Genomic DNA, 57,671 nt, shown 5'->3' with positions numbered 1-57,671 from the left:
TGATGACTTTTCTGAATGGCATCCAGACATCGTAGAGTTCGCAAGCTTAACAGCGCCTTATGAGATGGTTAAATCTGGCTTTGCAGATAACGGTGTATTAAGACAAATCCTGCAAAAGCTAGAACTTGTTGAGCAACAAGAAGCCGACTTAGCAAAAGTCATCCATCTGGCCAACACCGTGATAGGGACCTTAAATCAACTATCGAACACCGCTTCCATTTTAATTGATGAAAGCGAGTTTGTGGTCAATCAGACAATTGCGACGATAGAACAAAGTACTATTTATTAGTGGATTAGTGATAACGGCCATCATTTCTATTTCATGGTTGGTGTTACGTCGCTGGGTGAACAAAGGACTCAGAAACATTACTCAACAAATGAGCTTACTCGCGGAACACGATTTTTCAAAACAGAGTCAATTAGTTGGCCCATTGGAATTGCAAGTTATCGCATCAAAACTTAATTCTGTTGTCGACTCAACCGCTGATTCAGTGCGCTTGGTAACACGAAACTGTGAAACGCTTTATCAAACCGCGGAAGTCAGTCACGATGCCGCAGAGCAAACTAACTCAAGCTTACACGACCAAAATGAATCACTTCAAAACATGATTACCACCATTACAGAGCTTGAAGCATCTATTGGTGAAATTGCACGTATTTCTAACGCCTCGAATGATGACGCCCAGCTTGCTGAAAATGAGTCAGTGACAGGGAGTCAAGTTGTTGGACTTAACCAGCAGCGACTGCATGCACTAGAACACTCTTTAAGCATGAATGAAGAATCGATGGCCGACTTAGACGGGCGCGTTAAACAGATTCGGGAAATGGTCGACATGATCAGTGGCATTGCTGACAACACTAACTTACTCGCATTGAATGCAGCAATAGAAGCAGCGAGAGCAGGAGATCAAGGCCGAGGCTTTGCAGTGGTTGCCGATGAAGTCAGAAAACTTGCCAGCGATACTTCTCAGCAAACCACTAATATACGAAATATGATGAATGAATTGGTGGCAGCCGCTGATCGCTCACGGGCGTCTGTAACAGAGTCGAGAAACGAAATGGCGAATGCACTGGAAACCAGTAGTGATGTCAAGCAAGCTTTTGAAAAGATTGAAGTTGCAGTGAGTCAGATTAAAGGACGAGTCGAGCAAATCATGGTGGCGACAGAACAACAAGCCCGAGCCACTGTTGATGTTACACATTCAATCACCCGTGTATCGGAGCAGGGTGAAGATACCAAGTTGCAGTTAGAGTCTATGATTGAAAGCTCAGAACAAGTCGCCGAGATAGCAGGACACCAACAAGCCATGCTTCACAAGTACGTGCTGAAATAGACGAGCGTACTGAAATAAACGAGCTTGCTGAGTTAAGCCTGACAGCATAATAGTTGAAGCACTAACTACGCTTAAATTCCTATTGATACAGAAACGCCCTTAAGTTTTCACAAGAATCTAAGGGCGTTTTGCTTTGGTATTAAGCTTGGTTTGTTATGGAGACGGGTTTGTTATAGAGACAGGTTTGTTATTAAGATAGGTTTGATCTCAATATAAACTGAGACTCAACTGAATTCGAACCTAGTCTTTCGTTGTCGGGAATCGTGCAAATGGCTGACGTAGCATTAAGTCTAACCGTTGCTCTTTACCATCTTGAATCTCTGGAACGCCAATCTGAACGTTATCATGGCCAAGCTTAGGTTGAGCGCGATAGGTTTTGAACCAAATGTCCCACACCGATAAGAAAAAACCAAAGTTTGAGTGCGTTTCCTTAACAATGACCGAGTGATGAACTCGGTGCATGTCTGGTGTCACAATCACTTTTCTCAATCGCTTATCAATCCACAGTGGCAGACGCGCATTGCTGTGGTTAAACATCGCGCTGGCGTTAAGAACAATTTCAAAGATGACAACAGCGATGACAGGTACACCAAGCGCGATCACTAAACTCACTTTAATCAGCATTGAAAGAATCATCTCAATTGGATGAAAACGAGTTCCGGTTGTGACATCAATATCTAGATCCGCATGATGAACTCGGTGTAACTTCCATAGCCATGAAACTCGGTGAAACACCAAATGCTGTAGGTAGATAGCGAAATCTAATAACAAGACACAAACCACAATGCTAAGTTCTTTGGGAAGTGACAGGGTATTAAACAAACCCCATTGGTTATCTTGTGCGATAACCGCTGCTTGGAACGCTGCAATAGGGATTAGAGTGGCTAATAGAAAGCTGTTCAAAGCAACCAACGCAAAGTTGTTTCCCCAACGAAACCATTTACTCTGAGTCAGCGTTTTACGTGGAAAGCGGTACTCCCAAAGAGCACACAATCCAAAAACGACAATAAAACAAACAAGGCGAAGCAGGGATGGGTCTTGCATGGGAATTCCTTCTATCATTCTAGGGTCACTGTAAGTACAATCGTGCCACTTTTCTAGATCTATCGTTATTGTCCATGAGAATCCACGCTTTTCACCGTTTATACCAACACCGTTTATCCATTGCTACTAAGCCGTTTAATGCGCGCGGGTGTAAAGTAGTGCGATGTGAGTTCTGTAAAATAAAACAAGACAGCTGTATCTGCGAGCATCAACCTAACATTGATACGAACGTCGCGACTATGTTGATCTTGTCAGACAACGAAATCTTAAAACCAAGTAACACTGGTCGTTTGATTGTTGATACGGTGAAAGACAGTTACGCTTACCTTTGGCATCGTACTGAGCCAAATCAAGAGATGTTGGATGTTCTAAAAGACGACAAATACCAACCTGTGATCGTGTTCCCTGAAGACTATACCAACGACAAAACGCGGGTGGTTACGGATCTGGGCGAAATGCGGGATTCGAATAAGACACTATTGCTGATCTTTATTGATGGTAGCTGGCGCGAGGCCCGTCGAATTTTTCGTCGCTCAGAATATCTGCAAGATTTACCTGTGTTATCGATTGAGCCTGAGTCAGTTTCTCAATACATGATGCGAAAGTCAGACAACGAACAACATCTTTCGACAGCAGAAGTGGCGAGCTTGGTTTTGAAACAGGCTGGTGAAGAGCAGGGTGCCAAGACTTTACAGCTATGGTTTGAGACATTTCGGGAAAGTTACATGTTAAGTAAGACACGTTATAAGTCAGATCCAACCAAACCGAGCCTGAATGCTTTCATAGATCATACTAAAAGTGAGAAGTCACTCTAACCTTTAACCGCTTTGTGCTGACTTGTTGTTCAAACAAACTCAAACACGGGATAAGTTTGTCATCTATCACGGTTTGTAGGGGGAGTGTTATGGATAATGCTCTTTAGTTGTTTATTTACAAAAATTTATTTGCCCGAATTTAGGGAAAAATTGGAGAGATTTCATGTATTACGGCTTCGATGTTGGCGGCACAAAGATTGAGTTTGGTGCATTCAATGAAAAACTTGAGCGAGTAGCGACAGAACGCGTACCAACGCCCACTGAAGATTATCAACTGCTACTTGATACAATTGCTGGTTTGGTAAAGAAGTACGACAACGAATTTTCTTGCGAAGGCAAAATTGGTCTTGGTCTTCCTGGAATGGAAGATGCTGACGACGGCACAATGCTGGTTGTTAACGTACCAGCTTCAACGGGGAAACCACTACGCAAAGACCTAGAAGCGCTTATTGGTCGTAGTGTGAAAATTGAAAATGATGCAAACTGTTTTGCGCTTTCAGAAGCGTGGGATGATGAACTTAAAGACGAACCATCAGTAGCAGGCCTAATTCTAGGTACTGGCTTCGGTGGCGGTTTAGTTTATGAAGGTAAAGTGTTCTCTGGTCGTAATCACGTTGCTGGTGAATTAGGTCACATGCGCCTTCCTCTAGATGCATGGTTCCACCTTGGCGACAACGCACCGCTACTGGGTTGTGGTTGTGGCAAGAAAGGTTGTTTAGACAGTTACTTATCGGGTCGCGGCTTCGAACTGATTTATGAGCACTACTTCGGTGAGAAGAAGAAAGCGATCGAGATCATTCAAGCATACAACGAAGGCGAATCAAAAGCCGCTGAGCACGTAGATCGCTTTATGGAGCTATTGGCTATCTGTTTTGCAAACCTGTTTACGGGTCTTGACCCACACGTAGTTGCACTGGGTGGCGGACTTTCAAACTTCGAACTTATCTACGAAGAGATGCCAAAGCGTATCCCTAAATACCTATTGTCTGTAGCGAAGTGTCCGAAAATCATCAAAGCGAAACACGGTGATTCAGGCGGCGTTCGTGGCGCTGCATTCCTTAACATTAAGTAATCGTTACTTACCGTTAAGCTAGCTAAGGTTAGATAGTTAAAAAGAACAAATAAAAATGCCGCAATCTCGAAAGAGGTTGCGGCATTTTTTATTGTTCAGTGTTTTCGTTTCTTCAGCTCTTAGCTCTAATTACAAACGAAAAGCTAGAAGCTACAAAGCTACATATCAAGAAAAAGAGCCAGAGGGCTTACTTCTTCTTTTTACCAACACCAAGGTTGTCTTTTTGCTTCAATGTAAGCTTAGTAAAACCAAGCTTACGAAAATAGTTGTCTTGGTAGTTACGAACCGCTTTAGTATCAGAAATGAACTCAAGCTGCTGCTCAGTTTTTAGATACTCAGTGATGTCGATACCTTCAGCGGCTGCAACAGCTTCTTGGATCGTGCGGTGTTCTTGTTTCGAAAACAATAACTCTTTGTCTTCATCTTTATAAGTGTACAGAATGGTACGAGCCATGGTGCTCTCCAATATAATTATTACTTTGCGCGCACTCTACATAAAAACAGTACGCCACTCAAGATAATGATAGGAAATTACCACTTATTAGCCTCATGAATGGAATGTGTAATAAGCATTTTGTGGTATACTATTCGTTATTTTTTAATCTGGCTGACTTAAACGGAACTTATGAGCAATACGCTTTACCCAAAGATCATGGGAATTATAACGCGAATCCAGAACTACCCTGGAATCAAAGGATTAAAAGAAGTCGAAGACAGAATAACGAGTCTATGCGAAGCTAATAATCAACCGATCCCGGATTCAATCGCGCTTTTCCTTAAAGGTTTCACAAGCTATCGCCACGATAACCTTTCTGACGCTGCTGAGCATTATAAAGCCTGCCTAAACGTCATTGCTCCTGAAGAAATTCAACTATATGTATTTGTCATCGGGTTACTTGCGTCTACCCATAACATTCGTGGTGATTATCAATCAGCGTATGCTTGTTACTCAGAGACACTAGAAAACTTACACCTAGTTGATGACAATTTTAAGTCACTTATATTCTGTAATTTAAGTGACTTGCACTTAAGCTTAGAAAAATACGAACAAGCGAAGCAATATGCTCGTAAAGCCATTATTTCATCTCAAAATGCGAATCGCCTGTTAGATTGTGCTGTCAGCCATTTAAACCTAGCCTATAGCTGTGCACATACAAATGAGTTTGAGCAAGCGGTTAGCGCCATTATGGAAGCGAAAAGAATAGGCACCTCGCTTTCTAGTCACAGGACGATAGCGCTCTGTCATAGTTACCTAGGGCAAACCATGCTCTTGTGGGGAGGCTTCGATGATAGTGATGTATTAGATGCATTTTATCAGGCAGAAGAGCACTTCAAAAAATCGAGAGATGAGCATAATCGAAAAGAAAATTTGGTTTACTGGTTTCAATTCTTAGAAGGCATTGGAGAGCGAGAACAAGCAAAAGTAGGGTGCGCTTTTCTCGAACAGAATTTTGATCTAAAGAGTAGTTACCGTTCTTATGCTATCTATGCCCAAACTAAGGCGAAGCTCTTTCGAAATGAAGAGGATTGGTCTGGTTTAGCGGCACTTCAAACTCAGCATGTGGATCTTTTAGAAAAACACATGAGAAGTTATGAGCGCGAACAGAGCGAACGTATTCTAGAAGGGGTAGGTACCATTCAGAGTAAGAAGCAAAATGACGTTCTGGCTCAAATGCAAAAATATATGGGTGCGCTCACTGACATTGGCCAATTCATAGCAACCGCTGCAGATTTAGAAAGCGTACTGCCTGATATACTCCATAAGATAAATATGATTCTACCAACATCTGAGTTTGGGATTGCTATGTATGACGATAAATCAGACATACTCGACTACCGCTATTTTGTTGATACTCAAGGGTTAATACCGAACCTAAAAGTAGTTTGCCAAGAGAACCAAACCATTGGTACTTATGTTATTCGCAAGCGAGCTACCGTTCATTTTAATAGCGCGACAGATGCGGCTCTAGAACCCTATATCGGTAAAACCACACAAGACGATAATTTCGTTACGTTTCGTGGCGAGCTTGATACTAACTCAATGATTCTAACGCCAATCATTCTTAATGAAAAATTAATCGGCTTTCTGTCAGTTCAGCATCATATACCAAACCAATATCAGGAACACCATTGTCAGCTTATAGAACATTTAGCTAGCTTTATTGCCGTGTCGCTAGAAAATCAAAAGCAACGACAGCGTTTAGAAAGTGCTAATCAAACACTCGAAATCTTGAGTACTACTGACCCACTAACAGGTCTAGCTAATAGATATCAATTAGATAACATCACGCCAGTCTTAATACATAACGCATACTACCAAAAACAATCTCTAGCGGTCCTTATGATCGATGTTGACGAGTATAAAGCTTATAACGATTTTCATGGGCATTTAGAGGGCGACGAAGCGCTTCGTATTATCAGTCGCTTACTTAAAAAAACATTCACAACCAAGAATGACTACCTTTTCAGATATGGCGGTGATGAGTTCATGGCGATTTGCTTCGGACAGAGTAGTAGTGATATTGAAAATAAGGTTGTCACTCTGCGAAAGATGCTAAATGAAGTCAAATTAGCAAACCCTAAAGCTCTCTATGCGGAACAATTAACACTCTCTATTGGTGGGGTTAACGTCGACTTAGCCAGTGACAATGTGGATCGAAACTTCAAAATGATTTGTGATATTGCAGACAAACAGCTCTATCAAATCAAAGAAAATGGCCGTAACAACTATAATTTGGTCGATTGCAGATTACTTAAAGTCGAGCTTGTTTAGTTAAATTGGGATCGGGAGTACTTTGATTCCAATTCTAACGTTAACTCGGATTTCCTCGTCAATGACCTTTTCTTGTTAATGTTAAGCTGAGCTTTACCCCAATAAAAAGAAAGCCCCTGATATCTGGTATCAGGGGCTTCATCTATTTAGAGTATGTATTACTCTGAATTCGCTAGCTTAAAGTTCGCTTAAAGCTCACAATCTTGTTTATTTACACACGACCTTGCAAAGGAATGATCGTCACCGTTTCACCGGCTTTTACAGTGTCTACCGCTGGTGAAATCTCGATTAGACAGTTTGCTTCGCTCATTGAACGCAAAATACCTGAACCTTGCTTACCGGTTGTTTTTACTTCAAGCACGCCTGATTCGTTCATTGAGAACACACCACGGCTGAACTCAGTACGACCTTGACGAGAACGTAATTGCTCAGTTGCTATCGCGTTCGCTTTCACTGGTGTCCAGTTAGTTTGACCTTGTAGCTTGCGGATTGCAGGTTCTACAAAGTTAATGAACGACACCATCACGGCTACTGGGTTGCCCGGTAAACCGAAGAAAGGTTTGTCTTCAATTTTTCCGTAAGCAAGAGGGCGACCTGGACGCATGTTGATACGCCAGAAGTTAATCTCACCCAACTTGTCTAACGCGAGTTTGATGTAGTCAGCATCACCAACAGACACGCCACCAGAAGTCAGAACCATATCGGTCTCTAACGACGCAGCATGAAGTACATCCATCATCTTTTGTTCGTCATCTTCGATAATGCCGTAATCAACGATGTCGCAACCTAGCTTTTGAAGCATGCCGATGATAGTGAAACGGTTCGAGTCGTAGATAGAGTTTGGCTTTTGCTCAACGCCCGGTGCCTGAACTTCATCACCCGTTGAGAACACACCCACCTTCACTTTACGCAGAACAGGGCAGGTACCGAAACCTAACGACGCCATCATACCCATTTCTGGTGCTTCGATGCGTGTGCCACGTGTAAAGACAGGTTGGCCAATTTCTAAATCTTCACCGGCCATACGGACATTTTGTCCAACTGAGATTTTCGCATCTGGGAAGCTAACTTTATCGCCATCTTGTACGGCTTGCTCACGCATCACAACAACATCAACGCCATCTGGCATTGGTGCGCCCGTCATGATCTTAACAGCTTCACCTTGTTGAACGGTTTTGTCGTAGCTGTGACCAGCCATAACTTCAGCAACAATGTTGTAGCTATCCAATTCAAGATCTTCACTACGAATCGCGTAGCCATCCATTGCAGAATTAGTATTCTGTGGGACGTTGATTGGCGAGATCACATCTTCAGCCAACACACGACCGTAGCCTTGCAGTAATTCAACACTCTCTGTGAGATCAAGTGCGTCAATGCTATCAACAATCTTTTGTTGGCCCTGAGTTACGGTTAAACCTGCAGGAGAGAACGAATCACAACACACCGCGGGCGCTGCGTCTTTTGAAGATGAGCATGACGCTACTTTGCCTGTTGTAGAGGAAAGGTCAAAGGACTGGGCGTAATCGATGATGAAATCACGAATCGCTTCTAAGTCGTTGATCGCCATTTGAGGTAAGTCAGATTCAACGTGGCTATCAGCAGCAATAGCAATGATGTTGTCATCGTTTTGGTACAACCAAGGTTTACCCACTTCATCACGGTGAAGCTCGATTTTAGGGAAAGCAATGTTCTTACAGCCTTCAACCAAAATCAGATCAAGTGTGTTGGTATCAAAGCGAGTCAACAGGTAATCAAAATCGGCTTCTGCTTCTGGCGTTTCAGTCATCATCACGTGACGGTTTCGAGAAGCTATCAGCATTTGATTTGCGCCCGCTTTGCGTAAACGGTAGCTGTCTTTACCCGGCTTATCGACATCGAAATCGTGGTGAGCATGTTTTAGCACACCAACTTTTAAACCCGACTCTGTCAATAAAGGAAGCAGAGCTTCTAATACGGTTGTTTTGCCTGTGCCACTGTAAGCAGCAAACCCCAATAGAGGAAGGTTAGGGCGTTGTCTAGAATCATTCATTATTGAAGCGTTCCGAATTGGGTGAGTTCTTCTGGCGTGTTTAGATTCACAAAGCAGTTAGGAGAATCGCTAAAATCGACATATTCCGTGACACACTCTTTGTACAGCAAGATAATTTTACGATCACCACGTTCCAAAAACGCTTCTAGCTTTGGCAGAACACGTTTGTGGAATAGGGTGAATACTGGTTGCTTAAATTCGCCATCATGCGCGACAAGAATGTCGCTGTCTTCTTTTACCGCAGAACAAAAACGTTCAACAAGGTCGTCACTGATCTGTGGGCTGTCGCAAGGGACAAAGCCGACCCAATCTGTGCTCGCGTTTTTAAGGCCAGCATGAATGCCGCCCAATGGGCCTGGATAGTCAGGGAAAGAATCGGAAACAACCGGTGCAAATGCTTGGTAACTGTCTAAGTTACGGTTGGCATTGATAGTGATGCTGACATCTTGTTGTGACAGCTTGTTTATAACGTATTGAATAAGCGGAGAACCGTTGAGCTCAACGAGTCCCTTATCTTTTCCGCCCATGCGGCTGGCTTGTCCGCCAGCCAAAATAACCCAACTAGTTTGCGTTGGAAGCAGCATAAATATTCTCTTGTGCTTTGTTCTTTTTAATAACTTGCAGAAGCGGTGATTCGCTCAAAGTGTTGTCCTTGATCCACCACTGCTTCTTACACAAATCGGTTAACGCGTTAGTTTGGTGGCTAGTGATGACCAAACTCGCGCCTCTCTGAAGAAGATCTTCGGCCATAATCACCAATCTTTCAATAGATTCTTTGTCTAAAGAAGCACTTGGTTCATCCATAAGCAAGATTGAAGGCTTAAGAATCCAAGCACGGGCCATTGCTACGCGTTGGCGCTCACCACCAGACAACACAGAAATGTGCTCATCTGCCAAGGTTTCTAAACCTACCATTCTTAATGCATTAATTATTTGAGCTCGCTTATCTTTTTGACTCTCTTTATTAAAGCGAATGCCATAAGCGACATTTTGGTACACCGAGCCATCAAAAAGGTAAGGGGTTTGGTGGAGATAGATGATGTCTTTAAATTTTAACCGAGGAAACAGGCTATGTTGCCAGCTTTGTGTCGGAGACTGAATACGGCCAGAGCTCGGCTTGATCAATCCTGATAAGATTTTAAGTAGGGTCGTTTTGCCAACACCATTGTCCCCTTTGAGATAAATGGCATCGTTGGGGCCGATCGACAATTCGGGGATGTGGAACAAAACACGCTCTTTGTAGCGCATTGAAATTTGCTGCGTTGTTATTTTTATACTCATGACAGCGTTCCTAAGTTCTTAAATAGCCTTTTCCTCTCACACTGGAAAGGAAAAAGTTAAGGGCTAATGCCAATGCTAATAACACCATACCGAGGGCGACGCCTTGAGCGAATGCGCCTTTGTGGCTTTCCATGGCGATAGCTGTTGGGATGTTTCTTGTCATCCCCATAATGTTGCCACCCACCATCATTGAACAACCTACTTCTGTGACGATACGAGAGAAGGCAGCAATGGTGGCAGCCAATAGAGGGAAACGAGTTTCCCAAATCAAGGTACACGCGACTCGTGTTGTTGATACGCCAAGAGTGCGCGCTGTTTCTACTGCTCGGCGGTCACTGGCCTGCAGAGCGCCATGCATCATCGCAACTAGGATAGGGAAACAGATCAGCATCTGACCTAGAATCATCGCCTTTTGCGTGAACAGTAATTGCCAGTCACCTAAAGGACCAGAACGAGAGAGCATCATGTACATCAACAAGCCAATTACCACAGTCGGTATCGCTTGTAAGGTGTTGATCACCGAAAGCAGCGCCCATTTACCGGGGAATTCGGTGTAAGCCAATAAGAAAGCCATAAGGATTGCAGGAACAATCACTAATGAGATGGCGGACAAAGATACACTGAAGGATACCGCGACGATTTGCCACAATTCGTGGTCAAAACTCACCAGTAGATTCATTGCATCAATCGTTGTTTGCCATAGGGTCATGAAGTATCTCGTTTGAATCGATAATAGGCTTTTATCGGTAGTGTCTGATGTTAATCATAGCTGACACAAACTATTTGAGCCTGTATTGGTCAGCTATTGTTTCTAAGCGTGAATGCCTTTAAAGCAAGACGGTTTTTAAACGTGATTATTTAGGTGGTCTCGTTGACTGTTTAGTTAAGCGTAGCGCTAGTTGGTTAGGGTTAAACCTTCAACGCTACGCTTTACTCACAACCCACGACTCATTTCTTACAACAAGCTATTCTGCGCTTGCAACCAACTATTCTGCGTTTGCAACAAACAGCTGTTTGCCGTGCAGTTTAAAGTCGTTGATCAGTTTCTGGCCTTTAGGGTTAACCAACCAATCACTGAATACTTTCGCTGCTTGGTAATTGATGCTTGGGTAGCGTTCTGGGTTAACAAGAATCACTTGGTAAGGGTTAAATAGGTTCTTGTCGCCCTGGAACAACACTTTAAGGTCAAGTTTATTTTGGTAAGCCAACCAAGTACCACGGTCTGTCATGGTGTAGCCTTGCATTTCAGACGCCATATTCAGAGTTGGGCCCATTCCTTGACCAACACTGCGATAGCCGCCGAAGTTTGGCTCCATCTTAGTTTGCGCCCAAATACCCATCTCTTTCTTATGAGTACCAGAGTCGTCTCCACGAGAAACAAACGTCACGTTGTTGTTCGCGATTGCTTTGAACACATCAGCTACTGCTTTTTGAGATTTAATCTTCGCAGGGTCGCTTTGTGGGCCAACGATAACAAAATCGTTGTACATCAGCTTACGAGGTAAAACGCCGTAACCTTTTTCAACGAAGTTGGCTTCAGCCTTTGGTGCGTGAGTCATTACCAAATCAACGTCACCGTTTTCACCCATGCGAAGTGATTTACCCGTACCCGCAGCGAGAACATCAACCTTAATACCAGAATCCTTTTCGAACTCAGGCAATAAGTAGTCCAGTAAGCCTGAGTGGTAGGTACTTGTGGTTGTCGCCAATTTGATATGAGTGGTGTCTTCCGCGCTGCTAGCCGTGTAACTGACGATAGATAGAGCTGCAATAGTTAGGGGAATTGCTTTCATTATTATTATGTCCATTCTGTTATAAATGAATGACATGCCTCTATTTTTAAAGGGCTCAAAGAAGGGCATGTGCATAAGACGCTAATTGTTGTAATTAGGAATCTACACCTAATAAGCAATCTTAATGCCAATAAATAGTGCATCAAATTTCATTAAATTGCTGTTATATCGAACAAAACTGCGTCATTTAGGCTAACAAAATGCATTAAAATATGAGCTAGGACAAAATGTCGCACATTGTCCCTGTCGCACAAAAGGTTAATTGGTACACTCTGTCCCAACTTTCCCCATCGGCTAATCATTATGTCTTTACCTAGTTCACCTGCATCGAACCTAAACCCAAACACATTGACTCAATATCAAGCGTTTTCCGTCTTGGTCGTGGACGATGAAGTAGGGATGCAGGCTATTCTAAAGAAGGCTCTGGGTAAGTTCTTTGGCAAGGTATCGAGTGCAGGATCCGTTGAAGAAGCTGAAATACTGCGTTCGAGCGAACATTTTGATCTCATTGTTCTTGATATCAACCTGCCAGGACGCTCTGGTATTGAGTGGGAAGAAGCGTTTAACGACAACGACAAACGTGCTGATGTTATTTTCATGACTGGCTATGCTGATCTAGAGATGACCATATCCGCGCTTAAGCTTGGCGCTTCAGACTTCATTCTTAAACCTTTCAATTTGGAACAAATGATACAAGCTGTACTACGTTGTATGGATAAGCGCCTTGATCAAAGAATGCAATACGCATTGAAGCGTGATGTTAGCCGTCATATCAAGACCGAGTTAATCGGTAACTCAGATAAAACCAAACAGCTTAAATTGCTGATCAGTCAATTTGCACCCTCTCGAGCATCCGTTCTTATAGAAGGTGAGTCAGGTACAGGTAAAGAGCTAGTTGCACGTGGTGTACATGAAGCGAGTAAACGCACAGGCCCATTTGTGCCAATCAACTGTGGCGCAATCGCCCCAGAACTTCTTGAAAGTGAACTATTCGGGCATACCTCTGGCGCATTTACCGGCGCGAAGAAAAACCGTGAAGGTCTATTCAGAGTCGCAAGTGGTGGCACCTTGTTCCTCGACGAAATTGGGGAAATGCCACTACCAATGCAAGCAGCGTTGTTGCGTGTGTTAGAGCAACGCACTATTCGTCCAGTCGGTAGCGAGAAAGAAATTGCCGTTGACGTACGAGTAGTGGCGGCGACTAACCGAAACCTTCAACAAGAGGTCGAAAAAGGGCACTTCCGTCGCGATCTATTCTACCGACTCAATGTCCTTAAAATCGATGTTGTGCCATTGAGAGAGCGTCCATCCGATCTAATAGAGCTTGTTCCGTATTTCACTCGTCTTTTAGCAAGTGAACTTAGTGTACCGGTTCCAAACTGGGCGCATGAAGACATCTTGGCGATGAATGAATACGAATGGCCGGGAAATATTCGCGAACTCAAGAACCTAGTCGAAAGGTGCATTCTTTTAGACAAGCCACCAGCGCACTATTGGCGCGAAATTAATGGCGATCCTGCGCCCACCAGTATTTCAGTGACGGTGTCACATGGAGCGGAAATACCAAACTTGAATAACGTAGACGCTGCAGAAGGTTACCCCAACACTTGGACACTCAAAGAAGTAGAGAAATCTCATATCGAGCAACTGGTGAGTTTTCATGATGGTAATAAATCCGCAGCTGCAAGAGACCTCGGCGTTGCACGGAAAACGCTAGAGCGTAAATATAAAGATTGGAACACAGAAGGCTCTGAATATGCCGATTAGACGTCATTGGTGGTCAAAGTGGACGTTCCGGTTCAAAACCATGGTGCGTTATCGTCTGTTATTTTTGACGTCAGCGCCGATCATTTTAACTTTATGCGCTTTGGTTGCGATCACTTTGTATTGGTCTGTTCACTATACGTGGCAGGGGGCTTTGATCGATGTTGATGAGCGTTTGGATGTTGCCGACAACAGTATCCATCTAATTCAAAATCAACAGGCCTATAACGTTCAAGCATTCGCTGAGTCTTATAACTTTCGAATCAAACTTACGAGTGATATTTCAAAGGAAGAGCTCACTCGTTGGGTTTCTGAAAACAAATCTCGCTATGAGCTCGACTTTTTGCGTTGGAGAAGTGTTGAGAGCATGGGGAAAAAGCGTGAATACCTCGATCTGACACGCAAAGAATCGTTCTTTAGTGTATTGAGCCAAAATGAACTCAACGAGTTAGACCAAAACCTTGCAAGGCAAGCCGAAGTCCCAATGCTCAATAGTCAAAATGTTGAAACTCGGGGTTTAGTTAGCCGCACCGTTGTGTCAATTCGAGACAAGAATAATCACGTTATTGGTTTTCTTGATGGCGGGATCCTCCTTAATAACAGCACACAGTTAGTTGATCAGATCAGCAATTTGATCTATCCACAACGTGATGGTTTTAATCGCCGCATTGGCACGGTTACCGTATTCCTTGATGATCTACGTGTCAGCACTAATGTGCCATTAAGCAGTGAAGACAGTGCAGGGCGCGCAATTGGTACTCGCGTTTCTCATGAGGTTCATTCAAAAGTATTGAATCAAGGGCAAAAGTGGTTAGACCGAGCATATGTTTACGACGCTTGGTACATCACCGCTTATCAACCAATCCACGACCAGTTTGATAACGTTATTGGCATGCTTTATACCGGCTATCTAATCTGGCCACTCGTAGAAACGTACCTGACTAACCTTGGTGAAATCAGCATCACCATCATATTACTGCTGTTAGCTTCGGGTTTGATCGTACACCGTGGTGCACGCGATCTTTTCAACCCAATTGAACGCATCCATAAAGTCGTAAAGCTCGTCCAAATGGGGCAAGACAAGCGAATCGGTACGTTGGGTTTGGATGATCAACACGAACTTACGTTGCTTGCGAAACAGTTCGACAAAATGTTAGATCTGCTCCACGAGCGTAATCAAGAGATTCAACAAGCTGCGTCTGAACTCGAATGTAAGGTTCATTCTCGTACCGCCAGTTTGAAAGAGAAAACGGAAGAACTCGAACTGCACATCCAGCTTCTCAACCAAGCTAGAGATAAGCTGGTGGTCAACGAAAAATTAGCCGCGTTAGGTGAGTTAACCGCAGGTATTGCCCATGAAATCAATAATCCGACAGCAGTAATTCTAGGCAACGTTGAGCTAATGAAGTTTGAACTAGGTGACGAAGTGGCTCGTGTAGACGAAGAAGTCCACGCGATCATGGAGCAGATCGACCGAATCCGAAACATCACACGAAGCTTACTTCAATACAGCCGACACGGTGGTGTACAAGACGAAATCACTTGGCAACATATCAATCCAATTGTCGATGAAAGTATTACGCTCGTAAAAACAGGCGCAAAAAAGAAAGGCATTGTGTATGTCTCGCAATTGAATGCTAAAACCTCAGTCGAAGTGAACCGAAACCAATTGCTGCAAATTCTAGTGAACCTGCAAATGAACGCGATTCACGCGATGGACGGACAGGGCACATTGACTATCTCGAGTGAAGATTGGGTTGAAAATGGAGTATCTCATGGTGCGATCGTTCATGTTGAAGATGAGGGCTGTGGTATTAAGGAAGACCAACTGAAACGTATATTCTCGCCTTTCTATACCACCAAAAGAGACGGCACAGGCTTAGGTTTGTCCGTTTCTCAAAGTATTTTGAGCCAAACTGGCGGCGAAATACGAGTTGAATCCGAAGTAGGTAAAGGAAGTCGCTTTAGTATCTATCTTCAGCAAAAAGCCACACCGCAGTTATTAGTGTCTAACCTTTAGTCGTTCATAACGCGAATAGAAAAACACCTCCGCACTTAAGATAAGTTCGGAGGTGTTTTTATTTATGGCCCGTTATTTCAAACAATTACAAGCCATGTCGAACAATTACAAGCGTCTAAAATATGAAAAGCCTAATGCGCTGCCACTGAAATCTTCGGTGGGTTGATGTTGTGCTTCTTAAACTCTTTCATCACACGCAGGGTAATGTCGGTTTCAAACAATTTCTCATACGCGGTGTCCACCACATAAGCCTTACACGTCAACTGTATCGCTAGGTAGTTGTCGGTAATCGTCTGTTTAACCAGAACCGTTACAGGCTTTGGCAAGTGTATGTAACGACTTGAAGACGCGGCTTCTTGAATCAGGTCGCGGGCTAGGGTGATGTCTTCATTCATACCGACGTAAAACGGAATCACCACTTGCATGTCCAATGCGCCATAGTTACCACTGGTGGTCACTTCATTTAAGAACTTGTTGTTCGGAATAGTAATGATGTCATCGTTCAGGGTTCTCATTCGTACCGAACGTAAACCAATGGTGATGATGTCGCCGTAGTTGCCTTCGAACGTGACGCGGTCACCAACCTGAAACGGTCTGTCAATCATCACAGTGATGCCGGCGATAAACGATGCTGCCAAGTCTTTAAGCGCAAAGCCGACCGACACGGCGAGCGTACCACCAATCAAAGCTAAGATTTGGTCGTTGATTCTAAAGCTCATCATGAACACGATAAGACCGGTGCTCACGTAGATAAAGAACTGAGTAAACGATTGCAGCTTTTGTAGCAGCATTCGATATTGCACGAACTGACTACCAAAACTGGTCACTAACGAATTGATGAACTTAAGCAACAACCACATTGCGGCAATAACGATCATGGAGAAGAACACGCCGCTCCATCGCACCAAGCTCGCTATCTTAGAGATGTTTTCTACGTTAGCTAACTCTTCCGTCGCAAAGGTCGGGAAACTGACAGCACTTGCCAAGCCAACAAATAGTAGGATAAATAACTTCTTCATTTTACTTCACCAGTAGATGTTGACGATCAAGAACGTTAGTAATGTGGCGGAACCAGTGCTCGGAAATTCGAGCCTTTTCTTCATGCCAACCAATATAACCACGGCTTTCAAAGTAACGCAGAATCCCCGTTATCTCTGCCGTGCTCAGCTGTGTACATTCAGACAACACTTCTGGAGAAGCGATTTCCAGTTGTACAATAGAACGAAGTACAGCCAACATAGGTTTAGGCATATTCTCTAGTTCTTGCGCTTCAGGGACATGGAATAAACGTACTACCGCTTGATCTGTCTCTTTATTTCGGTTCAAAGAGAGTCGGAAGAAACGCAGCGCAACGGTAGGGTTGCCATCAGAGTAGTGCCACAAAATTCGATAAAAACCTTGGCGTGCACGTTCTTCTTCACTCATATCATCTTGGTCCCATTGCTTAGGGACCACTAAGCCATCAAAAGACAACGGCTTCTCAAGCTCCGTATTGATACGGCTATTTAGAAGTTCACCCACTTGTTTCTCTGTCCAACGCGGAAGGAAGCACACCAAATCAAACAGCAGACGCTCACCACGCGCTCTATCCACAAATCGCCAACTTGATTTGGCGATCGATATCACGACACGGTGGTTCTTTTTAGAACGACGCAGAAGGTTGGTCAAACGAATCAAATCAGACAGACCGCCAACCATTGGTTTCACCAGTCGTTGAGCGTTATCTATCGCGATAAGGTAAGTGGTATTGCTCTTACGAAGGTGCGCTAATATTTGAATTTCAGTCGCTTCTTCTTCCAAGCCGATGCTCACGGCTAGATGTGCCAACAGCTCTTGGTAACCCGCGTAAGGGCAGCTTACATATACGGGCTCAGCGTTAGATACTTTGTGCAGCAAAGTATAAAGCAGCGTTGTCGCGCCCACACCACGCTCGCCTGAAACAATACAGATAGCCGGGCTGTCTGACATCAAGTAGCGAGACAGTTGCTTAACCTCGTCACCGGCATAGTCAATTAACGTGCTGTCTATATTACCTGGCAGAATGTATTCATACGTTTGATCGCCTTTGATTCGAACCAAGTTTTGCTGATTCTTATCAAGATCTGACTGCTTAGCCACTTCGATTCTAAAGAGATACGCCAAAGCTTGGCTAAACAGCGTGTAATTAGATAGCAAGGCCATTATGCGGTGTTGGAAGTTGTAAACGCTCAGCCACACGATACCAATGGCCGACGCCAATACATTAAGTAAGAACGTATCCTTACGGTTTACCGCCCAATTCACCCATACCGGACGATCAGAAATGTGTTGAAGCGTATCGAAGACTTTCGCTCTCCATAACTTGAGCACTGAAACCGTAACCAATACAAACCAGAAAAACAGGGCGCTATATATCCAACTATAAATCGTGCCTTTGCCTAGCGTAATACTTGATATTTGCAGAATCACACCCGCCACGATGAAGCTCCACACGTAACGGCGAATCGTCGATAGGCGCAGCGCGATCACTTCTTGGTTGGATGTACGACCCAAACGGTAGGCAAATTCCAAAATAAAGCTGATGGCAATCGAACCACCTAGAATCCACCACGTGAAGATTTCCAGGAAAATCAAATGTTGCAGACTAGGGATACTAGAAAGCACTCTCAATGACAATGTGATGGCAATTAGCCAAGCAATCGCACTTTCAGCGCGGCTGATGTACCAAATGACACGAACCAAGAAAGGAGGATTCGTCTTCGCTTCAAGAAAGTTAATTCGAAACAACTCAATTAAGCGAGTGCTGTTAGCAAGCCACCACACTAAACCGAAATAGATGAACAACACTTTTAACGACGCACCAATCACAGGCACGGGCGAAATAAAGATATCGTTAACTAACGCCTTGAAGCTTCGGATTTGGAAGTATGCAAGATACTCAATATTGAGCTTAGTTAATTCCCATTCTTGCTTAAACTGGGTAACACCATAAGGGCCAAAACCGGTTAAGCGCTCTTTGTTCGCAGAGTTCGTCTGTTCTAGAAGATGTTGTTTACTTACGTTTAAGCTATTCAAAGTGACGTAACTGGTTTGAACCTCAAACCATTGATCGACGTCGTTGTTATCTCTATAAGCTTTTATCTGTTGCTCGAAGATTTTGATTTCCTGCTTTTGAACTCGCAGAACTTCAGCTAACAAGATATTGACTTGGCGTCGGTCCGACGGCTCCATAAAGAGGGGATCGGGTAACGAATCAATTCGAGCATCGAGGTCAACAGCAGAATCGGATACCTGCGGCTGAGATTGTAAGTCATATTCCAAGTTGGCATGACTAGGCCATGAGAGAATGGCTAAAGTGAGGAGTAAGAAGCGCGATAGTGAACGCATAAAAGTCTCTTAGAATTATGAGGTTAGGATTACTATAGTTAGATAATCTTACTTTGTGAAATCCAACCCCGTATCGGGGGCGAGTACTTTATTCCTGTTTCGATCGATTTTGTCATGAAATTGTCAGAGATTAGGCTAGTCTTGGCTATGTCGGTGGCTGCTTTGATCGGGTTGGTTTTACTGTAACTAATCAGCATACGATATATTCAATGGTCGGCATGATTTGGGGCGTTATATCTCTCCCATTTTAGGGCGCTGTTTGATATTTTGTATCCCCTGAAAATCAGCGGCTTTTCGTCGATAAATATAAAATCAAAAGTGTGAGTCAGCTCAAACTATGATTTGGTTGGGTTATCACTCACTTAATAGCGGGTAATTGCAATCAAGACTTGCAGTTAAAGCCCCGAACAAGTAACGTTGCGGCGTTTTTCACATTAAAAAGGTAACGGCATTGATCTCCACAGCAAATATCACCCAACAATTCGGCGCTAAGCCACTTTTCGAAAATATTTCAGTTAAGTTCGGCGAAGGCAACCGCTACGGTTTAATCGGCGCGAATGGCTGTGGTAAATCGACGTTCATGAAGATCCTATCTGGTGAACTTGAGCCAAGTGCTGGTAACGTAAGCTACGATCCAAACGAGCGCGTAGCTAAACTAAACCAAGACCAATTTGCTTACGAAGAATTCACGGTAATCGACACGGTTATCATGGGTCACAAAGAGCTTTGGGCTATTAAGCAAGAGCGTGACCGCATTTACTCTTTGCCTGAAATGAGCGAAGAAGACGGCATGAAGGTAGCTGATCTTGAAGTTCAGTTCGCTGAAATGGACGGTTACATGGCAGAAGCGAAAGCGGGTGAGCTTCTTCTTGCGGTAGGTATTGAAGAATCTATGCACTTCGGTCTAATGAGCGAAGTAGCACCAGGTTGGAAACTTCGTGTTCTATTGTCTCAAGTACTGTTTGCAGACCCGCATATCATGCTTCTTGACGAACCAACGAACAACCTGGACATGGACACCATCAAGTGGTTGGAAGATACGCTAAACCAACGTAACTGCACAATGATCATCATTTCGCACGACCGTCACTTCCTAAACTCTGTTTGTACACACATGGCTGACCTTGATTACGGCGAACTTCGTCTATTCCCTGGTAACTACGATGAGTACATGACAGCTGCGACACAAGCTCGTGAGCGTCTACTGTCTGACAACGCTAAGAAGAAAGCACAAATTGCTGAACTTCAAACGTTCGTATCTCGTTTCTCTGCTAACGCATCTAAAGCGAAGCAAGCAACGTCTCGTGCTAAGCAGATCGATAAGATTCAACTAGACGAAGTTAAAGCATCTAGCCGTCAAAACCCATTCATCCGTTTTGAACAGTCTAAAGAGCTATTCCGTAACGCACTTGTGGTTGAAAACCTATCTCAAGGTTTTGAAGAAGACCTATACAACAAGTTCGACGGTATTTTCGAAGTAGGTGAGCGTGTTGCTATCATCGGTGAGAACGGTGTGGGTAAAACAACGCTACTTAACACACTAGCTGGCGCTCTTGAGCCACGCACTGGTGAGTACAAGTGGTCTGAAAACTCAAACATCGGTTACTACGCTCAAGATCACGCACACGATTTCGAAACAGACATGAACTTGTTTGATTGGATGAGCCAATGGCGCCAAGAAGGCGAAGACGAGCAAGTTGTTCGTGGTTTCCTAGGTCGTATGCTATTTGGTCAAGACGACATTAAGAAATCTGTAAAGGTTATCTCTGGTGGTGAACAAGGTCGTATGCTTCTTGGTAAGATCATGATGCACAAGCCAAACATCCTGCTTATGGATGAACCAACGAACCACATGGATATGGAATCTATCGAAGCGCTTAACTTGGCTCTTGAGAACTACAAAGGCACATTGTTCTTCGTATCTCACGACCGTGTATTCGTAGACTCGCTTGCAACTCGTATCCTTGAAATCAAAGATGGCAAGATCAACGATTTCCGCGGTACTTACGCTGAGTTCTTGAAAGCACGCGGCTAAGCTTTAAGTTAGCCTTAGTTTTCAACTCAATGCGTTGGAAATTCAGGCATAAGCTATAAACCGAAAATTAAAAATTAAAAACGCCGTCATACTGAAAAGCATGACGGCGTTTTTGTATCTTGTATCTAGCTAAGTTTCTATGTATCTATCCTTGAAGGGTCACTAACTATTTACATCAGAACTTTACAATTAGAAGCGGTTAGTGAATCTCCAATCGAACCTACGCTTTTTTCCGACTGCTGATTATTCACCTTTCACATCAAATTCAATCTTCTCTGCGCCAGTGAACACTTGGAAACGCAGGCCTTTAGCGCGAGCAATGGTCGTGATACCAAATTGCTGAGCCAAGTCTAAACCCATTTGCGTTACGCCTGAACGTGATAACAGAACAGGAATACCCATCTGCGCCACTTTGATGACCATTTCAGAAGTCAGGCGGCCAGTAGTGTAAAAAATCTTATCTTCACCAGACTCTTTGTTAAGCCACATCTCACCAGCCAACGTATCTACCGCATTGTGACGGCCAACATCTTCAACAAACGATAGAACCTTGTCGTCTTTGCAAACAGCGCAACCATGTACCGCGCCAGCTTTCTTGTACGTGTCGTTGTAATGAGTCAGTGCTTCTAAAGCCGTGTAAATTTCAGATTGCTTAATTTTGGTCTGAGGCACTTGGTAATCTTCCAACTGCTTCATCACGTTACCAAACATGGTGCCCTGACCACAGCCAGAGGTCACCGTCTTCTTCTTAAGCGCTTGCTCAAGCTGGCTCGTATCTTCATTGGTAATGACCGCTGCAGAGCTGGTTTCCCAATCGATGATGATAGATTCAACTGCTTCAGGGTCAGAAAGGAAGCTTTGGTTCTTCAAATAACCCAAGACTAAAGATTCAGGACGCGAGCCGAGCGTCATCAGGGTTACGATCTCTTTCCAGTTCAACATGACGGTAAGAGGGCGTTCACAAGCGATCTGTTTGGTTAGCTTCTCACCATATTCATCAAACACTTCAACTTCGATTGTTTGAAGTGGGTTTTCACTAGTTTTTATTATGTTTGGTTTTACCACAGTCACGTCCTACTTAATGAGATAGCGATTTAAAGAGATAAGAAGTTAACAAGAGGGTCTAACGCCGATCTTGTTCATCGATTCTTTAACTCATGCTTAAAGCAAATCTTATTCCAAAATAACGGGTATTCAGGAAAACATGAAGCATTTGATTAAAATAGCGCAAAATATGGGAGTTCACCGAGTGGAGTTGTATGAAATAACCAGTATCGACTAACGTTAAGTGACAACTTGATAACGAACATTGTAGATGTGCTATTGGAGTTAACCTGTATTGGCGTGTTTATTGCTTGATAGCGCTTATAGGATTGAGCTAAGTACAAAATGTCCTAAGCACATTCAGGCCAAAGAAAATCAATTGGGTGAAGTATGTCTGAGATAAAAGAATTCAAAGAACAATATGAAAAAACAGAAGCAGCTTGGCCAATAGGTGTCCAAAGAATAGAGAAAGAGATCAAAACAGGTATCTGGGTAACCACTCAATGGGAATTGACGGGGTTTGAACTGTCACCAGAAGATGACGCCCCAGACGTTTGTTTACTTCAATTACATAAAGATGAACGTACAGACTATCGATTCAACCTAAGCTCTCAGCAACCTAAGCTTTTCTTAGTAATGGATAATGTCGATTCTGATGTTAAGCCCGTCATTCAGTTACTTACTGCCTCACAAACCGTTGCAGGGCAATACATGGACGGTGACAACCAAGTACTTTCCTACGACATTCCATTACCAGTACAAGCTTGGATGGAAGCGTTCATCGGTCGTCATGGCGAGTTATTAGAAACAAGACGTAAGAAACGCAAAGGCGCGGGAAGATCAAATGGCAACTAACTTCTTTAGCCGTTGGTCTCAACGAAAGCTTGATGAATCCACTGACGAACCTTTGGAAGTCGAGCAAACACTGGAAGCAGCAGCGCCTCAGTCTTTAGAGAGTGAAACTTTAGAAACCAATGAAGACGTTCATGTTGCTGACGTTCAAGATCCCGCACCAGAAGCCACTGAAGATTTGTCTGTTGCCCAATTATTGGTATCAGAAGCCTCTGAAAGCGTAAAAAAAGCGGCATTGCGTAAACTATTCCTCTCAGAAGAGTTCAACGTTCGTGATGGTTTAGATGATTACGACGACGATTACAGCAATTTGAAGTCTCTGTCTGAAGGAGTTGCAGAAACTCTTCGCGATTGGGTAAAAGACAAGACAGAAGAAGACACAGTAAACGAACCTGAACAAGCCGCTGATAATGAAGAAGAAACTTTGATTGATGAGGTTGATGACTCTATTAATGAAGCTGAAGAGACCGAGTCAGAACTCAGTGAAAGTGACGAAATTGCGGGGGAAGAAAAAAGAACTGTATAAAAACACAGTGCTAGATAATGACGCTACAATGTCAGACGAAGCTGACCTGACAGAGATGGGACAAAATATACCACACAAATAATAGGTACATTTTGACTAAACACTCAATGAACCGCTTGCGACAAAATGTCCCAAGCGGTTTTTTTATACGTACAATAAACGCCACAAAGCATTAAAGCACTGATATATAAGAATTATTAAATTGGCATGGCATTTGCTAAATAACGTTCATTATCAACTTTTTTGTAGATAGACGAGTTCAGGGTCTAACGAATGGCACACTAGCTAAAGAGTTAGTTGTTAACGGATTACTCAGCAAGTTCTCTATCGCTTACTACAATGAAGGTTGAACAGATTATCCATGTCCATAGATGGAACTGAGCAATGCTTAAACAATTATTAGAACAAGCAACTTCAAATAACGCTAAAGCAAGACTGTATGCATTTGAAAATACAGTAGAGTTAACAAATCTGATTCCACCTACTGTTAGCTACGAAAGCGGCGGTAATACACTTGTTATTGGTCCAACTGCGATCATTGAAAGTGCTGCGGCGCAATTACCTCAATTAACGAGCTTAACCTTGTTGTCAACAGACGGCGAAAAGGGCACAAACCCAGAACTGTACTTCGCGAATTCGGTTCAAGTATCGGGTTTCCTCGGCACGTTTGAAGTCGTGATTGAGAGTAAAGGCACATCAAGCAACCTAGCGAAAGTCGCCATTAATCACGATTGTTTCGATGTTGTTCTAGACCTATGTCTGAACAGCTGCATGACAGAAGAAGTACCTGTTCCTGGTTATTACCCAGTAGGGCGAGGCTATCCAAAACTGGCGGAAGCACTGGAAGAGATTCCAACGCTAATGGGTACTTTTGATAAGCCTAAGTTTTTCCGTCTAGACACTGACCTTTGTGCACACAGTTCTCGTGGCGTAAAAGGCTGTGAGCGTTGTGTTGATGCTTGTCCTGCTGGCGCACTATCAAGTGAAGGCTCAGATAAGACAGGTCACAAGATCGAGATTAACCCTTACCTATGCCAGGGCGTTGGGACTTGTGCAACAAGCTGTCCTACAGAAGCGATTACCTATGCGCTTCCAAATCCTGACGATACGCAAAAGTTCATTGAACGTACGCTAGCCAACTATGAACATGCGGGCGGTCTGGATCCAATCGTACTTATCTGTAGCTCTCGTCATGAGACCTACAATGTGATGGCGTTAAAAGCATTGCCAGATAACGTGATTCCAATCGTAGTTGAAGAGCTGCCTTCTATTGGTATTGATACTTGGTTTGCAGCGCTAGTGAATGGCGCAACTCAAGTTCTGTTTGCTGCTTCTCGTTTTATGCCAGAAACCATCATTCGTGTTCTGAATAACGAAGTCGGGATTGCTCAAGAGTTGCTCGACCAAATCGGTGTTCCAAAAGAAACCATCGATATCCTGTATTTAGAATCTCTACGTGAAGGGCCTCCAACACTGTGTGTTGATTCGTTCGATCTTGCACTTGGCGATCTTCAAGGCAATAAACGCCAACGCCTATTCACAGCACTTGACGCGATGTCTTCATCTCGTATTCCTGTTGAAAACATTGTTGAGCTCCCTTCGAATGCGCCATACGGCACGGTTTCGTGTGAAAGCAAAGATTGTACTTTGTGTATGAGCTGTGTGGCTGTGTGTCCGACACGTGCTCTGCATACCGATGGTGCCTCTCCATCACTTAAGTTTGTAGAACAAGACTGTATTCAATGTGGTCTGTGTGAAAAGGCATGTCCTGAGAATGTTCTGACTCTGACTCCTCGTATGAATTGGGTGAAAGAAGAACGTCAGAAGGCTGTTGTGATTCATGAAGAGAAAGCAGCGGAATGTTTACGTTGTCATAAACCATTCGCACCGCAGTCTATGATTGACATGTTACAAAATAAGTTACGCGGTCACTCTCATTTCTCAGATGAGACAGCAATTAATCGTATTGCGATGTGTGAAGACTGCCGTGTGGTAGACATGTTCGATTCAATGGCTCAAGACCCATTGAAACAATTGAAATACTAGGAGTTGGCCTTGGATACTAATTTGGATCAGGCACAAGAGCCTGAGCTCGCAAAAGAATTAAAGCAAGAACAGACACTAAGAACTGAAATCTATCTGGTTCTTTCTGCATTGTTTCGTAGCGCACCTTCTGAAGAGGTGATCGACTTTCTAAAGACACTAGACATTGAAGCGTCTGAAAGTGCGATGCAAAAGGCTTGGATTGCGATTCAACAAGCCGCAACCGAATCAAACCGCGAAGCACTAGAAGATGAATATCAGAACCTGTTCATTGGCATAGGCCGCGGAGAGATTGTTCCATTTGGCTCTTGGCACCGAACTGGCGCCATGATGGAAAAACCCTTAGCAGAGATCCGTCATGACCTAGAGCTTTTAGGCATCGAACGTGATGAACAAGTGAAAGAACCAGAAGATCATATTGCTGCATTGTGTGAAGTAATGGCCATGCTAACCGGTGAAGAAGAAGCGCTTCAACAAGCAGTTTTCAATAAGCACCTTGGTCCTTGGTTTAACTCTTTTACGCGTCAGCTTGAAAGTGCAGAAAGTACGAACTTCTACGAATCTGCAGCTCAGCTATGTGAAGCATTCTTAACGTTGGAGCAGGTTCGTTTCAGCGTGAATACGAAAAGCAGTAAACACAAATTAAAGATTGATGTGAAAAACGTCACTGATTACGAGTAATCGAGCAGTACGCGATTATATCGATAGAGGGGCATGAAGCCTCCAAAAAGATCTACCGCAAGGTAAGGAAGCAATGATGAAAGATAATAAAGAAATAGATACAAGCCGTAGAGACTTACTCAAAGGTTTAACGACTGCAGCCGTTGCTGGTGCAGTTGTCGCTGGTACAACCAAAGTGGCAACCGCTTCAGAAACGGTTGAAATGCCGAAAGAAGACGTGAAGAAGACGGGCTATCGTGAAACGCAACATATTCGCGATTACTACGACACACTTTAGGAGATAACGGATGAAACTTGTCAAACGCTCCGATAGTGTGAGCAAAGAAACCAATCAACTGGGTGTGTCTCGACGTGCCTTCATGAAAAACACCTCATTAGCAGCTGGTGGCGCGGTAGTAGGCGCAAGTCTATTCGCTCCAGGCATGATGAAAAAGGCGCAAGCTAAGTCAGTCGATCCTGAAGCAAAAACAGAAGTGAAACGCACTATCTGTTCCCACTGTTCTGTGGGTTGTGGTATTTACGCTGAAGTTCAAAACGGTGTTTGGACGGGTCAAGAGCCTGCATTCGATCACCCATTCAACGCTGGTGGACACTGTGCTAAAGGTGCAGCTCTGCGTGAACACGGCCACGGTGAGCGTCGCCTCAAGTACCCAATGAAATTGGAAGGCGGTAAGTGGAAGAAGCTTTCTTGGGAACAAGCGATTGAAGAGATCGGTAACAAAGCGCTAGAACTTCGTAAAGAGTCAGGTCCTGATTCTGTTTACTTCCTAGGCAGTGCGAAACACAGCAACGAACAAGCTTACGCATTCCGTAAGATGGCGTCGCTTTGGGGTACCAACAACGTTGACCACCAAGCACGTATTTGTCACTCAACCACAGTAGCCGGTGTTGCAAACACTTGGGGCTACGGTGCGATGACCAACTCGTTCAATGACATGCACAACTGTAAGTCTATGCTGTTCATTGGTTCGAACCCTGCAGAAGCTCACCCAGTAGCGATGCAACACATCTTAATCGCGAAAGAGAAGAACAACTGTAAGATCGTTGTAGCGGATCCTCGTCGTACGCGTACTGCTGCGAAATCTGACCACTATGTTTCTCTACGCCCGGGTTCAGACGTTGCGTTTATCTGGGGTGTGCTATGGCATGTCTTTGCTAATAAGTGGGAAGACAAAGAATTCATCCGCCAACGTGTATTTGGCATGGACGAGATCCGTGAAGAAGTCGCGAAGTGGAGCCCAGCAGAAGTTGAACGCGTGACAGGCGTAAGCGAAGAAGACGTTTACCACACAGCAAAACTTCTTTCTGAGAACCGTCCAGGTTGTATCGTTTGGTGTATGGGTGGTACTCAACACACGACGGGTAACAACAACACACGAGCTTACTGTGTACTTGAGCTTGCGCTAGGTAACATCGGTAAATCAGGCGGCGGTGCAAACATCTTCCGTGGTCACGATAATGTACAAGGCGCAACTGACCTTGGCGTACTGTCTGACACACTTCCAGGTTACTACGGCTTGTCTGAAGGTTCTTGGCGCCACTGGTCTAAAGTTTGGGACATCGACTTTGACTGGGTGAAAGGACGTTTCGACGACAACGCATACGGCGGTCAAAAACCAATGAACAGTGCAGGTATTCCTGTATCTCGTTGGGTTGATGGCGTACTTGAAGACAAAGACAAGATCCGTCAGCGCGAAAACATCCGTGCCATGTTCTACTGGGGTCACGCGGTGAACTCTCAGACTCGTGGTCCAGAGATGAAGAAGGCGATGCAGAAGCTGGATATGATGGTTATCGTTGACCCATATCCAACAGTTGCAGCAGTAATGAACGATCGAACAGATGGCGTTTACTTGCTTCCAGCAACCACTCAATTTGAAACCTACGGCAGTGTAACGGCATCAAACCGTTCTCTACAGTGGCGTGACAAGGTGGTTAATCCTCTGTTCGAATCTAAGCCTGACCACGAAATCATGTACCTTCTTTCTAAGAAGCTTGGTTTCTCTGATCAACTGTTCAAAAACATCCGTGTTGAGAACAACCAACCATTGATTGAAGACATTACTCGTGAATTCAACAAAGGTATGTGGACGATCGGCTATACAGGTCAAAGCCCAGAACGTTTGAAAGAACACCAACAAAACTGGCACACGTTCCACAAAACAACGCTTGCTGCAGAAGGCGGCCCAGCGAATGGCGAGACTTACGGTCTTCCTTGGCCATGCTGGGGCAACCCAGAGATGAAACACCCGGGTACGCATATCCTTTACGATACGTCTAAACCTGTTGCTGAGGGCGGCGGTAACTTCCGTACTCGTTTCGGTGTCGAATTTGAAGGTCAAAGTCTATTGGCTGAAGACAGCTACTCAAAAGGCAGCGAAATCAAAGACGGTTACCCAGAATTCAGTGACAAACTGCTGAAACAACTGGGTTGGTGGGACGATCTAACCGCAGAAGAGAAAGCTTCAGCGGAAGGTAAGAACTGGAAGACTGACGTTTCTGGTGGTATCCAGCGTGTGGCTATCAAACATGGTTGTATCCCGTTTGGTAATGCGAAAGCGCGTGCGATTGTTTGGACATTCCCAGACCGCGTACCACTGCACCGTGAACCACTTTACACGCCACGTCGTGATCTTGTTGCAGACTACCCAACATGGGATGACAAGGAAGCAATCTTCCGTGTTCCTACGTTGTACAAATCAATTCAAGACCAAGACAAGTCTGCTGAATACCCAATCATTCTGACTTCTGGTCGTCTGGTTGAGTACGAGGGTGGTGGTGAAGAAACACGTTCAAACCCATGGCTAGCTGAACTTCAACAAGAGATGTTTGTTGAAGTGAACCCGAAAGACGCAAACGACATTGGCTTCAAAGATGGCGATGATGTTTGGGTTGAAGGTGCTGAGAAAGGCCGCATCAAAGTGAAAGCGATGGTTACTCGTCGTGTTAAACCGGGTTTAGCGTTCTTGCCGTTCCACTTCGGTGGTAAGTTTGAAGGTGAAGACTTACGTTCTAAATACCCAGAAGGCTCTGATCCTTACGTTATTGGCGAAGCTGCCAATACAGCAACCACATATGGTTACGACCCTGTCACATTGATGCAGGAAACGAAAGTAACCCTTTGTAATATTCGTAAAGCGTAAGGAGTCTTAAAATGGCTAGAATGAAATTTCTTTGTGACACCAAACGTTGTATCGAATGTAACGGTTGTGTCACTGCATGTAAGAACGAAAATGATGATGCTCTGGAATGGGGTATTCAACGTCGCCGCGTTGTGACACTGAACGATGGTGAACCGGGTGAAAACTCTATCTCAGTCGCATGTATGCACTGTACTGACGCTCCTTGTATGGCAGTTTGCCCAGCAGACTGTTTTGAACATACAGAAGACGGCATCGTCCTTCACAATAAAGATCTGTGTATCGGTTGTGGTTACTGCTTGTTTGCTTGTCCGTTTGGCGCACCTCAATTCCCTAAACAGGAAGCCTTTGGTGAGCGCGGTAAAATGGACAAATGTACCTTCTGTGCTGGCGGCCCTGAAACCGAACCAGGTTCTGTGGAAGAGCGTCAGAAGTACGGTGCGAACCGTATTGCTGAAGGCAAGCTACCAATGTGTGCTTCGCTTTGTTCAACAAAAGCGCTGCTTGCAGGTGATGCTGAGCAAGTCTCTGATATCTTCCGTCAGCGTGTTGTAGAACGCGGTGCGAAAGGTGCTGGTTGGACAGACGGCAACGACCTTTCTTACGATGCGATGAAGAGCTAGTTAGGAGAGACATATGCTTACAATGTTTAAGCGTCTCTTCCTTGTTGTGCTGCCGATGTTGGCAGCACTAACAATGCTGTCTCCTTTGAGTCATGCATCTGAGACGAACTCATCACAAACTCAATCGAGCTCTGCTGAAAGAGAAATCACACAACTTGCTGGCGCTGATTTTTGGCGACAAGTAAGAAACGGTGAGGAAGGTTACACCACATCTCAATCTGCTGAGCACGGTGTGTTAATCAGTACGCCCGGGCAAACGTGGTACATATTGAAAGAGAAGTGGATGTCGCCAGCCGGCGCAGTTGCTATCTTTGGCAGTATTGCTTTCGTTACTCTAATGTACGTTGTGATTGGCCCACTAATGCTGAGTGCGCCAAGAACTGGCCGTAAGATCAAGCGTTGGTCTCGACTGGATCGTGCGTTGCACTGGAGCATGGCGTTTACTTTCTTAACGCTCGCGTTCAGTGGTTTGATGTTGGTTTACGGCAAGCACTTTTTGAAGCCGTATATTCCAACTGACCTTTGGGGCTTTATCGTTCTATTGGCGAAGCAATACCACAACTACATCGGCCCGATTTTCTATGTGCTATTGATGGCTGTTCTTATCAAGTGGTGGCGCAAGTCTATCTTCAAAATGGTCGATATCCAGTGGTTCATCAAACTGGGCGGCATGGTAGGGAAACACAAAGGTTCTCATCCATCGGCAGAATTTTCGAACGCGGGTGAAAAAGCGCTATTTTGGCTGCTTATCGTTATGGGCAGTGTCGCTGCGATCAGTGGCTTGGTTTTGGACTTCCCAATTTTCGGTCAAACCCGTCGAGATATGGAGCTTTCAAACTTAGTTCACATGCTTGCTGCTCTGATCCTTATCTGTGGTTTTGTGTTCCACATCTATATTGGCTTGTTCGGTATGGAAGGCGCCCTAGAAGGTATGGTAACAGGCGAAGTCGATGAAACCTGGGCTAAAGAACACCATGACCTTTGGTACAAAGAAGTGATGGAACAAGAGAAAAACGGCGTTGAACAAAGCGCTAACGTAGCAACAGAGAAAATGGAAGGGGTGAATAAGAATGAACAAACCTCATAAGGGTATTTGGGTTGCTTACATCCTAAGCTGCTTTACACCATTTACTTGTCTTCTCTCTGGTGTGATTGCCATTATCTACGCGGGCTATCGTTTAGATAAAGGCGAAGACGGCGAAGTAGTGGATACCCATTACTACGGCTTGATTCGCTCGTTCTTTTTGAACCTGACGTTTTTTGTTGTGCTTATCGTCACGGTAGCGACCTCAAACGGCGTGTTAATTGGTGTGAACGATTACTGGTATCAAAACCATATTATCGATGACATCGCTTACTACATTCCATATGTGGGCATGTTATTTGGTGGTGTGGCGATTGTGGTGTGGTTTATTCGTATGTATCAAGGCATGCAGCGTTTAAGTCAAAACCTACCGCAAAACCCGACAACAGGTCCAAACCTTTAAGCGTTTATATGTAAGTCGTTTGGGTTACCAAACTCGATAATAGCTCCTTTGTCTATGAGTTAACTCTAATCAGCGAAAGACATTAAAAGCCCAGTGATTCATTTCACTGGGCTTTTTGTTTTTAAGTCTCCGGAACCGTAAATAGTTGTCAGCCGCTATCTGCATCAGAACATACTTATTGACCGCTTCAATATGGTGCAACTCCCTTATTTGGTGCAATTGTCGTTGTGATTTTTTTGGTTTTTAAGAACCATAAAAGTGCACCTAAATATTTAGACTCTAATAATCAATAAGTTAAAAATAAAATCTGTTACACGAAAATTACCCTTCACACTTGGAGCACATCTTGCATTCACTGTTGGGTCTTTAATTAATTACAACATTGAATCGCACGATATCAGTGCAAATCAGATAAAGCGAAGGAGAATGCTTTAATGAGTGAAACGGTGACTCAAGTTCATAGTGCAGTACAAACCCTTACCCAAAGTTCAGACACCTTATTCCTATTACTCGGCGCAATCATGGTCTTCCTGATGCATGCTGGCTTTGCGTTTCTCGAAGTCGGTACCGTCCGAAAGAAGAACCAAGTCAACGCGCTGGTTAAGATCCTTTCCGACTTTGGTGTCTCCGCCATCGCTTACTTCTTTATCGGTTATTGGGTCGCTTATGGCGCTCACTTTTTTGCCGACGCTGAAACGCTCTCACAAGGTAATGGATACGAACTGGTTAAGTTCTTCTTCCTAATGACCTTCGCTGCTGCAATTCCTGCGATTGTTTCTGGTGGTATCGCAGAGCGTGCTCGTTTCTATCCAATTTTGATTGCGACACTGTTTACGGTCGGTTTCATCTACCCATTTTTCGAAGGCATCATTTGGAATGGTAATTTTGGCTTCCAAGATTGGTTAGAAGGTCAGTTTGGCTATGGGTTCCATGACTTCGCAGGTTCAGTTGTGGTTCACGGTGTTGGCGGTTGGATTGCATTGGTTGCGGTTTACTTCCTTGGTATGCGTAAAGGTCGCATCCGCGCGGGTAAACACACTAACTTTGCACCATCAAACATTCCATTCTTAGCGTTAGGTTCTTGGATCTTATGTGTAGGTTGGTTTGGCTTTAACGTGATGTCTGCTCAAGCGATAAATGGCATCAGCGGCCTAGTGGCGATGAACTCACTGATGGCAATGGTTGGCGGTATTCTTGCGGCGCTTGTTGCAGGTAAGAATGACCCAGGTTTTATCCATAACGGCCCTTTGGCTGGCTTAGTAGCGATTTGCGCAGGTTCAGACTTAATGCACCCATTAGGCGCGTTAGTGACTGGCGGCGTGGCAGGGGCATTGTTCGTTTACCTGTTCACTTACATGCAAAACAAAACACAGATTGATGATGTATTAGGTGTGTGGCCTCTACATGGCGTATGTGGCGCTTGGGGTGGCATTGCAGCTGGTATCTTCGGCTCGCAAACATTCTGGGGGCTAGGGGGCGTAAGCTTTGCTTCTCAAGTTGTCGGTACACTCGCTGGTATTGCTGTGGCTTTAATTGGCGCATTGATTGTTTATGGCGTGCTAAGCAAACTAACAGGCCTACGATTAAGTGAAGAAGACGAATTCAACGGTGCGGATCTTTCAATCCATAAGATCTCGTCTATTAACGAAGACTAACGTCGTTCACGGTGTGAGTTTAAGCTCATCAAGTAGACATCAGTTAAACAGAACTAAGGCGGCTTCGGTCGCTTTTTTGTTTCTGTGAGAAGCAAATAGAAAGTTTGAGTATCAACGGCAACAACTATCAAGCGAGTTATGTCACAAATAGCCAATGAATTCAGTTGCCTAAGACTATGGTCTAATCCCTAAAACTATTGTTGGAATTTGAACAGTGCTAAGCTGTTACAAAGTGACATATTGAAAAGGACGTTGTATGCATTTCCCATATCGAAATATCGTAATTCTTACTGGCGCTGGCATCTCCGCGGAGTCGGGGATTCAAACATTCCGAGCACAAGACGGATTATGGGAAAACCATAAAATCGAGGATGTTGCGACACCTGAAGGTTTTGCAAAAGATCCTGACCTTGTACAAGCGTTTTACAACAAGCGTCGTCATGGATTACAGAGTGAAAATATCTTTCCAAATTCAGCCCACAAGGCGCTAGGAGAGCTTGAAGATAAGCTCGATGGCAAAGTAACTATCATCACTCAGAACATCGACAACCTGCACGAGAGAGGCGGTAGCAACAACATTATCCACATGCACGGTGAGCTTCTTAAGGCACGTTGTAGCGAGTCAAACCAAGTTCTAGAGCACAAAGACGACATTCATACTGGTGAATTGTGCCATTGTTGCCAGATACCAGCTCAAATGCGCCCTCATATTGTGTGGTTTGGCGAAATGCCATTGAGGATGGGCGACATTTATTCAGCGTTAGAAGAAGCTGATTTGTTCATCTCGATCGGCACGTCAGGTGTGGTTTATCCAGCCGCAGGTTTTGTACATGATGCTAAAATGCATGGAGCACATACGATCGAGATAAACCTCGAACCCAGTGCGGTAGAGAGTGAATTTGAAGAGAAACGTTACGGTAAGGCGAGTATCGAGGTACCTAAGCTAGTCGGTGAGCTATTGCTGTCAGAGAAGGGGTCTCTAACGGCCTGACCTTGTGCCAATAAATTGATTGACCCGCTTAAGGTTGGAACTTGAGAGCTCGTTATCAGCAACAGTTATCATTTATCATTTATCAGTGGCAAACTGACATTTATTCAGATGAGGCTCTAGTCATCGGTTTGCCTTGTTGTTTCTATATTCAGGCAATTTGTCTCTAGATTAGGACAAGACGTGCACCAAGAGTTTTGAACAGGTCGTTGAGCTTTTTTCATTTCGTACATCGCCTTATCGGATTCAACCAATGCCTGTTTAAAATTATCTCGGCTGGTCACTTCGATACCGTAAGAAAAACTGATGTTCTCACCATGCAGTAAGTTATTGACTTGGCTCACAAACTCACCACCACGACCGAGTTGAGCCGTTGCAACAAACTCATCACCACCCACTCTAAACACCATTTCATCTTCCAAAGCCGTTTGCCTCAGAGCCTGAGAGAAACGAACAATCATTAAATCTCCAACTTTGTGGCCTTTAAGGTCGTTTGCCTCTTTTAGTCCATCTAAGTCGAAGTAAATGAGCTCAAACTCTGCAAGTTTGATCGCGTCAAACTTCTTGCGATTATACAGACCAGTAAGCTCGTCGCGTTTACCTTGGTCTTTGATTTTTCCAGTTAATTCTGTAATGCCGTAAGCGATCAATAGAAATGCGATTTGTAGCAACCCGTCTTCCAAGAAGGTATCTATTAGTTCATTTTGGTCAGCCCACTCATCAAGATGTTTAAGCTCGGTTGATACGTCATAAAATAGGTTAAAAATGAGTAATAGAGCGCCGTAGCGAAGAACTTTGTGGGGACGAATTGAATGACGCGCAACATAATAGATGTACATAGTGATCACGAGGGTATTTGTTTCGAAAAACAAATCATAGTTTGAATCAATATGAATAAATGAACTCAAGCCAAGCATCAACAGTGATGCTAACAGCATAAAAGTCACAACTAACAGGATAGGGTTTGCTTGCATATGTAATCGCACTTCGTATTGTTTGCTCAATCCTATATAAATTCTGAATAAAAATAAAGCGGCTTACGCCGCTTTATTTAACTTACTAGCAACAATTAAATTTTTGCTAACAAATTAGTTGTCTACTTTAAGTTTTTGAAAATACTCGTCATAAATAACGCTCGCTTCGCCAACTTCGTCTTGCCAAACACCATTATCCATCACTGATTGTGGCGGGAAAACGTTCTTATCTTCAGAAAATTCTTTCGGAAGAAGAGGGTAAGCAGTTTTAACGGGTGTTGGGTAACCGATCTCAAGAGCAATTTTCGCAGCGTTCTCTGGGCGAAGTAGGAAGTCGATCATCTTATGTGCCGCTTCAGTGTTCTTAGCACCAGCTGGAATCGCTAGGCTATCCATCCAGAAGATAGCGCCTTTCTCTGGCCAGATAATGTCAATCGTTGCGCCTTCTTGACGTGCCATGTAAGCAGAGCCATTCCAAAGCATACCAAGAGACACTTCACCCGCTAGGTAAGGGTTTGCTGGGAAATCTGAGTTAAATACCAATACGTTTGGCATTAGCTTACGAAGTTCTTCGTACGCTTCTTTGATTTCTTCAGGATTAGTCGTGTTTGGAGAGTAACCCAGTTTAGACAGTGCGATATGGAAAACTTCACGAGAGTCATCCATCATCATCAGTTGACCTTCCCACTGTGTATCCCACAGATCGCCCCAGTTTTTAACTGAAGACTTGTCTAGCATATCTGAGTTGATACCAATACCCGTTGCGCCCCAGATGTATGGGATCGAGTAGTTGTTATTTGGGTCAAATGGCTTATCTAAGTAATTTGGATCCAAATCTGCAAAGTGGCTTAGCTTAGTTTTATCAAGCTCTTGAAGCATGCCTTCTTTACGCATCTTAGAAACGAAGTAAGTAGAAGGAACGACCAAGTCGTAACCCGTACCTTGAGTTTTTAACTTAGCGTACATGCTTTCGTTAGACTCATAAGTTGAGTAATAGACTTTAATGCCAGTCTCTTCGGTGAAGTCTTCTAGTACTTCATTTGGAATATATTCAGACCAGTTGTAAAAATACAGTTCTTGGTCAGCTGCGAAAGAGGGTGTAGAAAGTAAAGTAGCAGCACACAATGCGCCGGTATACAGTGTTTTTTTCATTACTGTTCCGTTCATTTGTTTGATTTGGAGCTGGGTATTGAACCCAAAGTAAATGGATTTCTAAAAATCGCGCTAAATTATAGCAGTGATATAACAAAATAGGCAGCCTAAGCTGCCTATTGATTGATATTCTTATTTTTAACGTGTTGATTACCTAACTAGGCTTGTTAAGTAAACCAGTTACTTATTAGCCTCTGTTGACCGGAGTAATTAGATAACAAACTCGCTTACTGACCGGCTTTAAGCTTCATGAAGTAATCTTCGTACTTCACTGTCTTATCGCCAACCGCAGCTTGCCATTCCACACGGTCAAGGTCTTCTTGTGACGGGAACAGCGCAGGGCTGTCTTTGAACTTCTCGTTAGACGCTTTAACTGCCGTTAGGTAGCCTGTGTCACGAGAGATTTGCTCTGCAATTTCTGGGCGAAGTAGGAAGTCGATCATCTTATGAGCTGCATCTACGTTTACCGCACCAGAGCTAATCGCAAAGTTATCAACCCAACCGATACCGCCTTCTTTAGGGAAAACAAGTTTGATTGGTAGACCTTCGTTTTGCGCAGCAGCAGCAGAACCATTCCAAAGCATACCAAGACCCACTTCACCAGACATGTATGGCGCACCAGGGTTATCTGAGTTAAAGACTAGAACGTTCGGCATTAGCTTTTGTAGTTCAGCGTAAGCTTCGTCGATCTCTTTCTCGTTGGTTGTGTTACCAGAGTAACCTAACTTACGCAGTGCGATGTGGAACACTTCACGCGTGTCGTCCATCATCATCAGTTGGCCTTCAAGCTCTGGCTTCCATAGATCAGCCCAGCTTTGGAAGTCTTCCGGATCGTATATTTCAGTGTTAACAGCAAGACCTGTAATCGCAACTACGTGTGGAATAGAGTAGTCGTTGCTTGGGTCGTACGGCTTATCTAAGTAGTTAGTATCTAGGTTCTTGAAGTTGTACAGCTTAGTTTTGTCGATTTTTTGTAGCATACCTTCGTCACGCATCTTAGAAACGAAGTAAGTCGACGGCACAACTAGGTCGTAGCCTTTGTTATGTGTTTTTAGCTTTGCGTACAAGGTTTCATTCGACTCGTAAGTTGAGTAGATAACCTTGATTCCAGTTTCATCAGTGAACTGTTCTAGAATCTCACTATTGATGTAAGGTCCCCAGTTCATGAATACCAATTCTTTGTTATCTTTTGCAAATGATGATGCAGATAACATTGAAAGCGCACATGCACTACCAGCTAATAGAGTAGCCCATTTTTTCATTGACGTTAGCTCCAAACTAAACGTTGCCTAAAGGCAGTAGATAGAAAAACAGAATGGCAATTTACCATTCTGTTTATGAATAACACTTTTGTTAAACTTGAATCTTATCAAGTCCGTCTCAGTAAAGAGTAGGAGACTTACTTGATTTTCTCTCTCGCTAACAACTGAGAAATAATCACCAGTATTAACGACACCACTAACATCACTGTTGCTAGGGCGTTGACCTCTGGAGATATACCGACTTTAACCATCGAGTAAATCTTCAGTGGCAAGATTTCGTAAGTTGGACCTGTTACGAAAGAGCTGATGATCACATCGTCCAAAGACAGAGTGAAGCTCAATAACCACCCCGCAGCAACCGCTGGCTTAGCAAGAGGCAGGATGATCTGTTTTAGAATCGTCCACTCACTTGCACCTAAGTCTTTTGCTGCTTCTAGCATCTTCACATCAAAGCCATTCAAGCGACTGTAGACCGTGACCACAACGAACGGTAAACAGAAAGTAATGTGCGCTGCAAGTAGGGTAAAGAACCCAAGTTGCACACCCATAACCAAGAATAGCGCAAGAAGCGAAATCGCCATTACGATATCTGGTGACATCATCACGATGAACAACATGCCATTGACGATGCCTTTACCTTTAAATTGGTAACGGAATAGGGCAACGGCTGTCAGGCTTCCGACAATCGTTGCGGCAGTCGCTGAGAACACCGCTACGTTGATCGAATGCCACGCAGCCTGCATTAGGCTGTCGTTGTTAATCAGTGCGTCATACCACTTGGTGGTAAAACCACCCCATTTCATGCCGAATTTATTGGCATTAAATGAGTTTGCAATCAATACGATAATAGGTAGGTATAGAAAAGCGTATACCAGCGCCATAAAGCTGAACTTAACTGTGCGACCCATTAGTCTAGCTCCACTTTCTTATTCAATAACTTGCCTGCACGGTAGTAGGCATAAAGCATCACAGCCATTGCCACGGTCAGTGCAATACTCGTCGCAGCGCCAAACGGCCAGTCCCGAGCATTAAGTACTTGGCTCTTAATCACGTTACCAATCAGCAGGTTCTTTGCTCCGCCTAATAGGTCAGAGATGTAGAACATACCTAATGCAGGTAATAACACCAATAAACAACCGCCGACAATACCTGGCATAGTCAGTGGTAACACGACTTTCAATAGCGTTTGCAGTTTGTTCGCACCTAAATCTTTAGCCGCTTCTAAATAAGTGTCGTCTAGCTTTTCGATTGCTGAGTACAACGGCAAAATCATGAACGGGAGTAGGATATACACTAAACCGATCATTACTGCCGTTTCTGAATACATAATACGAAGTGGCTTATCGATAATATCTAACGCTAACAAACCTTTGTTCAGAACCCCTTGAGTACCCAGAACCACTTTTAATCCGTAAGTACGAATCAGTGAGTTAGTCCAAAATGGCACAATCACTAAAAACAACATGATTGGACGCCATTTCGCAGGCATTTTTGCCACGATGTAGGCGAACGGGTAACCAATAATTAAACAAAGCAGGGTAGCAACGATTGCCATATAGAAAGAGTGCATCAGCACTTTAAAATACAGCGGATCAGCCAAACGCACATAGTTATCGAGAGTAAAAGTCATCTCAATCAAGTTAGCTTCATCACGAGTTAAGAAACTAGTACCGATGATCATGATGTTTGGAATCATCACGAACAGCACTAACCAACCTGTGATTAAAGCAACAATTGCGTTTTGTAAATTAAACTTCTTGCTCATCTTCTAATACCACTTCCCAGCTCTCAACCCAAGTTACTGCAACTTTTTGGCCCAGTGAGTGATCAACATCAGGGTCATCTTCGTTGAAGAATTCACTAACCATGACACGCATACCCGACTCAAGTTCTACGACTGAATCTAATGTCATGCCTTTATAGGTTCGCTCGACAATGTGACCAACAATACCGCGTTGCTCAGATTCTTTGATTTCTTCGATACGAAGATCTTCAGGGCGAAGCAATACTTGCAGTTTTTGACCCGGTGTTACGTCTTTATCGTGATAGATAATGGACTCTTCACCTTCGATTGTCGCAACAATGCGCTTTTCATCTTGACGAGATTTAGCTGTCGCTTCGAATACGTTAATTTCACCAATGAAACGCGCTACGAATAGGTTCTTAGGCTCTTCGTAGATCTCTCTTGGTGTTCCGTCTTGTTCAATCACGCCATCACGCATAACAATAATGCGGTCGGACATAGAGAGTGCTTCTTCTTGGTCATGCGTTACAAAAATGAACGTGATACCAAGTTGGCGTTGCAGTTGTTTCAGCTCGATTTGCATCTGTTTACGTAGTTTGTAATCCAGAGCAGATAGAGATTCATCCAACAAGAGAACTTTAGGCTTATTAACGACAGCACGAGCGATTGCGATACGTTGCTGTTGGCCGCCAGATAGCTGGTGTGGCTTTCGTTGTGCCATTTGCTCTAAGCGCACCATTTTCAAAGCATCCATTACACGAGGTTCAATCTCGCTGCTTGGAACTTTCTGCATGCGTAAGCCAAATGCCACATTATCGAAAACGGTCATATGCGGGAATAGGGCATAGCTTTGGAAAACAGTGTTTACATGCCTTTGTTCAGCAGGAACTTGGGTTACGTTCTGTCCAGCTAATAGTATTTCACCACTATCCGCCGTTTCAAAACCCGCAATCATTCTTAGCACGGTTGTTTTACCACAACCTGATGGGCCTAAAATCGTGAGAAACTCACCATGATTTACGTTTAAATCCAGATTGCCGATGACTTCCTTACCATCGAAACTTTTACTGATGCCAGTTAGCTGTACTACTGGCTTCCCTACTGATTTTTTAGCGTTCAACGTCTGTTTTTCTCCACCTTGGTTCTATTTGAGACCTGTTGCTATACACCTCTAAGGCGCGCATCATAATCACCAAAAACGTGAATTCAAAGCATTTTTTATCTTTCGAAGACAAAAAAATTCGCAGGTAAAAGTAAACATCCTTTACCATACTGTTATTTGTTGGGTTCACACCCTAACAAGTGTCTAATTATTAACCATTAAGACGTAAAAGCAAGCCTTGTTACAGATTCATATTTTAGTTTGCATCCGACATATGGGTATAATGAATGTAATTTTTTATCAATAAGTTAGGTGCCTTCGTTTAGTTGGCGCACCTAGGTATCAATATGAACAACGACATCGAAAAAGATTTTAATTTGGGCGGTAGTATCGACCGTGCACTTTCCGGCGATTATGAGCTCAAAGCAACGGCTGTATTCCAAGAGGCTTGGAAACATACGATAAGTCACTTTCTTTCGTTTTCCCCTGCGATTGTTGCGCTAATGTTCGTACAATTGGCTATCTTTTATATCGCACTAAAACTGCAACTTGGTGACCCTGCAGTTATCTTAGATGCGGTAATCGACCCTGAGGCCTTTACACCCCAGATCGTTGAATCGATTTTCATTGCGAATTTTAGCTATGAAGTCGTCAGTGCACCTATCTATGCCGGCATCTGTTTAATGGCAATGAGCCATGCTGCAGGTCTTCAAACTAAAGTGCGCCACATAGGCAAAGGTTTACAGTTTACGATCCCCGTTATTCTAGTGACTTTGTTCAGCCTAATGCTTCAAGGCATCGCTGGTATGATTCTGCCATTTCTGTCTATCTACTTCTCACTTGCGTTCAGCAACTCAATTCTGCTGATTTGTGATAAAAAAGTTCCACCGATGCAATCGCTATTACTTTCTCTAAGAGCAGTAAATAAGAAGATCTTCGTAGTCGCGTCTATATACCTAATGGTTATGCTGATGTTCATCGTTGCTGCGATGATGTACGGCATTGGCTTGATCTTCGTTCTTCCATTCTTCTTCCACGTGAAAGGTATCGTTTACCGTGAAATGTTTGGCATCAAGCTGAAGATAATTGCATCAGACCGCCCAATGAGCGATGACGATAGCGATGGCGGTAACAATAACGGCAACAACAGTAGCCATGGTAACAAGAACAAAAACCCGCAGGTCTTCGATGCGTAATAACGACAAAGGCAGCGCGAGTAAATCTCTTGCGCTCAAGGTAACAACACTAGCAATCGTGGGTTCTATCTCACTGATTGGCCCATACCTTTACCAAGAAGAAGAACGCCGACGTACGACAGAACAGAGCTCTACTTCAGCAGACCAATTTGATGACTTGACTGTTGCTTTAAGCGCACCAAACTTTGCGGGTATTAAGGATGTAAACGAGAAAAAAGACGCGTTTTTCTCGTTCCTACGCCCAAGCATCAAGATTGAAAACAAACGTATCACCAAAGAGCGTGCGTTTTTAACCAAGATCTCTGAGTCAGGTTTAAGTAGTATTGATTCTGAAGACATTTCTTATGCGAAAAGGTTAGGGAAATTGTACAGCTTACCAGTACCTAGCACAGGTATAGAGCAGACATGGTTGGCGGAAATGCTTAACCGAGTCAACGTACTGCCAGAGGCGCTGGTACTGACACAGGCTGCCAATGAATCAGCTTGGGGGACATCACGTTTCGCCACCAAAGCAAACAACTATTTCGGACATTGGTGTTACAGCAAAGGTTGTGGCCTTATTCCGCTACAACGTAACGAAGGCAGATCGCATGAAGTAGCAACATTTTCTTCAAGCCAAGAATCCGTACACCGTTACTTCATGAACCTTAATCGTAACCGTGCCTATGCAGATTTAAGAGCCATTCGTGCGCAACTGGCAGCAAATGGTAATGATCTGTTAACCAAAGAAACGGCGACCGAATTGACCAATGGTTTGTTAAAATATTCTGAGCGAGGTTCAGACTATGTGACTGATTTACAAGCTATGATCCGTCACAACAAGGTATACTGGGAAAAGTAACTCATTTGGATATCCGTTTGATTGACTTCTTTAGTCAATTTGACACCAAGCAATATCGCGAAAGAGCAGCTCATTAGCTGCTCTTTCTATTTATAAACGCTCAACTTCAACAAGATTATAATAATGAAAAAGACAGCACTCGCTTTATTAGCCACTTTAAGTTTTGGGGTTTCTCTTCCAGCTTCGGCGCAAGAATACATGTTCACGTATTCTAAACTCTATACTCAGCTGAAAAACAACACCAAAGAAGGGCACGATGATGTCAAAGTTGCGGTGTTCTTTGTTGACCAACAAGCACAGAAAACCTGTCACATCAGCAAAGCTTGGATGGAGAAAGAAGAGCACTACGAAGAGCTAAAAGTGTCTCCTGCGAATGAGCTGCTTCTACCTGTAGATCAAAACCTGCGCTCAGCAAACCCTCTTATCTTTGTACAAACCCAAGAACAAGAGTGTGCATATTCGCTCGTTGTAATGACTCAAGAGCCTTTAGCTGGCAATGTTGAAGTTGCACAACTAGAAAGCCTGTTACCACAGATGCAGGCAATGCTAGAAGACGTCAGCGGCATGTTCTCTAGCTGGTTCACACCTGATATCCAAGGGTTAACGTTGGAGTTCAATGACAAACTTAAAGGTAACATTGCTCTATCTAACGGTAAACAGATCCCAATTAAAGAAGGCCGTGCTAAATTCACCTTAGAAGAGCTGAATGGAAGTGACAGCATCACTTTACCAGAGCCAACGGTTCGCGTATTACCGTACATTCCCGCGCAATAAGTCTAGCTAGAAGCACTCCCTACGCTTTGAGGAAGTAGTTCTTAAGCAGCCTGGTCTTTTAGAGAAGGCTGCTTTTCTTTGTCTACTATGCAAACCTCGAATTTGTTAAGACGCGTTTATCTAACCGTTTAGAGAGCTTAAAGCTCAAAAGAAGCGGAATCTTTCCAATACTCAGCTTGTTAATCCTGCCGTTACTATTTCAACATCAAATAAAAATCCGTATAATCCACGCCCTAAAACAGTCCCACTAGCAATCTACAGTCGGTAATACGACGGTGTGAGAGTCGCAATGAACCAAAACGAAAATAAAAAAGAAACACTTGAATTCAACAAGCTTCAGAAACGTCTGAGACGAAATGTTGGAAATGCCATCGTTGACTACAACATGATCGAAGAGAATGACGTAGTAATGGCATGCATTAGTGGCGGTAAAGATTCATTTGCGATGCTAGATATTTTGCTACGTTTACGTGAAGCTGCACCTATCAAATTCGATGTTGTTGCCGTAAACCTAGACCAAAAACAACCTGGCTTTCCTGAACATATTCTTCCTGAGTACTTCGAAACTCTGAACATTCCTTACTACATCGTAGATAAAGATACGTACTCCGTAGTTAAAGAGAAAGTGCCAGAGGGTAAAACAACCTGTGGTCTATGTTCTCGTCTTCGTCGTGGTACTTTGTACTCGTTTGCAGAGAAAATTGGGGCTACTAAGATTGCTCTTGGCCACCACCTAGACGATATTGTTGAGACGATGTTCCTGAACATGTTCCACGGTGCACGCTTGAAAGCAATGCCGCCAAAATTGCGTTCTGATGATGGCCGTAACGTTGTTATTCGTCCACTGACTTATTGTCGTGAAACGGACTTAATCCAATACGCAGAGCACCTAGATTTCCCAATCATTCCTTGTAACCTATGTGGATCTCAAGAGAACCTACAGCGTCAGAACATTAAAGCGATGTTGATTGATTGGGATAAGCAAACGCCAGGTCGTGTTGAGAAGATTTTCAAGTCAATTCAGAACGTAAGTCCAAGCCAACTGGCTGACCGAGAATTGTTTGATTTCGTAAACCTTCCACTAGACCGTAGTGAAGATCGCAAGGCCTACGAATTCGAAGAAGCTGAAATTTCCTCTTCAAATATTGATGAGTCAATGTTCATCGACGTGACTAACGTATAATACCAATCGTAGTAAATAACTGTTCATCCTAGCTGGTTAAAACACTCGATAACATCGTTAGAAATTTTGATTGTAGAATAACTACTTATCGAAAATTTCTGCCTTGTTCTCAAGCATTTTTCCTGCGCTATTTATTATCACTTACTTACTGTGATTGGTATAACGAGATATTCGCGATTCTATATTTGGAATGGCGGAAGCTCTAGATAATTAAAAACGCCTCAAGCAGTGCTTGAGGCGTTTTTTAGGATTTTAAATCAGCTATAGGGTATTAACCTATAGACAAATTAGGATCAAGTGGACTTACGTAACCCGACGGTTTAAGAGCAAGTACGTCACAGTTAATCTTGTCGATTACATGTTCCGCAGTATTACCAATAAACACGGCAGACAATCCAGTACGGCCGGTTGTACCAAGAATCACCATAGCAGCGTTGTTTTCAGACGCGACACGAGGAATAACATCTTCTGGCAAGCCTTGCTCAACAACAGTTTGCTCTTCACTCATACCGTGTTTCTGGCGCAACGCTTTCATCGCTGTTAAGTGATGACCACGAACCGCGTCAGTATAAGAGGTTGGGTCAAACTCTGGCAGCTCGATTGTGATATTAGCAGGTGTCACTGGGTAGGCGTTTACCAATAGCGGCTCAGCATCTAAACGACCTGTGATTTCAAGTAACCTGTCGACCATCGTATCATTGAGCTCTAAGTGAGCTTCGGTTTCAGAGCCTACATGAACTGAAGCGTAAATCTTCGCGTGTTCTGGCCAGAAATCATTTTTAACCAATAGCACTGGGCTAGGGCATTTTCTCAATAAGTGCCAGTCGGTAGGAGTAAAGATGACAGATTCTAAGGTATCGTGCTTACGCGTACCTTTGATTAGAATGTCATGCTCGCCACTGTAAACCTCTGCAATGATCGCTTCATACGGGCGGTTATGCCAAACCACTTGCACGTTAAATTCAATAGAATCATCAAGGTAAGGAGCCGCCACTTTATTCATCCAAATTTCACGTTGATGAATTACGCCTTTACGCATTGCGTCTCTTTCATCGACAGAGAGCATAGATGTCATGTCATACGAGAAATCGTAGATCGATAAAAAGAAAGTGATGTGGCTTGTTGATGTGCTTTTCTTGGCAAGTTGGATAGCACGAACTAGAGCAGGTTGCTCATCGTGATTAATGTCTGCGACAACTAAAATTTTGTTATAGATACTCATAACTAAGCCTACTTTTCAGACCGAACATATAAATAATGTAGCGTAGTTATGGAGAGAATAAGAGAAATATAAGAGGTTTTAAGAGAGAAACATGATGTAGCTCATTATTGAACTACATCATTGATATCTAGACTATTCTTTTGAAACGCCAGCAAGTTCCATCAACGCATCGTGATCTTCGATAGTGATATATTTGCCTTTAACGCTCAAGATGTCTGCTTTTTGGAAGCGACCTAAAAGACGGCTAATTGTTTCAACAGTCAAACCAAGGTAGTTACCAATATCGCCACGAGTCATCGTTAGGCGGAACTCACGTGGGCTGAAGCCACGTTGAGAGAAACGAGTAGAAAGGTTGTAAAGGAATGCAGCAAGACGCTCTTCCGCGTTCTTCTTAGAAAGAAGCAGAATCATTTCTTGGTCACCTTTAATCTCATTACTCATCAGACGCATAATTTGCTGACGCAATTTAGGCATTTTGCCTGATAGGTCGTCTAGAATTTCGTATGGAATTTCACAGACCATAGAAGTTTCTAACGCTTGTGCGAAACTAGGGTGCATGTCACCAGTAATCGCATCGAAGCCAACAAGATCGCCCGCTAGGTGGAATGCAGTAATCTGCTCATCACCTTGCTCGGTAATCGTGTAGCTCTTGATCGTTCCAGAGCGAATAGCGTATAGAGATTTAAGCTCGTCACCGGCTTTAAATAACTCTTGGCCTTTTTGAATAGGCTTTTTTCTCTCAATGATCTGATCAAGTTGATCGAGTTCAGATTCATTCAAAGTAAACGGAATACAGAGCTGGCTAATACTACAATCCTGGCAATGGATCGCACAGCCACCAGACTGAACACGTTTCGTCACAGGCTTTTCAGAAATCATAACAATCTTTCACTATTTGATATACGTCAATATTTTAGCATTCCTTAATCCTAAAGGGTAGTAAAAAAACCGGATTAAAGACGCCACCATACGGTATAAATAATAAGCTGTAGCGCCATATAACCGGTATAGAAGCCGTAAATAAGGATTAAAATTGCACCAAACTGACGAAATAAGTCAGCTTGTTGCAGTTTTTTGAGGAAATTTGCACCCATTCCAACCGTGAGCATCGCAGGGAGGGTTCCTAAACCGAAAGCAAGCATGATACCCGCTCCGTTATACCAACTTCCTGATACGGCCGCCCATGTCAGCATAGAATAAACAAGGCCACATGGTAACCACCCCCAAATGAAACCAAATGGTAGAGCGTGACTAGGATGCTTCAATGGTAGAAATGATTTACCGACAGGAGAGATATAGCGCCATAGTTTTTGTCCGACTTTTTCAAAAAACAACAAACCGAACCACCATTTGCCAATATACAAACCTAAGACGATCATAAAACCAGCAGCAAATAATCGCAGCCAACCTAGCAAAGCGTTAAAATCGCTTAGCTGACCTATAGAAGAAATTGCACCGCCAATCACACCGCCAATCACGGCATAGCTTAGCAAGCGTCCTAGGTTATAAAGCAGGGGAATGACAGGGGAAGGTTTACTGTTTCCAATTGAAAGAAGCGACGCAATGCCACCACACATTCCCATGCAGTGACCTGCGCCGATCAACCCAACAACAAAGGCTCCGATCCAATCAGGCGTCATCGTTCTTTTTGTCTAAGTTAGTTTGGCTTTCTACGTTAGCTTTCTCGTTCTTAACAGGTTTACTATCAGAATGATGATGAGCATTAGTGTCTTCATCAAACAGAATGTTGTGGCCTTGACGCTCAAGGTCTTCAAACTGCTCACTCTTAACTGCCCATAGAAAGATACCGACAGCGATGCACACTAGTACGATCGCAATTGGAATAAGTATGTATAAACTTTCCATTATTTACCTTGCTCTTTTAAAAGCCTTAACGAGTTAGACACAACAATAATAGAGCTAGCAGACATGCCAACAACGGCAATGTATGGAGCAACCAAACCCGCTACGGCCAATGGAAGAATAAGTAAGTTATACCCCAACGACCACGCTAAGTTTTCACGGATTATCTTACGCGTTTTAAGCGCTAATGTTCGTGATTTAAGTAATCTATCGAGTTTGTCACCCAATAAAACCATATCCGCTGAGGCTTTCGCCACGTCGGTACCGCCGCCCATAGCAACCGAAAGGTGTGCTCCTGCAAGAATAGGCGCATCGTTAATACCGTCACCAACCATCATGGTGATGTCACTAGCGTCTCTAGAGTTTAAATAAGCCAGTTTATCTTCCGGCTTCGCGTTAGCAACAATGTCAGTAATGCCGATCTCTTCTGCAACAGGTTTCGCGTTAATCAAGGAATCGCCGGTGAGCAGGGTCGTTTTGATTCCCGCTTCTTTAAACTTTTGAATAAACTCGATACTTTCTTTACGAATTGGATCTTCATAAGTGAATGTTGCGATATGTCGACCAGACATCGACAAGTAAATACCATTGCTTTCCGATGTTTGTGCATCACCAAGAATGAATTCACTGCTGCCGATAGCGACTTCTTGTCCATTCCACTCACCAGTGATACCAGAGCCTATTACGTTATTGACAGACTCTACTTCGATATCATCAGAAAGATGAGTCTTGAACGCTTTCGCAATAGGGTGGTTAGCATGTTGCTCTAGGCTCGCCGCTACTTTCAAACAGGTGTCTTTGTCAAGTTCTGCGGGGGTTTCAACTTGGCTGATACGAATATCACCCTCGGTCAACGTGCCTGTTTTATCTATGATCAAGTGATTCACTTTGCACAAAGTTTCAAACACATGGCCTTTGCGCAGCAAGATACCGAAATTACCCATACGAGAAGTTGAGCAGGTGATGGCTGTCGGTGTTGCAAGCGATAGAGCACAAGGACATGTCGCAACAAGTACCGAGAGCATAATCCAGAAAGCATCTTCTGGACGTGTTTGGTGCCAGTAAAACCAAGTGCCGAACGAGATAACCAGAATCACAGCAACAAAGTATCGAGCAACCACATCGGCAATCTCTGCGATGCGAGGCTTAGACAGTTGCGCTTCATCCTGAAGGCGAACGATATTGGAAATCACGGAATCCGCTTTAGACGTCATCACTTCCAATTCAAACGATTCATCACCATTCAATGTACCAGCAAAGACGGTATCGCCTTCATTCTTAACCACATGAATCGATTCGCCAGTCAGCATCGATTCATCAATATGAACTCTACCAGACAGTACTTTACCATCCGCAGGGATATGCTCACCGGGTAGAACCCGAATCTGATCGCCAACCTTCAAGGTTTTTACCGGAACTTGCTCACCGTCTAAAGTTGTCGCCATCGCAGGAACCAACTTAAGCAGGTTACCACTCGCGGCTGCTGCTTTACGACGCGCGCGCATCTCAAGGAAACGACCAAGCAACAAGAAGAAGGTGAACATCGAGATAGATTCAAAGAACACTTCGCCTTGCTCTGTCACCGTTGCCACTAAACTCGCAACATAGGCAAACAATAGAGCGATCGACACAGGAACATCCATGCCCAAGGTTCGGCCTTTAATACTACGCCAAGCGTTAATATAGAACGGTAATGCAGAGTAGAGCAGTACAGGCGTTGCGAAGATCAAACTCACCCAACGAAAGTAGCTTTTGAATTCCGGCTCAAGGCTGCCAAAAACTTCGAGATAAAGCGCCACCGCTAGCATCATAACTTGCATAGTCGCTAAACCCGCGACACCAAGACGATAAAGGTAGTTTTTCATCGAACGATGATAAGCGGCTTCTTGTTGGTCAGCCTCGAATGGTGCGGCTTTGTAGCCCAACCTATGAATCGCGGATAGCAACTCGCTCAGTTTGGCCTGAGTGTTGTCCCAGCTAAGCAGGGCACGGTTAGTCGTGGTATTAACACGAATACTCACAACGCCAAGCTTTGAAGAAACTTGCTTCTCAATAAGCCAAGCACAAGCCGCACAAGAGACACCATCTAGTGACAATGTCACCTCGGAGATGTTTTCGGAGTTACGGACGAACTCCAATTGAACATCTTCATTGTCGTAATGACTCAGTGCCAGAAGCTGCGATGGCACCAAATCTGCTTTTTCAGCAGGAGCAGTACGGTATTGGTAATAAGAAACCAAACCACTATCTATGATTGTCTGGGCTACGGTTTCGCAACCCGGACAACACATCGGTCGAACCGACCCTAAGATTTCTACTTTAAAATCCGTTTCCGCTGGTACATCTTCACCGCAGTGATAACAGGATTCACACATAAGCTTTAATTCGTTAGTTGAGTAGGAGTGTCAATAGGGAAGTTCATGCGACCTTGCACTAACCATTCAGAATCATGCGGAGAAAGCTCAATAAACCATGGTCCTTGCATTTCGTGATCCAAAGTCATGGTGTAGTTGCCTTTCGCATCCGCTGTCAGTAGTTGAGTAAAATCGCGGTCAGGCAGTGTTCTGTGAACAAACATTGCGTTAATCGCAGGGAAGTGATCGAGTTTACCTTTCTCAAGAGTAATGATAACGGAGTTACCTTTCTCGTTAACTGAAGCTGAAAGGCCGAGTTCCTTTGCAATATTTACTTTTGAAATGTCGACATTAATGCCTTTTCCTTTTTTATAGTAATCCTCAGTCACTAGGTCTACAGAGTTCTGTGTGAACACAATAACCGTCATGATGGTCCAAATAACTACTGTCGCTGGCAACGCGATTAAGAACCACGGCCAAAACTGTTTATACCAAGGCTTTACCATAAAAAAGATCTCAAAAAAGAATAAAAAGAAGGGGTTATAAAATAAAGGAAAGACAGCCTCTTAGAAAGAGGCTGTTATTGAAATGTTACTTATTATCCGAGTTGCTTAAGCTCCACACGTATGATGAAATCAGTTGTACTTTATCCTCGCCTAGAATGTCTTTCCAAGCAGGCATCACGCCAGAGCGTCCGTACATTACTGTTTCCGTCACAGCAGCGCGAGAGTCGCCAAACAACCAGTCGCGGTCGGTCAGGTCAGGTGCACCTACAGCAGGGTTACCCTTACCATCTGTACCGTGACATGCAGCACATACAACAAAGCGTGCTTTACCAGCTTCAGCTTCACGAGCATTCACACTACGTCCAGAAAGGCTAAGCGTGTAGCTAACCACTTCTTTAACGCCTTGCTCACCAAGTGCATCTTTCCAGCCAGGCATTTGGCCAACACGACCATGCATGATTGTTGTCACGATAGCTTGTGGTTCACCACCATATAGCCATGCGTCATCAGTTAGGTTAGGAAAACCTTTTTGACCACGAGCATCAGAGCCGTGACACTGAGAACAGTTTTGCAAGAATAAACGTTGGCCCACTTTAATTGCGTCAGCATCTGATGCAATGTCAGGGACAGAACGTAAACCATTTTCGTCGTGAGCTAGCTTTTTGAATGCTTCACCAAAATAGGTGTTGGCGTCATCAAGCTCTTTCGCATACTCGTCTAACTGCTTGTTCGCTTGAGCCGCAGCAATTGAAGAGCGAGACTCTTCAATACTACGAACCTCTTGGTTTGAACTTGTCCAACCTAGTAGACCTTTAAAATTGCCAAGGCCAGGGTAAAGAGCAAGGTAAACCGCTGCAAACACAATCGTACTGATGAAAAGGTATGTCCACCATTTTGGTAGTGGGTTATTAAGCTCACGAATACCATCGTATTCATGGCCCATATCATGACCTTCTTCTACGCCAGTTCGATCTTTAAAACACCAACGAAGCAAGACAGCACAACCAATTAGGGTACCAATCGTAATCGCACTAACCCAGATACTCCAGAATGTACTCATTACTTTGTCACTCCTTGATTTTTAGAACTTGTTGCCGGCTCGTCGTCTGCAAACACTAGGTTCGCATCTTCGTCGAAACGTGATTTACGATTCTTGCCGTATGCCCACCAAACGATGCCGATGAAGCAAGCAAAAACAGTAACAGTCCAAACACTTTGAAATGTAATAATGTCCATAATTATTCCTTATTTCATTGCGTGGCCAAGCGATTGAAGGTAAGCGATGATTGCATCCATCTCTGTTTTTCCTTCAACATCTTGTTTAGCGTTAGCAATTTGTTCGTCTGTGTAAGGAACACCAAATTGATTACGGAAGAGTTCAAGCTTCTGTTGAGTCAATTTGCCATCAAGTACATTCTCAGCAAGCCATGGGAAACCTGGCATGTTTGATTCAGGAACAAGTTCACGAGGGTCGATAAGGTGAACACGGTGCCACTCATCAGAGTAACGTTCACCAACACGCGCTAGATCTGGACCAGTACGCTTAGAACCCCATAAGAATGGGTGTTCCCAAACGCTTTCGCCCGCTACAGAGTAGTGACCGTAACGTTCAGTTTCAGATCGGAAAGGACGAATCATTTGGCTGTGACATACGTTACAACCTTCGCGGATATAAATATCACGACCTTCCATTTCCAAAGCAGAGTAAACGCGTAGGTTTTCTACAGGTTCAGTCGTCTGCTTTTGGAAAATAAGAGGGGTAATTTCTACTAAAGCACCAAAACTGATAGCAATAACGATCAAGATCGCCAGTAGGCCAACGTTCTTCTCTACCAACTCATGGCGATTATTTGAATTTGAGCTCATTCTAAATCTCCTTAAGCCGGTTGAGGGATAGCTTTAAGGCTATCTTTAGGTGCAGAAACAGTTTTGTACGTGTTGTATGCCAGTAAGAACATACCAGATAGGAAGATGAAGCCCCCTAAGAAACGTACAAAGTAGAACGGGTAAGATGCTTCTACAGATTCAACGAAGCTGTAAGTTAATGTACCGTCAGAGTTAACTGCACGCCACATCAGACCTTGCATCACACCAGATATCCACATTGCAACAATGTAGAAAACGGTACCAATCGTTGCTAACCAGAAGTGAACATTGATTAGAGATACAGAGTACATACGCTCTTGACCAAATAGTTTAGGAACTAAGTGGTAAACCGAACCGATAGAAACCATCGCAACCCAACCTAGCGCACCAGAGTGAACGTGACCGATAGTCCAGTCCGTGTAGTGAGATAGTGCGTTAACCGTTTTGATTGCCATCATAGGGCCTTCGAAAGTCGACATGCCGTAGAATGATAGTGAAACGATTAGGAAACGTAGGATAGGGTCGTAGCGTAGCTTATGCCACGCACCAGATAGAGTCATAATACCGTTGATCATGCCACCCCAAGATGGAGCAAACAGAACCAAAGACATAACCATACCTAGAGACTGAGTCCAGTCTGGAAGTGCTGTGTAGTGTAGGTGGTGAGGACCAGCCCAAATATACAGAGACACAAGAGCCCAGAAGTGAACAATCGACAAACGGTAAGAGTAAACAGGGCGACCAGCTTGTTTAGGAACGAAGTAATACATCATACCTAGGAAACCAGCTGTCAATAGGAAGCCTACCGCATTGTGTCCGTACCACCATTGCACCATTGCATCGATCGCTCCGGAATAAATCGAGTACGATTTAAACGCAGATACAGGAACAGCCAGGCTGTTAACGATGTGCAACACGGCAACCGTGATGATGAAGGCTCCGAAGAACCAGTTAGCTACATAAATGTGCGATGTCTTACGTTTAATCATGGTTCCGAAGAACACGACCGCATAAGCTACCCACACAAGAGTAATAGCAATATCGATTGGCCATTCAAGTTCTGCGTATTCTTTACCAGAGGTTAAACCTAACGGTAAAGTAATTGCAGCGGACAGGATAATCGCTTGCCAACCCCAAAAGGTAAAGGCTACGAGAGGGCCACCAAAGAGACGCGTCTGACAGGTACGTTGCACAACATAATATGATGTTGCAAACAGCGCACTTGTACCGAACGCGAAAATAACCGCATTAGTATGCAGGGGACGTAAACGACTGTACGTCAGCCACGGCGTATCAAAGTTTAGCTGTGGCCAAACTAATTGAGCGGCAATCAAAACACCAACGCCCATACCGACAATACCCCACAAAATTGTAACAAGGGTAAATTGACGGACGACCGTATAGTTGTAGTTTTGTTCAAGCTGCTTTTCTTGGCTCATTTGCATGCTTCCAATTTCTTATTTACTACACTTTACTTCCAACACGACTCACGTCGTAATGCCACCCAAATTAGAAAAGGAAATTCAGCCTATTCAGAGCTTTATTTCCACTTGCTGATTTTAAAAAAAAGTGGCATTTTCAACGCGACACTATACTTGAATTAACAAATCAATGACAGAGTAGTAACCTTACGCTTGGTCTGGAATTGGATTTTTATTTAAAAACTTTGAACTTTGTAACAAGGAGTAAAGATTATAATGGCGGCACAAAAGCTAACGAAAGGCAGGCTTGTTCAAATTATCGTCATGTTGGTTATTTTAATAGCTGCATTTACTTGGAGAACAGTGACATACGACAATGACGAAACAGTAAACTGTATAATTTCTAAACCTTGCCAAATTACTATTGATAAACATAATGTTTTAATTTCGGGTGATAACCTAGGGTATTCGATCGAAACATCTAAAACTGGTAAATTTATCATTAACTATAATGAGAGCGGAACTCTAGAAGAAAAAGGGGCATCAATTTGGCTGTTACGAACGAACGCTCAGAACTCCTCAATAACGGTTACATTTCCACAACAGATAGCCACACTTTCTGTAAACCTTTCTAAGGAATAACACAGTAACAAGTTAGTCTCACCTCAATTCTTTTGATAGAAATATGTACTAAGTCAGTGAAATAGATTGTATAAAAGTGTTATAAAGAGAGCATTAATAAAATCTTCCGAGATCTATGAAATTTCTATCAAAAGTCTCTTATTCCCTAGACGATAAAATCGCAGTAGATGAGCTGCTCAGTGGGGTGGCAAACCCTGACGATATTGCCTGTCTTATCTGCTACTGCACCGAAGAGTACTCCACACTTGCTGTGCAGAGATATTTGGTAGATGCGCTCCCGAATACACCAATACATGGCTGCACCACTTGTCACGGTATTATGACCGAAACAGGGTTCCATTCAGGCCCTGTGATTGGGATACTCATCATCTATGATTCCGGGATCAATGCCTACGGTACCGGCATCAGTCACTTTGGCGATTCCATAGACCGTAGTACATTCAGCGCCATCGATAAAGCATTAAAGAACGCCAACCGAGAAGGTGAAATACCCGATCTTATCTTGCTCCATTCCACCCCAGGAAATGAAGAGAAGGTGATGGCGGCCATCGATAACAAATTTGGCACAGAGGTGCCGATTATTGGTGGAAGCGCAGCAGACAATCAAGTGTCTGGAAATTGGAGTATCTTTACCGAAGAAGCTCTTGCTATTAATGGCATCTCTTTAACGGTGTTTTTTGCGTCACAATCCATCTATTCATCTTTTAGCGCCGGTCATACACCCACCCAGTATTCAGGCACCGTCACAAAAGTAAGAAATCGAATATTGTTAGAGATCGACCATAGGCCTGCGACCACCGTTTATAATGAATGGACTAATTTTCATTTAGGTGGCAGTGATGATGGGTATATTTTTGAAAAGTCGACAGTTTATCCATTAGGTCGAAAGGTCGGTTCTTCTTACGACTACCCATATTTCAAGTTGTCGCATTCGATCAGAGAAACTGAGTGTAACGGTATCGAGTTGTTCACTGATATCAATGAAGGTGACACCATCTATTTGATGCAAGGCTCTAAGCAACAACTTATCAGCCGTGCCGCTAACATCATTCATTCGTCTTACTATAATGATATGGATCTTGAAGAAAAATTAGGGGCGATCAACATATTCTGTGCAGGACCAATGCTGCACCTAAAACAAGATATGGATGAGGTTTGTGACCAAATCAATCACGCACTTGGTGGGCTTCCATACATATGTCCATTTACGTTTGGTGAGCAAGGCAGACTCTCTGGTGGTGAGAATGCGCACGGAAATTTGATGGTATCGTCTGCAACGTTTTATAGGCTGAAAAAGTAATGGATACTGAAGACCAGGAAGCGCTGCAAGAAGCTCGTATTGAACTCCAAAAACTAAAGGTCCGTGAACGTAAATTAGCTGAAGAGAATAGGGTGATCCTATCGACTATCTCTGCGATCAGTAAGGCGAGTAACATATCTGAAATATTTTCTAGTCTCGAATTTGCACTCAAAAAATACATAAAGTTTGATGATTTTATTGTGGTCTCAAGAGTAGGGAATGAAGGTAGTTTCAAAACCCTGTTAACCAATAACAAAGTGTTCGAACAAATGAATTGGACAGATTGTGGCAAGCTATCGCGAGTCATTAATGGAGAATGTGCCATTCTTTTTGAACCCAAATCTCTGGGTGAATTCAGCACTTTGCATCCCATTATCCTAGACCAAATTAACTCCGTACTGATTACTGGTATTGATAGCGGGCTAACACAATCCGTTATCATCTTTATCCATTCCAATACCAAACACTTTAGTATTGAAACCAAAGCCACTCTAAACCGATTTCGACCACTGATTGAGCGTGCTGTTTTCGATATTGAAAACAAAGAAAAACTTGAAGCGACAGTCCGAGAACGTACAGCAGAACTCGTAGCAGCAAGAAAAGACGCAGAAAGAGCCAACAAAGCCAAATCTGAATTCTTAGCAATGATGAGTCATGAGTTAAGAACGCCGCTAAACGCTACCATAGGCTTAATCGACACGCTAAAGTCCACACCGCTGAATGATGAACAACAGTCTATATTGTTAAATATGAGTACATCATCTGAACTCCTATTGGCGATCATCAGTGATGTATTGGACTTTTCGAAGATTGAATCTGGATGTTTCTCGTTGGCACCTCAATGGAGTAACGCAAGAGACACTGTAACTTTTGTTTTGTCTGAACAAAAGAAGATAGCAGACGATAAAGGGTTGTCGTTAACCCTAACTAGCGACATTCCAGAAGGTGAACTACATTACATCGACCCAAGTCGCTTAGCACAGATCCTTTTTAATCTCATTGGTAACGCAATAAAGTTCACTGAACACGGGCATGTACATGTTTCTATTACATACCAGCACAGTTCATTCCGTATTAGCGTAGAAGACACCGGAATTGGCATCAGCTCACAGCAACTTTCGTCGTTATTCAGTCCATTCGTGCAAGCCGATAGCACAATCACACGTAGATTTGGTGGCACCGGCTTAGGTTTAGCAATAACAAAACGACTAGTAGAACTGATGCGCGGGCGTATATCGGTCGAGAGTGAGCCAGGAAAAGGCTCGAAATTTGAAGTGCGGTTGCCAGTTCTAACGAGAGTGACGAACAATCAAGATCATGCTGCAGAAGATAAATACTCGCAAGTTCCAAGAACCCGTTATTCAGTGTTAGTTGTTGAAGACAACCCAACCAATCAGATGGTGATTCAATTGATCCTTTCGCGTCAAGGCCACGAAGTTTTCATCGCAAGCAACGGTGAAGAAGCCATTGGCTTTATAGAAAGAGGTAATGATCCGATAGACATTATCTTGATGGATGTGTCGATGCCAGTCATGGACGGAATAACCACAACCAAATACATGAGAGACGCAAACATCAAAACACCAATCGTCGCGCTAACGGCACACACATCAGTAGAAGATAAATTTTCTTGTTTAGATGTCGGTATGAATGATTTCATTACCAAACCTGTAAGAACCAAAGAGATCATTGAAGCAATTGATAGGTTAATGCTTGAAGTCTAATAAACGTATTCTTAATCGAAGATTAGGAAATATGTTTATTAGGTATTTTATGGTAAATAGACTTACTGTTAAATAGAACGTCAGTTTGGTAGTCAAACAAGAGGCAGGGCATCACACAAAGATACCTGCCTTATAAACACCAAACACGATTTAACATAATATACATAATACGCACTTAGC

Annotated in this window: 49 protein-coding genes and 2 pseudogenes (1 of these 51 running past the window's edge); 25 read left to right on the top strand and 26 right to left on the bottom strand. The window is 43.6% G+C overall.

Annotated features, from left to right (window positions below):
* A pseudogene (locus AB4589_RS10080) lies at window positions 1-1,334 on the top strand (methyl-accepting chemotaxis protein); it begins 713 nt to the left of the window's first position.
* 240 nt (window positions 1,335-1,574) lie between these two features.
* Here the strand turns inward: AB4589_RS10080 and AB4589_RS10075 are convergent.
* Window positions 1,575-2,378 carry a sterol desaturase family protein gene (locus AB4589_RS10075; protein ID WP_372100322.1) on the bottom strand — a complete coding sequence of 268 codons (804 nt, stop codon included), beginning with the start codon at window positions 2,376-2,378 and terminating at the stop codon, window positions 1,575-1,577.
* A gap of 68 nt (window positions 2,379-2,446) precedes the next feature.
* Between AB4589_RS10075 and AB4589_RS10070 the strand changes: the two genes are divergently transcribed.
* Complete coding sequence (locus tag AB4589_RS10070; RefSeq protein ID WP_372100320.1) at window positions 2,447-3,193, top strand: tRNA-uridine aminocarboxypropyltransferase; 747 nt, start codon at window positions 2,447-2,449, stop codon at window positions 3,191-3,193.
* A 163-nt stretch (window positions 3,194-3,356) separates the two neighbouring features.
* Window positions 3,357-4,265 carry an N-acetylglucosamine kinase gene (gene nagK / locus AB4589_RS10065; RefSeq protein WP_012603950.1) on the top strand — a complete coding sequence of 303 codons (909 nt, stop codon included), beginning with the start codon at window positions 3,357-3,359 and terminating at the stop codon, window positions 4,263-4,265.
* 187 nt (window positions 4,266-4,452) lie between these two features.
* Here nagK and AB4589_RS10060 read toward each other — a convergent pair whose 3' ends face one another.
* On the bottom strand, window positions 4,453-4,719 hold the full coding sequence (locus AB4589_RS10060; protein WP_004733780.1) for a DUF2960 family protein: 267 nt from the start codon (window positions 4,717-4,719) through the stop codon (window positions 4,453-4,455).
* A 171-nt stretch (window positions 4,720-4,890) separates the two neighbouring features.
* Here AB4589_RS10060 and AB4589_RS10055 point away from each other — a divergent pair, with 171 nt between their 5' ends.
* Window positions 4,891-7,038, top strand: a complete 2,148-nt coding sequence (locus AB4589_RS10055; protein ID WP_372100318.1) for a diguanylate cyclase — start codon at window positions 4,891-4,893, stop codon at window positions 7,036-7,038.
* Window positions 7,039-7,249: 211 nt separating this feature from the next.
* Here AB4589_RS10055 and AB4589_RS10050 read toward each other — a convergent pair whose 3' ends face one another.
* The 5 genes from AB4589_RS10050 to AB4589_RS10030 form a co-directional block, all read right to left on the bottom strand.
* Window positions 7,250-9,067, bottom strand: a complete 1,818-nt coding sequence (locus tag AB4589_RS10050) for a bifunctional molybdopterin-guanine dinucleotide biosynthesis adaptor protein MobB/molybdopterin molybdotransferase MoeA (RefSeq protein ID WP_372100317.1) — start codon at window positions 9,065-9,067, stop codon at window positions 7,250-7,252.
* Window positions 9,067-9,651, bottom strand: a complete 585-nt coding sequence (gene mobA / locus AB4589_RS10045; protein WP_004733776.1) for a molybdenum cofactor guanylyltransferase MobA — start codon at window positions 9,649-9,651, stop codon at window positions 9,067-9,069. The genes AB4589_RS10050 and mobA overlap by 1 nt, the downstream gene beginning before the upstream one ends.
* A complete protein-coding gene (locus tag AB4589_RS10040) occupies window positions 9,629-10,348 on the bottom strand; it encodes an energy-coupling factor ABC transporter ATP-binding protein (protein ID WP_122047283.1) in 720 nt (239 codons plus the stop codon). Before AB4589_RS10040 ends, mobA begins: the two co-directional genes overlap by 23 nt.
* Before the next feature lie 10 nt (window positions 10,349-10,358).
* Entirely contained in the window at window positions 10,359-11,057 is a 699-nt protein-coding gene (locus tag AB4589_RS10035; RefSeq protein WP_009846742.1) for an ABC transporter permease, read from the bottom strand.
* A 277-nt stretch (window positions 11,058-11,334) separates the two neighbouring features.
* The gene (locus tag AB4589_RS10030) at window positions 11,335-12,141 is read right to left on the bottom strand and encodes a substrate-binding domain-containing protein (protein WP_012603945.1); all 807 of its coding nucleotides are present in this window, start codon (window positions 12,139-12,141) and stop codon (window positions 11,335-11,337) included.
* Between the two features lie 303 nt (window positions 12,142-12,444).
* Here AB4589_RS10030 and AB4589_RS10025 point away from each other — a divergent pair, with 303 nt between their 5' ends.
* Complete coding sequence (locus AB4589_RS10025) at window positions 12,445-13,908, top strand: sigma-54 dependent transcriptional regulator (RefSeq protein ID WP_009846740.1); 1,464 nt, start codon at window positions 12,445-12,447, stop codon at window positions 13,906-13,908.
* Complete coding sequence (locus AB4589_RS10020) at window positions 13,898-15,925, top strand: cache domain-containing protein (protein WP_372100314.1); 2,028 nt, start codon at window positions 13,898-13,900, stop codon at window positions 15,923-15,925. Before AB4589_RS10025 ends, AB4589_RS10020 begins: the two co-directional genes overlap by 11 nt.
* A gap of 131 nt (window positions 15,926-16,056) precedes the next feature.
* On the opposite strand, the gene AB4589_RS10015 is transcribed toward AB4589_RS10020, so the two are convergent.
* Both AB4589_RS10015 and AB4589_RS10010 read right to left on the bottom strand, forming a co-directional pair.
* Entirely contained in the window at window positions 16,057-16,944 is an 888-nt protein-coding gene (locus AB4589_RS10015) for a mechanosensitive ion channel family protein (protein ID WP_009846738.1), read from the bottom strand.
* Between the two features lies 1 nt (window position 16,945).
* Window positions 16,946-19,291: an ATP-binding protein gene (locus AB4589_RS10010; protein ID WP_372100312.1), complete on the bottom strand. Its 2,346-nt coding sequence runs from the start codon at window positions 19,289-19,291 to the stop codon at window positions 16,946-16,948.
* Window positions 19,292-19,742: 451 nt separating this feature from the next.
* On the opposite strand from AB4589_RS10010, the gene AB4589_RS10005 reads away from it, so the two are divergent.
* Window positions 19,743-21,326 carry an ABC-F family ATPase gene (locus AB4589_RS10005; RefSeq protein ID WP_009846736.1) on the top strand — a complete coding sequence of 528 codons (1,584 nt, stop codon included), beginning with the start codon at window positions 19,743-19,745 and terminating at the stop codon, window positions 21,324-21,326.
* A 243-nt stretch (window positions 21,327-21,569) separates the two neighbouring features.
* Here the strand turns inward: AB4589_RS10005 and fdhD are convergent, their stop codons facing one another.
* On the bottom strand, window positions 21,570-22,391 hold the full coding sequence (gene fdhD, locus AB4589_RS10000) for a formate dehydrogenase accessory sulfurtransferase FdhD (RefSeq protein WP_009846735.1): 822 nt from the start codon (window positions 22,389-22,391) through the stop codon (window positions 21,570-21,572).
* Between the two features lie 369 nt (window positions 22,392-22,760).
* Between fdhD and AB4589_RS09995 the strand changes: the two genes are divergently transcribed.
* The 11 genes and pseudogenes from AB4589_RS09995 to cobB all read left to right on the top strand — a co-directional run bounded on the left by AB4589_RS09995 (window position 22,761) and on the right by cobB (window position 34,368).
* On the top strand, window positions 22,761-23,225 hold the full coding sequence (locus AB4589_RS09995) for a DUF3305 domain-containing protein (protein ID WP_017100623.1): 465 nt from the start codon (window positions 22,761-22,763) through the stop codon (window positions 23,223-23,225).
* Window positions 23,215-23,830: pseudogene (locus AB4589_RS09990) on the top strand (DUF3306 domain-containing protein). The gene AB4589_RS09995 and the pseudogene AB4589_RS09990 overlap by 11 nt, the downstream one beginning before the upstream one ends.
* A 302-nt stretch (window positions 23,831-24,132) precedes the next feature.
* Entirely contained in the window at window positions 24,133-25,794 is a 1,662-nt protein-coding gene (locus tag AB4589_RS09985) for a 4Fe-4S dicluster domain-containing protein (protein WP_009846732.1), read from the top strand.
* Window positions 25,795-25,803: 9 nt separating this feature from the next.
* The gene (locus AB4589_RS09980) at window positions 25,804-26,472 is read left to right on the top strand and encodes a molecular chaperone (protein WP_372100310.1); all 669 of its coding nucleotides are present in this window, start codon (window positions 25,804-25,806) and stop codon (window positions 26,470-26,472) included.
* 76 nt (window positions 26,473-26,548) lie between these two features.
* Window positions 26,549-26,749, top strand: coding sequence for a twin-arginine translocation signal domain-containing protein (locus AB4589_RS09975; RefSeq protein WP_029222953.1), 201 nt, complete (start codon window positions 26,549-26,551; stop codon window positions 26,747-26,749).
* A gap of 10 nt (window positions 26,750-26,759) precedes the next feature.
* A complete protein-coding gene (locus AB4589_RS09970) occupies window positions 26,760-29,615 on the top strand; it encodes a formate dehydrogenase subunit alpha (RefSeq protein WP_372100308.1) in 2,856 nt (951 codons plus the stop codon).
* 11 nt (window positions 29,616-29,626) lie between these two features.
* A complete protein-coding gene (gene fdh3B / locus AB4589_RS09965) occupies window positions 29,627-30,235 on the top strand; it encodes a formate dehydrogenase FDH3 subunit beta (protein ID WP_010440854.1) in 609 nt (202 codons plus the stop codon).
* Window positions 30,236-30,248: 13 nt separating this feature from the next.
* Window positions 30,249-31,322: a formate dehydrogenase subunit gamma gene (locus AB4589_RS09960; protein ID WP_135382572.1), complete on the top strand. Its 1,074-nt coding sequence runs from the start codon at window positions 30,249-30,251 to the stop codon at window positions 31,320-31,322.
* Window positions 31,306-31,722: a hypothetical protein gene (locus AB4589_RS09955; protein ID WP_010440849.1), complete on the top strand. Its 417-nt coding sequence runs from the start codon at window positions 31,306-31,308 to the stop codon at window positions 31,720-31,722. Before AB4589_RS09960 ends, AB4589_RS09955 begins: the two co-directional genes overlap by 17 nt.
* A 434-nt stretch (window positions 31,723-32,156) precedes the next feature.
* Window positions 32,157-33,377, top strand: a complete 1,221-nt coding sequence (locus AB4589_RS09950) for an ammonium transporter (protein WP_102431931.1) — start codon at window positions 32,157-32,159, stop codon at window positions 33,375-33,377.
* Between the two features lie 256 nt (window positions 33,378-33,633).
* Complete coding sequence (cobB, locus tag AB4589_RS09945; protein WP_017100630.1) at window positions 33,634-34,368, top strand: Sir2 family NAD+-dependent deacetylase; 735 nt, start codon at window positions 33,634-33,636, stop codon at window positions 34,366-34,368.
* Window positions 34,369-34,484: 116 nt separating this feature from the next.
* On the opposite strand, the gene AB4589_RS09940 is transcribed toward cobB, so the two are convergent.
* The 6 genes from AB4589_RS09940 to potA form a co-directional block, all read right to left on the bottom strand.
* Window positions 34,485-35,351 carry a GGDEF domain-containing protein gene (locus AB4589_RS09940; protein WP_017097858.1) on the bottom strand — a complete coding sequence of 289 codons (867 nt, stop codon included), beginning with the start codon at window positions 35,349-35,351 and terminating at the stop codon, window positions 34,485-34,487.
* A gap of 102 nt (window positions 35,352-35,453) precedes the next feature.
* Window positions 35,454-36,491 carry an extracellular solute-binding protein gene (locus AB4589_RS09935; RefSeq protein ID WP_029222954.1) on the bottom strand — a complete coding sequence of 346 codons (1,038 nt, stop codon included), beginning with the start codon at window positions 36,489-36,491 and terminating at the stop codon, window positions 35,454-35,456.
* A 227-nt stretch (window positions 36,492-36,718) separates the two neighbouring features.
* Entirely contained in the window at window positions 36,719-37,753 is a 1,035-nt protein-coding gene (locus AB4589_RS09930; RefSeq protein WP_017097859.1) for an extracellular solute-binding protein, read from the bottom strand.
* A 137-nt stretch (window positions 37,754-37,890) separates the two neighbouring features.
* Window positions 37,891-38,661, bottom strand: coding sequence for a spermidine/putrescine ABC transporter permease PotC (potC, locus tag AB4589_RS09925; protein WP_004733706.1), 771 nt, complete (start codon window positions 38,659-38,661; stop codon window positions 37,891-37,893).
* Entirely contained in the window at window positions 38,661-39,518 is an 858-nt protein-coding gene (gene potB / locus AB4589_RS09920) for a spermidine/putrescine ABC transporter permease PotB (protein WP_012603924.1), read from the bottom strand. The genes potC and potB overlap by 1 nt, the downstream gene beginning before the upstream one ends.
* On the bottom strand, window positions 39,502-40,617 hold the full coding sequence (potA, locus tag AB4589_RS09915) for a spermidine/putrescine ABC transporter ATP-binding protein PotA (RefSeq protein WP_009846720.1): 1,116 nt from the start codon (window positions 40,615-40,617) through the stop codon (window positions 39,502-39,504). Before potA ends, potB begins: the two co-directional genes overlap by 17 nt.
* A gap of 329 nt (window positions 40,618-40,946) precedes the next feature.
* On the opposite strand from potA, the gene AB4589_RS09910 reads away from it, so the two are divergent.
* The 4 genes from AB4589_RS09910 to ttcA all read left to right on the top strand — a co-directional run bounded on the left by AB4589_RS09910 (window position 40,947) and on the right by ttcA (window position 44,593).
* On the top strand, window positions 40,947-41,795 hold the full coding sequence (locus AB4589_RS09910) for a membrane protein (protein WP_009846719.1): 849 nt from the start codon (window positions 40,947-40,949) through the stop codon (window positions 41,793-41,795).
* Entirely contained in the window at window positions 41,788-42,636 is an 849-nt protein-coding gene (locus tag AB4589_RS09905; RefSeq protein WP_372100305.1) for a glucosaminidase domain-containing protein, read from the top strand. The genes AB4589_RS09910 and AB4589_RS09905 overlap by 8 nt, the downstream gene beginning before the upstream one ends.
* Before the next feature lie 123 nt (window positions 42,637-42,759).
* Window positions 42,760-43,410: a DUF2987 domain-containing protein gene (locus tag AB4589_RS09900; RefSeq protein ID WP_372100304.1), complete on the top strand. Its 651-nt coding sequence runs from the start codon at window positions 42,760-42,762 to the stop codon at window positions 43,408-43,410.
* 289 nt (window positions 43,411-43,699) lie between these two features.
* Window positions 43,700-44,593, top strand: coding sequence for a tRNA 2-thiocytidine(32) synthetase TtcA (ttcA, locus tag AB4589_RS09895; protein WP_029222956.1), 894 nt, complete (start codon window positions 43,700-43,702; stop codon window positions 44,591-44,593).
* A 271-nt stretch (window positions 44,594-44,864) separates the two neighbouring features.
* Here the strand turns inward: ttcA and uspE are convergent, their stop codons facing one another.
* From uspE to ccoN, 10 genes are all read right to left on the bottom strand, one after another.
* Complete coding sequence (gene uspE / locus AB4589_RS09890; protein ID WP_017097864.1) at window positions 44,865-45,815, bottom strand: universal stress protein UspE; 951 nt, start codon at window positions 45,813-45,815, stop codon at window positions 44,865-44,867.
* A 132-nt stretch (window positions 45,816-45,947) separates the two neighbouring features.
* Complete coding sequence (locus tag AB4589_RS09885; RefSeq protein ID WP_009846714.1) at window positions 45,948-46,694, bottom strand: FNR family transcription factor; 747 nt, start codon at window positions 46,692-46,694, stop codon at window positions 45,948-45,950.
* A 74-nt stretch (window positions 46,695-46,768) separates the two neighbouring features.
* Entirely contained in the window at window positions 46,769-47,455 is a 687-nt protein-coding gene (locus tag AB4589_RS09880; RefSeq protein ID WP_371709802.1) for a sulfite exporter TauE/SafE family protein, read from the bottom strand.
* Entirely contained in the window at window positions 47,445-47,681 is a 237-nt protein-coding gene (gene ccoS, locus AB4589_RS09875; protein WP_139683896.1) for a cbb3-type cytochrome oxidase assembly protein CcoS, read from the bottom strand. The genes AB4589_RS09880 and ccoS overlap by 11 nt, the downstream gene beginning before the upstream one ends.
* The gene (locus AB4589_RS09870) at window positions 47,681-50,053 is read right to left on the bottom strand and encodes a heavy metal translocating P-type ATPase (RefSeq protein ID WP_372100302.1); all 2,373 of its coding nucleotides are present in this window, start codon (window positions 50,051-50,053) and stop codon (window positions 47,681-47,683) included. The genes ccoS and AB4589_RS09870 overlap by 1 nt, the downstream gene beginning before the upstream one ends.
* Window positions 50,054-50,058: 5 nt before the next feature.
* On the bottom strand, window positions 50,059-50,538 hold the full coding sequence (locus tag AB4589_RS09865; protein WP_009846710.1) for a FixH family protein: 480 nt from the start codon (window positions 50,536-50,538) through the stop codon (window positions 50,059-50,061).
* An 85-nt stretch (window positions 50,539-50,623) separates the two neighbouring features.
* The gene (gene ccoP / locus AB4589_RS09860) at window positions 50,624-51,598 is read right to left on the bottom strand and encodes a cytochrome-c oxidase, cbb3-type subunit III (protein ID WP_009846709.1); all 975 of its coding nucleotides are present in this window, start codon (window positions 51,596-51,598) and stop codon (window positions 50,624-50,626) included.
* A complete protein-coding gene (locus tag AB4589_RS09855; protein WP_009846708.1) occupies window positions 51,598-51,774 on the bottom strand; it encodes a CcoQ/FixQ family Cbb3-type cytochrome c oxidase assembly chaperone in 177 nt (58 codons plus the stop codon). Before AB4589_RS09855 ends, ccoP begins: the two co-directional genes overlap by 1 nt.
* Before the next feature lie 9 nt (window positions 51,775-51,783).
* Window positions 51,784-52,404 (bottom strand): cytochrome-c oxidase, cbb3-type subunit II, encoded by a 621-nt coding sequence (ccoO, locus tag AB4589_RS09850; RefSeq protein WP_122047301.1) that lies wholly within the window; start codon window positions 52,402-52,404, stop codon window positions 51,784-51,786.
* Window positions 52,405-52,415: 11 nt separating this feature from the next.
* Complete coding sequence (gene ccoN, locus AB4589_RS09845) at window positions 52,416-53,849, bottom strand: cytochrome-c oxidase, cbb3-type subunit I (protein WP_008221953.1); 1,434 nt, start codon at window positions 53,847-53,849, stop codon at window positions 52,416-52,418.
* Between the two features lie 252 nt (window positions 53,850-54,101).
* Here ccoN and AB4589_RS09840 point away from each other — a divergent pair, with 252 nt between their 5' ends.
* From AB4589_RS09840 to AB4589_RS09830, 3 genes are all read left to right on the top strand, one after another.
* Window positions 54,102-54,467: a hypothetical protein gene (locus tag AB4589_RS09840; RefSeq protein WP_009846706.1), complete on the top strand. Its 366-nt coding sequence runs from the start codon at window positions 54,102-54,104 to the stop codon at window positions 54,465-54,467.
* A gap of 115 nt (window positions 54,468-54,582) precedes the next feature.
* Window positions 54,583-55,767, top strand: coding sequence for an FIST signal transduction protein (locus AB4589_RS09835; RefSeq protein WP_372100300.1), 1,185 nt, complete (start codon window positions 54,583-54,585; stop codon window positions 55,765-55,767).
* Window positions 55,767-57,491, top strand: coding sequence for an ATP-binding protein (locus AB4589_RS09830; RefSeq protein WP_372100298.1), 1,725 nt, complete (start codon window positions 55,767-55,769; stop codon window positions 57,489-57,491). Before AB4589_RS09835 ends, AB4589_RS09830 begins: the two co-directional genes overlap by 1 nt.
* Window positions 57,492-57,671 lie beyond the last annotated feature (180 nt).

Source organism: Vibrio sp. 10N.222.49.A3 (assembly GCF_041475145.1).
GTDB lineage: Bacteria > Pseudomonadota > Gammaproteobacteria > Enterobacterales > Vibrionaceae > Vibrio > Vibrio tasmaniensis_A.
The sequence above is the reverse complement of the archived record's forward strand: the minus strand, read 5'-3'. Positions and strand labels throughout refer to the sequence as shown.

Excerpts from the sequence above, each read along its gene's own strand:
- AB4589_RS10075 (WP_372100322.1), bottom strand. The coding sequence starts at position 2,378 with ATGCAAGACCCATCCCTGCTTCGCCTTGTTTGTTTTATTGTCGTTTTT.
- nagK (WP_012603950.1), top strand. The coding sequence starts at position 3,357 with ATGTATTACGGCTTCGATGTTGGCGGCACAAAGATTGAGTTTGGTGCA.
- AB4589_RS10060 (WP_004733780.1), bottom strand. The coding sequence starts at position 4,719 with ATGGCTCGTACCATTCTGTACACTTATAAAGATGAAGACAAAGAGTTA.
- AB4589_RS10055 (WP_372100318.1), top strand. The coding sequence starts at position 4,891 with ATGAGCAATACGCTTTACCCAAAGATCATGGGAATTATAACGCGAATC.
- AB4589_RS10050 (WP_372100317.1), bottom strand. The coding sequence starts at position 9,067 with ATGAATGATTCTAGACAACGCCCTAACCTTCCTCTATTGGGGTTTGCT.
- mobA (WP_004733776.1), bottom strand. The coding sequence starts at position 9,651 with ATGCTGCTTCCAACGCAAACTAGTTGGGTTATTTTGGCTGGCGGACAA.
- AB4589_RS10040 (WP_122047283.1), bottom strand. The coding sequence starts at position 10,348 with ATGAGTATAAAAATAACAACGCAGCAAATTTCAATGCGCTACAAAGAG.
- AB4589_RS10035 (WP_009846742.1), bottom strand. The coding sequence starts at position 11,057 with ATGACCCTATGGCAAACAACGATTGATGCAATGAATCTACTGGTGAGT.
- AB4589_RS10030 (WP_012603945.1), bottom strand. The coding sequence starts at position 12,141 with ATGAAAGCAATTCCCCTAACTATTGCAGCTCTATCTATCGTCAGTTAC.
- AB4589_RS10025 (WP_009846740.1), top strand. The coding sequence starts at position 12,445 with ATGTCTTTACCTAGTTCACCTGCATCGAACCTAAACCCAAACACATTG.
- AB4589_RS10020 (WP_372100314.1), top strand. The coding sequence starts at position 13,898 with ATGCCGATTAGACGTCATTGGTGGTCAAAGTGGACGTTCCGGTTCAAA.
- AB4589_RS10015 (WP_009846738.1), bottom strand. The coding sequence starts at position 16,944 with ATGAAGAAGTTATTTATCCTACTATTTGTTGGCTTGGCAAGTGCTGTC.
- AB4589_RS10010 (WP_372100312.1), bottom strand. The coding sequence starts at position 19,291 with ATGCGTTCACTATCGCGCTTCTTACTCCTCACTTTAGCCATTCTCTCA.
- AB4589_RS09995 (WP_017100623.1), top strand. The coding sequence starts at position 22,761 with ATGTCTGAGATAAAAGAATTCAAAGAACAATATGAAAAAACAGAAGCA.
- AB4589_RS09985 (WP_009846732.1), top strand. The coding sequence starts at position 24,133 with ATGCTTAAACAATTATTAGAACAAGCAACTTCAAATAACGCTAAAGCA.
- AB4589_RS09975 (WP_029222953.1), top strand. The coding sequence starts at position 26,549 with ATGAAAGATAATAAAGAAATAGATACAAGCCGTAGAGACTTACTCAAA.
- AB4589_RS09970 (WP_372100308.1), top strand. The coding sequence starts at position 26,760 with ATGAAACTTGTCAAACGCTCCGATAGTGTGAGCAAAGAAACCAATCAA.
- fdh3B (WP_010440854.1), top strand. The coding sequence starts at position 29,627 with ATGGCTAGAATGAAATTTCTTTGTGACACCAAACGTTGTATCGAATGT.
- AB4589_RS09960 (WP_135382572.1), top strand. The coding sequence starts at position 30,249 with ATGCTTACAATGTTTAAGCGTCTCTTCCTTGTTGTGCTGCCGATGTTG.
- AB4589_RS09955 (WP_010440849.1), top strand. The coding sequence starts at position 31,306 with ATGAACAAACCTCATAAGGGTATTTGGGTTGCTTACATCCTAAGCTGC.
- AB4589_RS09950 (WP_102431931.1), top strand. The coding sequence starts at position 32,157 with ATGAGTGAAACGGTGACTCAAGTTCATAGTGCAGTACAAACCCTTACC.
- cobB (WP_017100630.1), top strand. The coding sequence starts at position 33,634 with ATGCATTTCCCATATCGAAATATCGTAATTCTTACTGGCGCTGGCATC.
- AB4589_RS09935 (WP_029222954.1), bottom strand. The coding sequence starts at position 36,491 with ATGAAAAAAACACTGTATACCGGCGCATTGTGTGCTGCTACTTTACTT.
- AB4589_RS09930 (WP_017097859.1), bottom strand. The coding sequence starts at position 37,753 with ATGAAAAAATGGGCTACTCTATTAGCTGGTAGTGCATGTGCGCTTTCA.
- potC (WP_004733706.1), bottom strand. The coding sequence starts at position 38,661 with ATGGGTCGCACAGTTAAGTTCAGCTTTATGGCGCTGGTATACGCTTTT.
- potB (WP_012603924.1), bottom strand. The coding sequence starts at position 39,518 with ATGAGCAAGAAGTTTAATTTACAAAACGCAATTGTTGCTTTAATCACA.
- AB4589_RS09910 (WP_009846719.1), top strand. The coding sequence starts at position 40,947 with ATGAACAACGACATCGAAAAAGATTTTAATTTGGGCGGTAGTATCGAC.
- AB4589_RS09905 (WP_372100305.1), top strand. The coding sequence starts at position 41,788 with ATGCGTAATAACGACAAAGGCAGCGCGAGTAAATCTCTTGCGCTCAAG.
- AB4589_RS09900 (WP_372100304.1), top strand. The coding sequence starts at position 42,760 with ATGAAAAAGACAGCACTCGCTTTATTAGCCACTTTAAGTTTTGGGGTT.
- ttcA (WP_029222956.1), top strand. The coding sequence starts at position 43,700 with ATGAACCAAAACGAAAATAAAAAAGAAACACTTGAATTCAACAAGCTT.
- uspE (WP_017097864.1), bottom strand. The coding sequence starts at position 45,815 with ATGAGTATCTATAACAAAATTTTAGTTGTCGCAGACATTAATCACGAT.
- AB4589_RS09885 (WP_009846714.1), bottom strand. The coding sequence starts at position 46,694 with ATGATTTCTGAAAAGCCTGTGACGAAACGTGTTCAGTCTGGTGGCTGT.
- AB4589_RS09880 (WP_371709802.1), bottom strand. The coding sequence starts at position 47,455 with ATGACGCCTGATTGGATCGGAGCCTTTGTTGTTGGGTTGATCGGCGCA.
- ccoS (WP_139683896.1), bottom strand. The coding sequence starts at position 47,681 with ATGGAAAGTTTATACATACTTATTCCAATTGCGATCGTACTAGTGTGC.
- AB4589_RS09870 (WP_372100302.1), bottom strand. The coding sequence starts at position 50,053 with ATGTGTGAATCCTGTTATCACTGCGGTGAAGATGTACCAGCGGAAACG.
- AB4589_RS09865 (WP_009846710.1), bottom strand. The coding sequence starts at position 50,538 with ATGGTAAAGCCTTGGTATAAACAGTTTTGGCCGTGGTTCTTAATCGCG.
- ccoP (WP_009846709.1), bottom strand. The coding sequence starts at position 51,598 with ATGAGTACATTCTGGAGTATCTGGGTTAGTGCGATTACGATTGGTACC.
- AB4589_RS09855 (WP_009846708.1), bottom strand. The coding sequence starts at position 51,774 with ATGGACATTATTACATTTCAAAGTGTTTGGACTGTTACTGTTTTTGCT.
- ccoO (WP_122047301.1), bottom strand. The coding sequence starts at position 52,404 with ATGAGCTCAAATTCAAATAATCGCCATGAGTTGGTAGAGAAGAACGTT.
- ccoN (WP_008221953.1), bottom strand. The coding sequence starts at position 53,849 with ATGCAAATGAGCCAAGAAAAGCAGCTTGAACAAAACTACAACTATACG.
- AB4589_RS09840 (WP_009846706.1), top strand. The coding sequence starts at position 54,102 with ATGGCGGCACAAAAGCTAACGAAAGGCAGGCTTGTTCAAATTATCGTC.
- AB4589_RS09835 (WP_372100300.1), top strand. The coding sequence starts at position 54,583 with ATGAAATTTCTATCAAAAGTCTCTTATTCCCTAGACGATAAAATCGCA.
- AB4589_RS09830 (WP_372100298.1), top strand. The coding sequence starts at position 55,767 with ATGGATACTGAAGACCAGGAAGCGCTGCAAGAAGCTCGTATTGAACTC.